This is a genomic window from Cellvibrio sp. PSBB006 (genome assembly GCF_002162135.1).
Taxonomy (GTDB): domain Bacteria; phylum Pseudomonadota; class Gammaproteobacteria; order Pseudomonadales; family Cellvibrionaceae; genus Cellvibrio.
This window is the reverse complement of sequence record NZ_CP021382.1, coordinates 1730144-1787814: the sequence shown is the minus strand read 5'-3', so window position 1 is coordinate 1787814 and position 57671 is coordinate 1730144. Positions and strand designations below refer to the sequence as shown.

43 protein-coding genes, 2 tRNA genes and 1 pseudogene (2 of these 46 running past the window's edge) are annotated in these 57671 nt (G+C 49.7%); 26 read left to right on the top strand and 20 right to left on the bottom strand.

All coding sequences use genetic code 11. The features are described 5' to 3' along the window. The 12 genes from edd to CBR65_RS07365 form a co-directional block, all read left to right on the top strand. On the top strand, positions 1 to 597 hold the 3' portion of the coding sequence (gene edd / locus CBR65_RS07420) for a phosphogluconate dehydratase (protein WP_087466268.1). It extends 1221 nt beyond the left edge of the window; only the last 597 of its 1818 coding nucleotides appear in the window; the start codon falls outside the window, past its left edge; the stop codon is at positions 595 to 597. A gap of 93 nt (positions 598 to 690) precedes the next feature. Next, a complete protein-coding gene (gene zwf / locus CBR65_RS07415; protein WP_087466267.1) occupies positions 691 to 2169 on the top strand; it encodes a glucose-6-phosphate dehydrogenase in 1479 nt (492 codons plus the stop codon). Next, positions 2169 to 2879, top strand: a complete 711-nt coding sequence (gene pgl / locus CBR65_RS07410; protein ID WP_087466266.1) for a 6-phosphogluconolactonase — start codon at positions 2169 to 2171, stop codon at positions 2877 to 2879. The genes zwf and pgl overlap by 1 nt, the downstream gene beginning before the upstream one ends. Before the next feature lie 65 nt (positions 2880 to 2944). Next, positions 2945 to 3577, top strand: coding sequence for a bifunctional 4-hydroxy-2-oxoglutarate aldolase/2-dehydro-3-deoxy-phosphogluconate aldolase (locus CBR65_RS07405; RefSeq protein WP_087466265.1), 633 nt, complete (start codon positions 2945 to 2947; stop codon positions 3575 to 3577). Positions 3578 to 3690: 113 nt separating this feature from the next. Continuing rightward, positions 3691 to 4698, top strand: a complete 1008-nt coding sequence (gene gap, locus CBR65_RS07400) for a type I glyceraldehyde-3-phosphate dehydrogenase (protein ID WP_087466264.1) — start codon at positions 3691 to 3693, stop codon at positions 4696 to 4698. 14 nt (positions 4699 to 4712) lie between these two features. Continuing rightward, on the top strand, positions 4713 to 6155 hold the full coding sequence (gene pyk, locus CBR65_RS07395; RefSeq protein WP_087466263.1) for a pyruvate kinase: 1443 nt from the start codon (positions 4713 to 4715) through the stop codon (positions 6153 to 6155). Between the two features lie 150 nt (positions 6156 to 6305). Beyond that, complete coding sequence (locus CBR65_RS07390) at positions 6306 to 7100, top strand: M23 family metallopeptidase (protein ID WP_232461382.1); 795 nt, start codon at positions 6306 to 6308, stop codon at positions 7098 to 7100. A 145-nt stretch (positions 7101 to 7245) separates the two neighbouring features. Beyond that, positions 7246 to 7440, top strand: coding sequence for a Trm112 family protein (locus CBR65_RS07385; RefSeq protein ID WP_087466262.1), 195 nt, complete (start codon positions 7246 to 7248; stop codon positions 7438 to 7440). A gap of 53 nt (positions 7441 to 7493) precedes the next feature. Next, complete coding sequence (alaS, locus tag CBR65_RS07380) at positions 7494 to 10100, top strand: alanine--tRNA ligase (protein WP_087466261.1); 2607 nt, start codon at positions 7494 to 7496, stop codon at positions 10098 to 10100. 150 nt (positions 10101 to 10250) lie between these two features. After that, positions 10251 to 11498, top strand: a complete 1248-nt coding sequence (locus tag CBR65_RS07375; protein ID WP_087466260.1) for an aspartate kinase — start codon at positions 10251 to 10253, stop codon at positions 11496 to 11498. A 226-nt stretch (positions 11499 to 11724) separates the two neighbouring features. After that, positions 11725 to 11916: a carbon storage regulator CsrA gene (gene csrA, locus CBR65_RS07370; RefSeq protein ID WP_087466259.1), complete on the top strand. Its 192-nt coding sequence runs from the start codon at positions 11725 to 11727 to the stop codon at positions 11914 to 11916. Positions 11917 to 12222: 306 nt separating this feature from the next. Beyond that, positions 12223 to 12314: transfer RNA gene (locus CBR65_RS07365), tRNA-Ser, on the top strand. A 196-nt stretch (positions 12315 to 12510) separates the two neighbouring features. On the opposite strand, the gene CBR65_RS07360 is transcribed toward CBR65_RS07365, so the two are convergent. Further along, positions 12511 to 15366: a valine--tRNA ligase gene (locus tag CBR65_RS07360; RefSeq protein WP_087466258.1), complete on the bottom strand. Its 2856-nt coding sequence runs from the start codon at positions 15364 to 15366 to the stop codon at positions 12511 to 12513. 228 nt (positions 15367 to 15594) lie between these two features. On the opposite strand from CBR65_RS07360, the gene CBR65_RS07355 reads away from it, so the two are divergent. Both CBR65_RS07355 and CBR65_RS07350 read left to right on the top strand, forming a co-directional pair. Beyond that, positions 15595 to 16566 carry a glycosyl transferase family 90 gene (locus CBR65_RS07355; protein WP_157672008.1) on the top strand — a complete coding sequence of 324 codons (972 nt, stop codon included), beginning with the start codon at positions 15595 to 15597 and terminating at the stop codon, positions 16564 to 16566. A gap of 271 nt (positions 16567 to 16837) precedes the next feature. Next, complete coding sequence (locus tag CBR65_RS07350; protein ID WP_087466256.1) at positions 16838 to 17614, top strand: hypothetical protein; 777 nt, start codon at positions 16838 to 16840, stop codon at positions 17612 to 17614. 44 nt (positions 17615 to 17658) lie between these two features. On the opposite strand, the gene CBR65_RS07345 is transcribed toward CBR65_RS07350, so the two are convergent. The 12 genes from CBR65_RS07345 to CBR65_RS07290 all read right to left on the bottom strand — a co-directional run bounded on the left by CBR65_RS07345 (position 17659) and on the right by CBR65_RS07290 (position 31280). Continuing rightward, positions 17659 to 18636, bottom strand: a complete 978-nt coding sequence (locus CBR65_RS07345; RefSeq protein WP_087466255.1) for a glycosyltransferase — start codon at positions 18634 to 18636, stop codon at positions 17659 to 17661. Between the two features lie 44 nt (positions 18637 to 18680). Beyond that, on the bottom strand, positions 18681 to 20855 hold the full coding sequence (locus CBR65_RS07340) for a lipopolysaccharide kinase InaA family protein (protein WP_232461381.1): 2175 nt from the start codon (positions 20853 to 20855) through the stop codon (positions 18681 to 18683). A 55-nt stretch (positions 20856 to 20910) separates the two neighbouring features. After that, a complete protein-coding gene (locus CBR65_RS07335) occupies positions 20911 to 21684 on the bottom strand; it encodes a glycosyltransferase family 2 protein (RefSeq protein WP_087466254.1) in 774 nt (257 codons plus the stop codon). 23 nt (positions 21685 to 21707) lie between these two features. Further along, the gene (locus CBR65_RS07330; RefSeq protein ID WP_087466253.1) at positions 21708 to 22733 is read right to left on the bottom strand and encodes a CDP-glycerol glycerophosphotransferase family protein; all 1026 of its coding nucleotides are present in this window, start codon (positions 22731 to 22733) and stop codon (positions 21708 to 21710) included. A 20-nt stretch (positions 22734 to 22753) separates the two neighbouring features. After that, positions 22754 to 23815, bottom strand: a complete 1062-nt coding sequence (gene waaC / locus CBR65_RS07325; protein WP_087466252.1) for a lipopolysaccharide heptosyltransferase I — start codon at positions 23813 to 23815, stop codon at positions 22754 to 22756. Positions 23816 to 23842: 27 nt separating this feature from the next. Beyond that, the gene (locus CBR65_RS07320; RefSeq protein ID WP_087466251.1) at positions 23843 to 24238 is read right to left on the bottom strand and encodes a DUF6165 family protein; all 396 of its coding nucleotides are present in this window, start codon (positions 24236 to 24238) and stop codon (positions 23843 to 23845) included. 129 nt (positions 24239 to 24367) lie between these two features. Next, entirely contained in the window at positions 24368 to 27586 is a 3219-nt protein-coding gene (locus CBR65_RS07315; RefSeq protein ID WP_087466250.1) for an efflux RND transporter permease subunit, read from the bottom strand. Between the two features lie 13 nt (positions 27587 to 27599). Then, entirely contained in the window at positions 27600 to 28670 is a 1071-nt protein-coding gene (locus CBR65_RS07310) for an efflux RND transporter periplasmic adaptor subunit (protein ID WP_087466249.1), read from the bottom strand. Positions 28671 to 28687: 17 nt separating this feature from the next. Continuing rightward, positions 28688 to 29395, bottom strand: a complete 708-nt coding sequence (locus tag CBR65_RS07305; RefSeq protein WP_087466248.1) for an MBL fold metallo-hydrolase — start codon at positions 29393 to 29395, stop codon at positions 28688 to 28690. 107 nt (positions 29396 to 29502) lie between these two features. Next, positions 29503 to 30336 (bottom strand): sulfite exporter TauE/SafE family protein, encoded by an 834-nt coding sequence (locus CBR65_RS07300; RefSeq protein ID WP_087466247.1) that lies wholly within the window; start codon positions 30334 to 30336, stop codon positions 29503 to 29505. Positions 30337 to 30391: 55 nt separating this feature from the next. Further along, entirely contained in the window at positions 30392 to 30928 is a 537-nt protein-coding gene (locus CBR65_RS07295; RefSeq protein WP_087466246.1) for a rhodanese-like domain-containing protein, read from the bottom strand. 28 nt (positions 30929 to 30956) lie between these two features. Beyond that, positions 30957 to 31280 carry a metalloregulator ArsR/SmtB family transcription factor gene (locus CBR65_RS07290; protein ID WP_087466245.1) on the bottom strand — a complete coding sequence of 108 codons (324 nt, stop codon included), beginning with the start codon at positions 31278 to 31280 and terminating at the stop codon, positions 30957 to 30959. A gap of 151 nt (positions 31281 to 31431) precedes the next feature. Between CBR65_RS07290 and CBR65_RS07285 the strand changes: the two genes are divergently transcribed. The 6 genes from CBR65_RS07285 to CBR65_RS07260 all read left to right on the top strand — a co-directional run bounded on the left by CBR65_RS07285 (position 31432) and on the right by CBR65_RS07260 (position 36728). Then, positions 31432 to 32718 carry an NAD(P)/FAD-dependent oxidoreductase gene (locus tag CBR65_RS07285; RefSeq protein ID WP_087466244.1) on the top strand — a complete coding sequence of 429 codons (1287 nt, stop codon included), beginning with the start codon at positions 31432 to 31434 and terminating at the stop codon, positions 32716 to 32718. A 112-nt stretch (positions 32719 to 32830) separates the two neighbouring features. After that, complete coding sequence (locus tag CBR65_RS07280; protein ID WP_087466243.1) at positions 32831 to 33169, top strand: antibiotic biosynthesis monooxygenase family protein; 339 nt, start codon at positions 32831 to 32833, stop codon at positions 33167 to 33169. A 52-nt stretch (positions 33170 to 33221) separates the two neighbouring features. Continuing rightward, a complete protein-coding gene (locus tag CBR65_RS07275; RefSeq protein ID WP_087466242.1) occupies positions 33222 to 33644 on the top strand; it encodes a VOC family protein in 423 nt (140 codons plus the stop codon). A 131-nt stretch (positions 33645 to 33775) separates the two neighbouring features. Continuing rightward, entirely contained in the window at positions 33776 to 35287 is a 1512-nt protein-coding gene (gltX, locus tag CBR65_RS07270; RefSeq protein WP_087468965.1) for a glutamate--tRNA ligase, read from the top strand. Positions 35288 to 35347: 60 nt separating this feature from the next. Continuing rightward, positions 35348 to 35423, top strand: a tRNA-Ala gene (locus tag CBR65_RS07265). A 171-nt stretch (positions 35424 to 35594) separates the two neighbouring features. Continuing rightward, a complete protein-coding gene (locus CBR65_RS07260; RefSeq protein ID WP_157672007.1) occupies positions 35595 to 36728 on the top strand; it encodes an acyltransferase in 1134 nt (377 codons plus the stop codon). Positions 36729 to 36906: 178 nt separating this feature from the next. Here the strand turns inward: CBR65_RS07260 and CBR65_RS07255 are convergent, their stop codons facing one another. After that, a complete protein-coding gene (locus CBR65_RS07255; protein WP_087466240.1) occupies positions 36907 to 37641 on the bottom strand; it encodes a hypothetical protein in 735 nt (244 codons plus the stop codon). After that, on the bottom strand, positions 37642 to 38736 hold the full coding sequence (locus CBR65_RS07250; RefSeq protein ID WP_087466239.1) for a hypothetical protein: 1095 nt from the start codon (positions 38734 to 38736) through the stop codon (positions 37642 to 37644). Between the two features lie 379 nt (positions 38737 to 39115). Here CBR65_RS07250 and CBR65_RS07240 point away from each other — a divergent pair. The 4 genes and pseudogenes from CBR65_RS07240 (at position 39116) to CBR65_RS07225 (ending at position 47898) form a co-directional block, all read left to right on the top strand. Beyond that, a pseudogene (locus tag CBR65_RS07240) lies at positions 39116 to 41973 on the top strand (TonB-dependent receptor). Positions 41974 to 42088: 115 nt separating this feature from the next. Next, positions 42089 to 43690: a discoidin domain-containing protein gene (locus CBR65_RS07235; protein WP_087466236.1), complete on the top strand. Its 1602-nt coding sequence runs from the start codon at positions 42089 to 42091 to the stop codon at positions 43688 to 43690. Positions 43691 to 43740: 50 nt separating this feature from the next. Next, positions 43741 to 46302 (top strand): family 20 glycosylhydrolase, encoded by a 2562-nt coding sequence (locus tag CBR65_RS07230; RefSeq protein ID WP_198300901.1) that lies wholly within the window; start codon positions 43741 to 43743, stop codon positions 46300 to 46302. 18 nt (positions 46303 to 46320) lie between these two features. Beyond that, on the top strand, positions 46321 to 47898 hold the full coding sequence (locus CBR65_RS07225; protein WP_087466235.1) for a tetratricopeptide repeat-containing sulfotransferase family protein: 1578 nt from the start codon (positions 46321 to 46323) through the stop codon (positions 47896 to 47898). Here CBR65_RS07225 and CBR65_RS07220 read toward each other — a convergent pair. The 4 genes from CBR65_RS07220 to CBR65_RS07205 all read right to left on the bottom strand — a co-directional run bounded on the left by CBR65_RS07220 (position 47895) and on the right by CBR65_RS07205 (position 52610). Beyond that, positions 47895 to 49049, bottom strand: a complete 1155-nt coding sequence (locus CBR65_RS07220) for an AraC family transcriptional regulator (protein ID WP_157672005.1) — start codon at positions 49047 to 49049, stop codon at positions 47895 to 47897. The genes CBR65_RS07225 and CBR65_RS07220 overlap by 4 nt on opposite strands. Before the next feature lie 214 nt (positions 49050 to 49263). Further along, positions 49264 to 51105, bottom strand: a complete 1842-nt coding sequence (locus CBR65_RS07215) for a glycosyl hydrolase (protein ID WP_087466233.1) — start codon at positions 51103 to 51105, stop codon at positions 49264 to 49266. Between the two features lie 258 nt (positions 51106 to 51363). Beyond that, positions 51364 to 51666 (bottom strand): chaperone modulator CbpM, encoded by a 303-nt coding sequence (locus tag CBR65_RS07210; RefSeq protein ID WP_198300900.1) that lies wholly within the window; start codon positions 51664 to 51666, stop codon positions 51364 to 51366. Further along, the gene (locus CBR65_RS07205; RefSeq protein ID WP_087466231.1) at positions 51666 to 52610 is read right to left on the bottom strand and encodes a DnaJ C-terminal domain-containing protein; all 945 of its coding nucleotides are present in this window, start codon (positions 52608 to 52610) and stop codon (positions 51666 to 51668) included. The genes CBR65_RS07210 and CBR65_RS07205 overlap by 1 nt, the downstream gene beginning before the upstream one ends. Positions 52611 to 52839: 229 nt before the next feature. On the opposite strand from CBR65_RS07205, the gene pgm reads away from it, so the two are divergent. After that, a complete protein-coding gene (pgm, locus tag CBR65_RS07200; RefSeq protein ID WP_232461379.1) occupies positions 52840 to 54495 on the top strand; it encodes a phosphoglucomutase (alpha-D-glucose-1,6-bisphosphate-dependent) in 1656 nt (551 codons plus the stop codon). A 48-nt stretch (positions 54496 to 54543) separates the two neighbouring features. Here pgm and CBR65_RS07195 read toward each other — a convergent pair whose 3' ends face one another. Next, positions 54544 to 55431: a ZIP family metal transporter gene (locus tag CBR65_RS07195; RefSeq protein WP_087466229.1), complete on the bottom strand. Its 888-nt coding sequence runs from the start codon at positions 55429 to 55431 to the stop codon at positions 54544 to 54546. A gap of 688 nt (positions 55432 to 56119) precedes the next feature. Between CBR65_RS07195 and CBR65_RS07190 the strand changes: the two genes are divergently transcribed. Continuing rightward, a protein-coding gene (locus tag CBR65_RS07190) for a TonB-dependent receptor (protein WP_087466228.1) crosses the window boundary here: on the top strand, positions 56120 to 57671 show its 5' portion. Its footprint extends 1583 nt past the window's final position; only the first 1552 of its 3135 coding nucleotides appear in the window; the start codon lies at positions 56120 to 56122; the stop codon falls past the right edge of the window.

Below are 57671 nucleotides of genomic sequence, written 5' to 3'. Positions count from 1 at the left end.
GTGCTTCGCCCGGCCAATAAACCTTTCAGCTCTGAAGGCGGCATGAAGTTATTAAAGGGCAATTTGGGACGTTGTGTTATCAAGGTGTCGGCGGTTAAGCCGGAATATCGCAAAGTAAAAGCACCCGCAGTCGTTTTCCACACGCAGGAAGACATGCAAGCGGCCTTCAAGCGCGGCGAATTGGACAAGGATTTTATCGCTGTGGTGCGCTTTCAGGGCCCCAAAGCGTGTGGTATGCCCGAATTGCACAAATTGACACCCGCATTAGGGGTTTTACAGGACCGGGGTTTCCGCGTTGCGCTGGTTACTGATGGCAGGATGTCTGGCGCGTCTGGTAAGATTCCCGCCGCTATCCATTTGACGCCTGAGGCATTGGACAATGGTCCCATTGGCCTGATTCAGGACGGCGATATGATTGAATTGGATGCAGAAACCGGCAAACTGGAATTGTTGGTCAGTGAGGCGGAGTTGCAAGCCCGGCAACACGCACAAGTGGATTTATCCGGCAGTCACTACGGCATGGGGCGCGAGTTGTTTGCTCCCTTCCGTGCCACAGTAGGATTGGCCGAAGAGGGTGCTACGGTATTTAACTGGTAGCCATTGGTTATTGCAGCCCTTGTTTGTATCAAGAGCGGCTGCGGTAACGCCGCACATCAACCGATCTAGAAGTCGAACACAGGATTAACCCCCATGCTCGAAGCATTTGATTTTGTCATCTTTGGCGGCGCTGGCGATTTGGCGCTGCGCAAACTGGTGCCAGGTTTATACCGTGCCCATCGCAATGGTGAATTACCCGAAGGTACCCGCATTATTCCGACCTGCCGCAATACCCAGGTTGTTGCAGAATATAAAGATAAAGTTCGCAATGCGGCGCAGGAGCATTTGCGCGAAGGCGAATTCGTCGCGGCTGATTGGGACAAATTTGCTCAGTGTATTCACCCGATCTTTGTTGATATCGCGAAAAAAGATGAGCATTGGGAAGATCTTGCTGCACTGCTGAACAGCGGCAATAAACAACGCGTTTTTTATCTCTCAACTCCACCTTCTGTGTTCAGTGTGTGCTGTAAACACCTGTCAGAAATGAATTTGATCACCAAGTCCGCTCGTGTCGTTGTGGAAAAGCCGCTTGGTTATGACGCGGTCAGTGCTGAAGAAATCAACAGCCAGATTGCCGAGTATTTTGACGAAAACTGCATCTTCCGCATCGATCACTATCTGGGTAAAGAAACCGTACAGAACCTGTTGGCGCTGCGGTTTGCCAATGGCATGTTTGAGCATCTGTGGGATGCCAAGACAATCGATAACGTACAGATCACTATCTCTGAAACCGTCGGCCTCGAAGGTCGCGCCAGCTTTTATAACGATGCCGGTGCACTGCGTGACATGGTGCAAAACCATATTCTTCAGTTGTTATGTCTGGTGGCGATGGAGTCACCGAACAAGATGACAGCCGAGCGTATTCGTGCAGAAAAATTGAAAGTGCTGGAAAGCCTGCGTCCTTTGACAGGCAATGCGGTGCGTTTCAATACCGTGCGCGGCCAATATGCGGCTGGTGAGATTAACGGCAAGGCCGTGCCCAGCTATCAGGAAGAGCTGGGAGGTTCCAGCTCAATCGAAACCTTCGTTGCCATCCGTGCGCACATCGATAGTTCCCGGTGGGCTAACGTACCTTTTTATTTGCGTACCGGTAAGCGGATGAAACAACGTTTTGCCGAAATCGTTATTCAATACAAAGATGTAGCACACCGCGTTTATCCTGAATCCGCCGGCCGTACTGTACCGAATCGTCTGGTTATTCGTTTGCAACCGGAAGAGAGCATCAAAATTATCATGACCTCCAAAAACCTGGAGAAGCACGAAACTGAATTGCGCCCGGTGGTTCTGAATTTTAATTTTGCGGATACCTACAAAGACTTCTTCAGCGACGCTTACAAGCGTTTGATGCTTGACGCCGCCGCTAATGACCCGAGTTTGTTTATCCATCGTGCAGAAGTTGCGGCAGCTTGGTCCTGGATTGATCCGATTATCGAAGCCTGGCAGCGCCCTGAGAATAATCCACAATTTTATAAAGCGGGTGGATGGGGGCCTCGTGGGGCGGATGAGATGATTCATGCCGACGGTCGCGAATGGTTCAATATGGATGATGTGTTTGCCAGCGAGGAAGTTTAATGCTTGTTGAAAAATTGTTTGATAACCGCGCTGACATGATCGCGGCTTTACAGGAAGAATGTCTTACCGCGTTACGCGAAGCGGTGGACGGGCGCGGTGAAGCCACATTTATGGTGTCTGGTGGCAGTTCGCCGGAGCCGTTATACAAAGCTTTAAGTGTGGCTGACGTAAAGTGGGAATCCGTGTACGTTGCGTTGGTCGATGAACGCTGGGTTGATTTTGATCACGAAAAAAGTAACGAAGCTTTTATCGTTCGCACACTGATGCAAAACAATGCGGCCAAAGCCAATTTGGTCGGCATGAAGAATACGGCTGATACGCCGGCGGAAGGGCTGGCAGATTGCGAAAGTGCATACCAGCAATTGGCGCAGCCGTTTGATGTCACCATCCTCGGCATGGGCTCCGACGGGCATACGGCGTCTCTGTTTCCTCATGCTGAAGGCTTGTCGGAAGCGCTGGATGCTAACAGCGAACATCTCTGTGCTGCGATCACGGCCAAGCAGAGCGAAGTGACGGGCACAGCCGTTGAGCGGATGACCTTGAGTCTGGCTGGCTTGTTGCGTTCACGCTCTTTGTTGTTATTGATTACTGGCGAGGAAAAATTGAATGTGCTGCGCCAGGCCTTGGCGGGTACCGATGTAGCTGAAATGCCCGTGCGTGCAGTATTGCAGCAGCAACAGGTGCCGATCACCGTCTATTGGGCGCCCTAGTACCTGGTGTGTTGTACAAGCAAACCAAACCATATTTTTAAATGTCAGGCAGTGAGGGATAAATAGTGGGTTTACCAGTCAACGAAATTGTCAAAGTCGCCCCCGTAATACCGGTAATGGTTGTGGAGCGTATCGAAGATGCTGTGCCATTGGCGCAAGCACTTTACAACGGCGGTTTGAAAGTTCTCGAAATTACCCTGCGCACCCCTTGTGCCCTGGATGCTATTACCGCCATGGTTGAAAATCTTCCCGCTGATGCGGTGATCGGTGCCGGGACTATTATTACCCCCGCTGATCTGGAAAAGGCGGTAAAAGCTGGCTCCACATTTCTTGTCAGCCCCGGTACAACGCCGGCCCTGATTGAAGCTGCCAAAGCGTCTGCTGTGCCTTTGCTACCCGGCGTGGCGACACCCACAGAAGCTATGCGCTTGTTGGTCGAGGGTTTCACGCATCAGAAGTTCTTCCCGGCGGAAGCGGCGGGTGGTGTACCGATGTTGAAATCTATCGGTGGTCCGCTGCCGCAAATTACCTTTTGTCCGACTGGTGGCATTGATCTGGCCAAAGCGCCGACTTATCTGGCGTTGCCAAATGTAGCCTGCGTTGGTGGGACCTGGATGGCGCCCAAGGAATTGATGAAAGCGGGCCGTTGGGATGAGATTGAGCGTTTGGCTCGCGAAGCCGCCAGCCTGCCTCGCTAAACGCGGATGACTATCGCATGCGCGTGCTGGTTGATAGCACGCGCATGGCTTTTTAACGTTATTGCATTAAAACCCACATCTGTGGTGTTGATAAATTAACTGGAGAACCTGTAATGACTATCAGAGTAGCTATTAATGGATACGGCCGCATTGGTCGTAATGTCTTACGTGCACTGTATGAATCTGGCAAGCGCGAGCAAATTCAGATTGTGGGTATCAATGACCTGGGTGATGCCAACCTGAACGCGCACCTGACCAAATACGATTCTGTCCACGGCGCATTCAACGGTAGCGTTGTGGTTGACGGTGACAAGATGATTGTTAATGGCGATGCTATTCGCATTACATCTGAGCGTGATCCGACCAAACTGCCATGGGCTGAGTTAAAAGTTGATGTGGTTTACGAATGTACCGGTATCTTCACCAGTAAAGATAAAGCTGGCCAGCATTTGGCTGCAGGTGCCAAGAAAGTGATCATTTCTGCTCCGGGAACCGATGTGGACGCCACCGTGGTATTCGGTGTGAACAATAATGTGTTGAAGGCTACCGATACCGTTATCTCCAATGCATCCTGCACCACCAACTGTCTGGCGCCTATCGCCAAAGTGTTGAACGACAACTTCGGCATCGTCCAGGGTTCAATGACCACCATTCACTCATACACCAATGATCAGGTGTTGTCGGATGTGTTCCACAAAGACATCTACCGCGCTCGTTCAGCCACGCAGTCGATGATTCCAACCACAACCGGTGCAGCTAAAGCCGTAGGGCTGGTCTTGCCGGAATTGAAAGGCAAGCTCGATGGTATTTCTGTGCGTGTGCCGACTATCAATGTATCGCTGGTCGACCTTAACGTACTGGTTGAAAAAGACGTGAGCGTAGAAGCCATCAATGCCGCTATGCAGGCTGCTGCGACAACTGAAATGCCGGGTGTACTGGCTTATGTTGACGAACCGCTGGTATCTGTCGACTACAACCACAATCCGCATTCTTCCAACTATGATTCCTTGCAAACCAAGGTTTATGGTAAGTGGGTAAAAGTATTGGCCTGGTATGACAACGAGTGGGGTTTCTCCAATCGCATGCTGGATAACACTCTTGCTCTGATGCAAGCTAAATAATCCGAGAGAGCGTTATGTTAAGACGTACAAAAATCGTCAGTACCTTGGGACCAGCTTCGGAATCAGCCGAAGTCCTGGAGCAGTTGATTCTGGCCGGTGTGAATGTGGTTCGCCTGAACTTCTCTCACGGCTCGCCCGAAGATCATCGCCGCCGTGCGGAAATGGTGCGCGAAATTGCAGCCAAGCATAAATTGTATGTGGCTGTATTGGGCGATCTGCAAGGTCCCAAAATTCGTGTTGCGCGCTTTGCTGAAGGTAAGATTCAGCTGAAGGTGGGCGATAAATTTATCCTCGATGCTGCATTGCCGCGCGATGCTGGTGACCAGCATCAAGTGGGTATTGATTACAAAGAACTGCCCAACGATTGCCGTCCAGGCGATAAATTGCTGCTTGATGATGGCCGGGTTGTTCTGGGCGTTGATCGCATCGAAGGGACCAAGATTTACTGCACCACTTTGGTGGGTGGCCCCTTGTCCAACAACAAGGGCATCAACCGTCAGGGCGGGGGGCTAACAGCGCCGGCGCTGACAGAGAAAGACCTGGCGGATATCAAGACCGCAGCTGAGATTGACGTAGATTACCTGGCGGTCTCTTTTCCACGTAGCGCCGAAGATATGAATTATGCGCGTTCATTGCTGGAAGCGGCTGGTGGCAAAGCGGGTCTGGTATCGAAAATCGAACGAGCGGAAGCGGTAGCTGATGACGCTGTACTGGATGACATTATCCGTGCAAGTGATGCCGTCATGGTGGCTCGTGGTGATTTGGGCGTAGAGATTGGCGATGCAGCGTTAATCGGTGTGCAGAAGCGCATCATCGAGCGCTCGCGTGCCCTGAACAAAGTCGTGATCACGGCAACCCAGATGATGGAGTCCATGATCAACAGTCCGCTGCCGACTCGTGCAGAAGTCTTCGACGTAGCAAACGCGGTACTCGATGGTACTGACGCCGTTATGTTGTCGGCAGAGACTGCCGCCGGTAGTTTCCCGGTGCAAACAGTCGAGGCAATGGTGCGTATCATCATCGGTGCAGAAAAGCATCCGATGGCGAGCTTCAGCAAATATCGTATGGATGAGGAATTCACAACCATTGATGAATCCATCGCCCTGGCTGCAATGTATACCGCTAACCATCTGGATAAAGTGAAAGCGATTATTGCCTTCACCGAATCTGGCAGCACGCCAAGATTGATGTCACGGGTGGGCTCGCAGTTACCGATCTTTGCATTTTCCCGGCATATGCATACCCAGCGTCGAGTGGCGCTTTATCGCGGGGTTTATCCTGTACCTTTCGATACGGCCAGTACACCTTGTGCGGACGATTATTTGCGCGCAGTAAATAATCTGAAAGATGCGGGCGTTCTGGTGGATGGTGATCTGGTTATTTTGTCGAGTGGCGATACCAATCTGCTTGGTGGCACAAATACCATGAAGATCCTGCGAGTCGGCGATAAAATTTAATCGACGAATCTTTCCGGTCATCAGTAGTCAAAAACGGCAGCTTGTCTGCCGTTTTTTATGTCGGTATTGTCAATTTTTCTCTTCAGTCAGCGCTAATGCCACGGAGCCCTCGTGATCAGAAATCTATGCTTGTTATGTATCGGACTGTCTGTGAATGCAGCCGTTTTTGCCTTGGAGTTTCAGGGGAAATGGCAGCAGGGCGCTGTGCTCCTGGGGCGTGTGCCGGCGGGTACGCAAGTTGAATTTATGGATCGCTCCGTGCGCATTGCCGATGATGGCCAGTTCGTTATCGGATTGGGGCGCGATGCGCAGCCCAAGGCTGTTGTGACAACAATTGATAAAAATGGCAAGCGTCAGGAGCATGAATTTACTGTTGCCGCGCGCCAATACAACATCCAGCGTGTTACCGGTGTTCCGCAGCGCACGGTTACGCCATCTCCCGAACAAATAGAGCGCAGTCGTCGCGAAGCCAGGATGGCAGCGGACGCTCGCACCGTGGACTTACCCTTACGGGATTTTGCGCAACCATTTACGTGGCCACTCGTAGGACGCATTACCGGCGTGTACGGAAGTCAGCGCTTCTACAATGGTGAGCCTAACTCCCCACATTACGGGATAGATATCGCCGCACCAACCGGTACAGAAGTAAGGGCACCGGCTGGGGGAATGGTCACCCTGGTCCATCCCGATATGTTTTTCTCTGGGGGCACCTTGATTGTTGATCATGGACATGGCCTATCCTCAACATTTATTCACCTTCACAAGATCCTTGTTGAAAAAGGGGAGCGTGTTGAGCAGGGGCAGGTCATTGCGCAAGTTGGCGCCAGCGGTCGCGCTACCGGCCCCCATCTGGATTGGCGCATGAATTGGTTTGTAGAGCGAGTTGACCCATCCTTATTGGTAGAGCCGATGCCTGAACTGAAACCGATTGCGAACAAGGAATAAACTTCGTTTTCCGTTGCCTCAACCTATAACAACCATAGCGCAAGGCTAGAGACAGCCTCCTGCCCGGCAGTGTAAGATACCGCCCTTTTAAACCGCTTGACCGCCGCCTGCGAGCGACGGTTGTGGATCAAGAAGAGTCAGCGCCATGATCGATAAAAAACTTCTCAGTATTTTAGTATGCCCTGTGAGCAAAGCCGAGTTGGACTACCAGCCGGAAAAACAGGAATTGGTCTGTTGGGCGAGTGGTCTGGCTTATCCCATCCGCGACGGCATTCCCGTTATGCTTGAAAGTGAAGCTCGTCAATTAACGAGTGAAGAAAAAGCGCAACGTAAAAGTTGATCGCTGACTGATGTTTACCTATTCCATTGCCATGCAGAGTTGATGAACGACCTATGAAGAGCGCAGAAATTCGCGACGCTTACCTGAAGTTTTTTGAGAGCAAAGGACACACCATTGTCCCCAGCAGCTCCTTGATTCCGGGTAATGACCCTACATTACTATTCACCAATGCGGGGATGGTGCAGTTTAAAGATGTGTTTCTGGGTGGCGATAAGCGTAGTTACAGCCGCGCGGCCAGTTCTCAACGCTGTGTGCGCGCCGGTGGCAAACATAACGATCTGGAAAATGTGGGTTACACCGCCCGACACCACACATTTTTTGAAATGCTGGGCAATTTCAGTTTTGGTGATTACTTCAAACGCGACGCTATCCAGTTTGCCTGGGAGTTTCTGACAGAAGTTTTGAAGCTTCCCAAAGAACGTTTATGGGTAACCGCTCATATTTCTGACGATGAAGCGGCAGATATCTGGGTAAAAGAAATCGGTGTGAGCCCGGATCGTATTTCGCGTCTTGATGCGGACAATTTCTGGCAAATGGGTGATACAGGTCCCTGTGGTCCCTGTACCGAGATTTTCTATGACCATGGTGAAGATATTCCCGGCGGCCCACCGGGCAGTGAGAACGATCATCTGGATCGTTACATCGAAGTCTGGAATGTGGTTTTCATGCAGTATGAGCGTCAACCTGACGGCACCCTGATTCCATTACCCAAGCCTTCTGTCGATACCGGCATGGGGCTGGAGCGCATTGCAGCTGTGATGCAGCATGTACATAACAATTACGAGATCGATTTATTCCAACATCTGTTAAAGGCCACGGCGCAAGCTACCGGCACCAATGATATGGAAAATAAATCTCTGCGCGTTATTGCTGACCATATTCGCTCCTGTTCATTTTTGATTAGCGATGGTGTGCTTCCTTCCAACGAAGGGCGTGGATACGTACTGCGTCGTATTATTCGTCGTGCTGTTCGCCACGGTAATCAGCTAGGTCAAAAGCAGCCGTTCTTCCATAAGCTTGTTAAAGCATTGGCTGAGGTCATGGGGGATGCTTACCCGGAATTAGTAAAAAACCAATCGCATATCGAACGCATTCTGTTACAGGAAGAAGAGCAATTTGAAAAAACCCTGGATAAGGGAATGGCTGTTCTGGAAGATGCACTGACAAAAATAAAAGGTTCAGAAATTCCCGGAGAAATTGTTTTCACGCTCTATGACACCTATGGTTTTCCATTGGATTTGACCAATGATATTGCTCGTGAGCGTGGTTTGACTGTTGACGTGCCGGGTTATGACAAGGCAATGGACGCACAGCGCGCCCGTGCCCGCGCTGCCGGCGCTTTTAAAGTGGATTACACCGCTGCCGGATTGGATGTACCGCCGACTGAATTTTTGGGTTACAGCTCTCTGGCTGAGCAAGGCAAAATTCTGGCTCTGTTGAAAGGCGGCGCTGTTGTGGATCATCTCAGCGAAGGTGATGATGGTGCTATCGTCCTTGATCGCACACCATTCTATGGTGAGTCGGGTGGGCAGATAGGTGATTCGGGTTATATTGAAAGCGGCTCCTGTCGTATTGAAGTGCGAGATTGCCAGAAGCAGGGCGACAGTCACCTGCATCTTGTGCATGTCTTGCAGGGGTCAGTTAAGGTGGGTGATAAGGCCACTGCCAAAGTTGACGCAAGTGTGCGTCAGGCAACGGCATTAAACCATTCCGCCACGCATTTATTGCACGCTGCGTTGCGTAAGATCTTGGGCGAGCATGTAACGCAAAAAGGATCATTAGTCGATTCCGAGCGTCTCCGCTTCGACTTTTCTCACTTCGAAGCCGTTAAACCGGAACAGCTGAAAGCGATTGAAGTTCTGGTCAATGATCAGGTGCGCGTGAACAGTGCTGTGACAACTGATCATTGTGATATGGAAGAAGCCAAAGCCAAGGGCGCCATGGCGTTATTCGGCGAAAAATATGGTGACCGGGTACGCGTCTTAACCATGGGTGAGGGGTTTTCCGTGGAGCTTTGCGGAGGCACGCATGTCAGCCGTACTGGCGATATCGGCTTGATGCGCATTATTTCGGAATCAGGTGTGGCAGCGGGCGTCCGCCGTATCGAAGCTGTCACCGGAGCTAATGCGTTAGCATTGTTCGACAATCTTGATCAATTAGTTGATAGCGCAACCCGCACACTCAAAACCAATCGCGACAACCTGATTGAAAAAATCGAACAGTTGGCAAGCCAAAACCGCAAGCTGGAAAAAGATCTGGCGCAGTTAAAGACGCGACTCGCAACGTCTGGTGGTGGTGATGTGCTCAGTCAAGCTGTGGATATTCAAGGAATCAAGGTGCTATCGCTGAACCTTGACGGAGCGGATAGCAAATCACTGCGTGACAGTGTGGATCAGTTCAAAAATAAACTGGGTAAAGCCGTTGTCCTGTTGGCGGCGGTAGAAGATACCAATAAAGTGGCTCTGGTTGCCGGCGTTACGCAAAACATCACCGATCAGATTAAAGCCGGCGACTTAATGCGCCATGTAGCCGAACAAATTGGCGGCAAAGGTGGTGGCAGACCTGATATGGCTCAGGGAGGTGGAACAGATGTGGCAGCGTTGCAAAATGCGCTGGCATCCGTTGCCCCTTGGGTTGAGCAGTGTTTAAAAACCCGGTAAATGTAAGGAAAGGTGAAAATACCGCTGATTTTGCGCTTTTTTATTGGGATTTGATTAACTTTTCACGTAATTTGTTGTTTAATTGGCCGCCTTTTGTGGCGCGCCAATTGCGGCTCCTGTTATATCATTTTAATGAGGGATAGGCTGGGAATGAGCTTATTGGTTCAAAAATATGGTGGCACCTCTGTTGGTTCCATCGAGCGTATAGAAGCTGTCGCCGATAAAGTGGCCGCATTCCGCGCTCAAGGCCACGATATGGTCGTGGTTTTATCAGCCATGAGTGGCGAGACCAACCGTTTGATTGGGTTGGCACAGCAGATTCAACAAACACCAGATCCACGTGAACTGGATGTTTTGGTGTCGACAGGTGAGCAGGTCACCATTGCTCTTTTATGTATGGCGTTGAAAAAACGCGATGTCGACGCAAGATCCTATACTGGCGGTCAGGTTCGTATTCTGACTGATAATGCTCACACCAAAGCCCGTATTCAAGCTATTGATGAAGCGAACATGAGAGCCGATCTGCAGGCGGGTCGAGTTGTTGTTGTGGCCGGATTCCAGGGCGTTGATGAGCAGGGCAACATCACAACCCTGGGGCGTGGCGGCTCGGATACAACGGGCGTTGCTCTGGCTGCAGCGCTGAAAGCAGACGAATGTCAGATCTATACCGACGTAGACGGCGTATACACTACTGATCCTCGTGTTGTGGAATGTGCGCGCCGATTAGAAAAGATTACCTTTGAAGAAATGCTTGAGATGGCGAGCCTGGGGTCCAAGGTATTGCAAATTCGCTCCGTGGAGTTTGCTGGAAAATACAATGTACCTTTGCGTGTACTATCCAGTTTTAAAGAAGGTCCTGGCACCCTGATTACCCTCGACGAGGAAAATTCTACGATGGAACAACCGATTGTCTCCGGTATTGCGTTTAACCGCGATGAAGCAAAAGTGACTGTTGCCGGCGTACCTGATACACCGGGTGTTGCCGCCAAGATTCTGGCCCCTATTGGTGCAGCCAATATTGAAGTCGATGTAATTGTGCAAAACGTCGCAGCGGATAACACCACTGATCTGACGTTCACTGTGCACAAAAATGATATGAACAAAGCCGTTGCTGTGTTGCAGAGTGTCGCCAAAGAAATTGGCGCACGAGAAGTCCGCAGTGATGACAAAGTCGCCAAGGTGTCTATAGTTGGTGTAGGTATGCGTTCTCATGCTGGCGTAGCATCGCGCATGTTTACGGCATTGGCGCAGGATAGTATTAATATTCAAATGATCACCACCTCTGAAATCAAGATTTCGGTGATTATTGATGAGCGTTATCTGGAGTTGGCTGTGCGTAGTTTGCACACCGCATTTGGCCTGGATGCCGAGCCGTCGGAGAGCAGAGTGCGGGGGTAATTGTTACTCCACACGGCATAAATAACAGAAAGACTCTAGCGGTACAGCAAGACTGTTTGGTGAGTTGCAAACAGAAAGTTTTGGGGGTTTCTTCCTTTTCGCTAAAAGTAGACGATACTTATTCCGGAGCTAAGCGGTTCTGGTGGCGACAGGGGTTAGTCGAGAGGCGGCGAAGGACATTGGAGTCTCAGTCGTACTCTTACAGGATGAGTGAAGGAGATTAATGATGTTGATTTTGACCCGCCGTATTGGCGAAACCTTGATGGTTGGTGATGAAGTAACTGTGACTGTACTGGGTGTGAAAGGCAACCAGGTTCGGATCGGTGTCAATGCACCGAAAGATATTGCAGTGCATCGCGAAGAAATTTATCAGCGTATTCAACGCGAAAAGCAAAATCAGGATGAGCAGCCCAACTAGTCATTCAATGGCATTGGGATTTGTTCGTATAACCTGCTCTATGTGTACTCGCGGCGGAGATTACCTAATAAACCGCCGCGCAGTTCGCTTTAAAACCGTTCCCTTTATAAAACCTATTTCATACCGCCAAGCTTATGCCAAAGAGTCCATTTTAGCGGCATAAAGTTGAGATCAAGTCTTTGATTTTTTTTGAAATATGGTATTATGCCGCTCCTGTTGAGACAGCGACCTGCTTTTAAGTCAGCTGAATTTTATAGATATTTCAACAGGTTACAAATTGATCGTTAGATTAATTTGGTGTTATCCGGAGAGGTGGCCGAGTGGCCGAAGGCGCGCCCCTGCTAAGGGCGTATACCCGTTAAACGGTATCGAGGGTTCGAATCCCTCTCTCTCCGCCATATTAAAAAGCCCGGTTAGCGATAACCGGGCTTTTTTATTTTTGATCAAGAGTGCTTCGGAATCCGTTTGTCATTAGGGTAAATATTTCGAAAGCATATAAATACATCCCTGTAGCTCCTTCAATTCATCCATGAATTGTGAGGATTTTGAAACATTTACCCTAGCGCCAAACTCGCATTGTGCGAACTTCCAGCTTTACAAAGAATTTATTTTAGCTATTTCTTCATTTAATTTTTCCAGCGAATTTTGATATTCGATAACGCGCTTGCGCTCATTGGTTACAATTTCCGCAGGAGCTTTCTCCAGAAAGGCAGGGTTACTCAGCTTCGACGTTATTTTGTCAATTTCTTGCTGGAGTTTGCCTTGTTCCTTTTTAAGCCGGGTAATTTCTGCATCTTTATCGATCAGGTCTGCCATTGGCACCAGTATTGTCATACTGCCAATGACACCCGAAGCCGAAAATGGCCCTTCTTCTGTCTGCTCCAGCCATGAAATATTTTCAATGGATGCCATTTTCTTCAGTAGTGGCCGGTTTCTATCTAGCACTTCCTTGTAACCATGAGATGCGCCTTTAATATAAATCGGTAAATCCTGCCCGGGGGAGACATTGTATTGTCCGCGAATGTTGCGCACTAGAAGGATTAATCGCTGTATTGCATCAACTTCATAACTTGCTTCAGCGTCAGTGCGACTCTCATCTGCTTGCGGATAACGGCTCAACATAATAGTGTCACCGGTTGCACCGGCAAGTGGTTTGATTTTTTGCCAGATTTCCTCGGTGATAAAAGGCATTAGCGGATGAGACAGACGCAGAATGGTTTCCAATACACGAATCAAGGTGCGTCGCGTGCCTTTCTTTTGTGCTGCGCTGGCATTTTCATCCCATAGCAAAGGCTTGGATAATTCAAGATACCAGCTGCAATACTCGTCCCAAACGAATTCATAAATAGCCTGGGCCGCCAGGTCCAGTCGGTAAGTATCCAGGGCTGTGCAAACGGTTTTTTCCGTCAACTGCAATTTACTGATTATCCAGCGATCAACGACGGATAATTCATAATCCTCCGAACCGTCCTGGCCACAATCCTGATCTTCACATTGCATCAAAACGTAACGGGTGGCATTCCAGATTTTGTTGCAGAAATTGCGATTGCCCTCGACGCGTCCCATATCAAACTTGATGTCCCGTCCGGTAGAGGCGAGCGAACAGAAGGTGAAGCGCAATGCATCGGTGCCGTAAGCTGCAATGCCATCGGGAAATTCTTTGCGGGTTTGTTTTTCGATCTTGGATGCATCCTGTGGGCGCATTAAACCCGTGGTGCGCTTCTGAACCAGCGTTTCAAGGTCGATACCATCGATAATGTCCAAAGGATCGAGCACATTGCCCTTGGATTTCGACATTTTCTGCCCTTGGCTATCGCGAACCAGGCCATGAACATATACCGTTTTAAACGGAATCTGTGCCTGCCCTTGTTCATCTTTTACCAGGTGCATGGTCAGCATGATCATCCGGGCAACCCAGAAGAAAATAATATCGAAGCCTGTCACCAATACATCGGTGGGATGGAATTTTTTCAGGAAGTCGGTCTGCTCAGGCCAGCCCAGCGTGGAAAATGTCCAGAGCCCGGAACTGAACCAGGTGTCGAGAACATCTTCATCCTGTTGCAAAGGTAAATCGGCCGCTAATTTATATTTGGCGCGAACTTCGGCTTCGTTGCGACCAACATATACCTGCCCGTCGGCGTCATACCAGGCAGGAATCCGATGGCCCCACCAGAGCTGCCGGGAAATACACCAGTCCTGAATATCGCGCATCCAGGAAAAGTACATGTTTTCATACTGCTTGGGCACGAACTCGATACGTCCATCTTCTACTGCGGCAATGGCAGGTTCTGCCAAAGGCTTGGTGCTGACGTACCATTGATCCGTAAGCCAGGGTTCTACCACGACACCAGACCTGTCTCCGCGCGGCACTTTGAGTGCGTGATCATCAATTTTTTCCAGAAGGCCCATATCTTCGAAGGCGGCAATGATTTGTTTGCGCGCATCGTAGCGATCCAGTCCGGCAAATTGTGTCGGCAGAGCGCTGTCAATCAACGCATTAACACTGCCATCAATATTGAATACCTGCGCACCAGGCAGGACGGCCGCGTTTTTATCCAGCACGTTGATCAATGGCAAGTTGTGACGTTTGCCCACTTCATAGTCGTTGAAGTCGTGGGCCGGGGTGATCTTCACGCACCCGGTACCGAATTCACGATCAACATAATCGTCGCCAACAATGGGGATCAGCCGGTTAACCAGCGGCAGCATTACGAACTTACCGATGAGCGAGCGATAGCGTTCATCTTCCGGGTGAACAGCTACCGCGCTATCTCCCAGCATGGTTTCGGGACGGGTGGTGGCTACGACGAGATAATTTTTTCCATCCGCTGTGATGGCGCCGTCGGCCAAGGGATAGCGCAGGTGCCAGAGATAACCCTTCTCATCGTGATTCTCCACCTCCAGGTCAGAGATGGCTGTGTGAAGTTTTGGGTCCCAGTTCACCAAACGTTTACCGCGATAGATCAAACCATCGTCATGTAGTCGGACAAAAGCCTCCTGAACGGCACGGGACAAGCCGTCATCCATCGTAAAACGTTCACGGCTCCAATCCACAGACGAACCCAGGCGACGGATTTGACGGGTAATAGTCCCGCCGGATTGCTCTTTCCATTCCCACACTTTGTTCAAAAATGCTTCGCGGCCCAGGTCGTGACGGCTTACATCCTGAGCAGCCAACTGGCGCTCCACGACCATCTGGGTAGCGATGCCCGCATGATCAGTGCCCATTTGCCAAAGGGTGTCATCACCCTTCATCCGGCGATAACGAATCAGAGCATCCATCACTGCATTGTTAAACCCATGGCCCATGTGCAAACTGCCGGTTACATTGGGCGGCGGTATCATAATGCAGTAAGGATTACCCTCACCGCTTGGCTTGAAGTAACCTTTCTCTTCCCAGGTTTGATACCAGTGTTTCTCGATGGCGTGGGGCTGGTAGGTTTTATCCATGGATCTGCGTAACCCTGATGTCGTTTGATAACAGAAATGAAAAATGTTAAGGGGTCGGATTATACATGCCGATGCGCTAGTGGCCTAGGTTTCAAGCTGGCAAGGCGTGATCGGGATCTGTTTTGGTGAGGGCAGCTTTGTAGCATAATGGGCTCACCCTTGGGATTGGTTCGGTCCTATATTTTATTGTCAATCCGGCTTGTAGGAAGCCCGGTCAGGTATGAATTCATGGCATTGCTCGATCAACCAAAAAAGAATTTTTACAAATTCAGATATTATCTGCGTGGTGTTCTGAACTATCTCGTCCCCCCTAAAGTATGGCAACGCCAGTTGGATGATATATTGAGGGTGTTCGATCAGCTGAGTCCAGCCGAGCAGCAATCGATCATGCAGCGAGTTAATTATTACAATAAATTGCAGACACCTTTTGTGCTGCCGGAAAACCTGAACTTCGATAATCAGTTGTATAATGGAAAGAAAAGCGCCGCTTATACACTGGACTTTAAATCGTTGATCCGTTATTTCCCAAAGGATATTTCTTACTCCTACCTTTTTGGAGATATTGTCGATGTGCCGGATGTTCCCACTTTTTTAAAAAGCCGCCCGATTCGTGCGGATCAGAGTAATGAGAACTCTGTGTTGCTAAAATTGAACAAGATTCGGCATTACTACGTGGTGAAAGATGAGCTCAGTTTTGAAAATAAGATTCCAAAATTGGTATGGAGGGGAAAGTCCAATAGACCCGAAAGGATTAAGCTTTTAGAGCAATACTTCGACAATCCCGTTTGTGATTTTGGAGATACTCACCACAAAAAAAAACGTACCGTTTATGAGCGGCCATTCCTCACCATTCCTCAGCAGTTGGAATATCGTTACATATTAAGTATAGAGGGTAATGATGTGGCCACTAATTTGAAATGGATTATGGCTTCCAGCTCATTATGTTTTATGCGCAGACCACGATTTGAAACCTGGTTTATGGAGGGGAGCCTAGTACCAAATTTTCACTATGTTTTGTTAAAAGACGATTACTCAGATTTGGAAGAAAAAGTTAGCCACTACAATAGGTGCTCAGAAGAAGCCAACATTATTATAAAAAACGCAAATAATTACTTCAGGCAATTTCTAGATGAAAAGCAGGAGCTGCTTATTTCGCTAAAGGTGGTGGAAAAGTATCTTCGTTATTTAAAAAGTGTCTAGAGGATTTAAAGTTGACAAAAAACTGCGTAAGTGAACTCGAAAAAGTTAATATCTTGAATGGTAGAAAAGAAAAGGCCCAGATATGTGCTTTAAGGGGCGGCGATTTTTTCTAAATTAATGCTCCTTTATCTATAATAAATAAATTTATTTGTATTTTTCTGAGGCGAAATTTTTTTGTTGCTATAAATGCTAAAATATGAAAAGCTTCGTGTCGCTTCGGGGGTTGGCATGGCCTCACTCGGAGGGGTATTAATTAATCAAGGAGTTTATTATGGACAGTAAAAGATTTTATTCGAAAACTATATTGTTTTTTGCAGCGGTTTTAATATCATCAGCGAGCCAGGCTGTTTCTTTTTACAAAGATAAACATAATGCCAATCTACTTTTTAGTGACTTTCAGGTCGGGAAAGTGGCGGAAGTTGCAGGTGGATACAATGATCGAGTGTCGTCTGTTTATGTTCCTGCTGATAAGTGTCTAATAATGTATGAGCATGGGAACTTCGAAGGGCGCTCGTTGATGGTTGAGCCCCTGAGTGTAACGACGGGGGGACCTTATCCCGAAGTAACTTCTTATAATATGTATCAAGGTGATGGGCTGAAGTATATTGCGTTTGCATCCCAAATGGACTTAGCGCTTGGTTACTTCAATGACAAAATGACAAGTTATATAATTTTTGAAGCTTACCCGCTCGGTTTTCCAGGGAGTGGGGGACCTACTGGTCAATCGAAAGGATGTGACGTAGCTTTTTTATATAAGAACATAAATCGGGGGGGCGGGCTTTACCCTGTGCCGGTTGATCATATCCAAGCTGAGATCAAAAAATTTAATGACGTAGCCTCCAGTGTTTGGGTACCACAAGGCACATGTTTAAAGGTTTGGAAAGATAAGCCTCCTGCATCTCAACAAGAAAACCCCACTGCTTATTACAATTGGTATGCAGCTCCAGATCGTGTTTTTTCGCCAGGAACACATAATCTCCATACCTTAAATCCAAGTCTTAATGATAGAGTTACCGGCGCTGAGCTGGTGCCTGGGAATTGTCCGTAAATTGTTAAACAATAGTTCCGCTGAGCTTATTGCTCAGCGGATTTTTACTCGAAGGGAAGGAGGCTTTGGCCTGGTTGAGTGCAAATTGGGTTGGTTGGATTTAACGTTTTCCCTGAAGCTACTTTTTCATATAGTTCTAAGTATTTATGTGCCATTGTTAGGTTATTAAAGGAGTCTCCAGCGTAACTATGGCAGCGTTTTCTACAGTAGCGTTCGCTATCCTGTATCGCGTTAACAAGATCGGAAGAGTGTTTAGATAGATAACCGATTTCATCCGTTATTAATTCTGGCAACGATCCATAAGGAGTTCCAAAAACTGGCGCACCAAACCATAACGATTCTATAACAGCCAAACCAAACGGTTCGTGCCACCTGACTGGAAATATAAGCCCCTTTGATTGATTCAATACTGAAAATTTTTTCTCGCCCCCAATAATGCCGTGGAATCTGGCTTTTGGTGTCAAAGTTAAGCGAAAACCCATTTTAAAATTTAATCTTGTTCCTCCTAATATATCAATACGCTCTTTAGCTTTCTGTGCTATTTGAATGGCGCCTTTGACATTTTTAACCTTCCATGCAGCTTTTCCTAAAAAATGGAATCGGTCCCTATTATTTGATAGATCCGGTTTAGGATAGTTACTCCAATTTAAACCGTTATGTACGAATATGGTTGACCCACATCGCTGTGCTTGGTCGTTTGAAATGAAGATTGAATTTCTGTCAAAAGTTTTTCTGGGAGGCGTTTTACCGTGAATAGTTATGACGTAAGGAAAGTTCAGTTTTTCCTGTGTTTCGCAATGTAGATGCACTATATCTATTTGTGGCGGTATCTGGCTGTTCAAGTCCTTTTTTGGGTTGTAAGGAATATGAGTCCCTTTCCTAAATTTCGATTCTCTTGGAGAGAGCCACCACACATGATGACCAAATTCCTCAAGAGCTTCACCTAAGTCCCAAACTACGCGCTCTGTGCCACCATATGCTACAACTGGAAGTATGGCTTTTGAAAAAATTAAAATGTTCATACTTGATCCATATGCAGAACAATAAGATTCACAAAAAATTTAAATTAACGATGAGTGTCAGTGATTAAATACAAAGGTGAAGGTGAAGGTTGAGTGTTCTCAACCTCATTCCCTTGACTATCAAGTATCCTGTCAACTTTAGGAAGTGTATGGTTACACCCCGCAGATGAAACTTGCCAAACCATAGTAATATGCTTCGATTCAGACTCGAAATCAAACATATAAACTGAAGATTCGCTTACCCTTTTCTTTATAAATTTGGCGCCCCCAATCAATTTTAAAAATACAGCTAGTGCACTAAACGCCGGCCGAACTCTAAAATTATTCAGATCATCCACCAATCCATAACCATGCGCAGATAGCCTCCACCAAAATACCTGCTCGACATGCCCGGAGCAGAGTGTAATGGCCAAATAGCGCAACATGTAATTGGCGTAATCATCTTCGGTTTCACCGGGTTCTTCACGTCGCCATTTGGGCGCTTCGTAAGGGCAGCCAATGGGTGACCAGATGCCAGTATATTTCACTGGCCAATTGACTTCTGACACAATCACTTTGTCGTCGCAACTGTCGGACCATTGTGCCAGTGCTTTTAGCAAGGCACATTTTTCCAGGGTAGAGAAACGACCCTGTTTATGTTCGGGCGCGCCACGTCGGTCAACGTAAAGTAAGTGGGATAGGGCGTTGAGCTTTCTATCAGCGGGCAGCGACTTCAAGGCTGCAATCGTTGGATGATATTCAAAGTCGATACAGGCTGGCCCGGTGAGCTTTATTTGTGGATATTTGTCCTGAATGGCAAATGCGGGTTGCATCAATTGCGCGTATTCTTTTGCGCTCCAGACGCCCCATTTCACTCGGTTAAATGCATGGGTAATTTCTATATGCGCTACCTTATCTACGATCGCGCTGATGACTGTTTCCAAAAAATGCGTCCAGTTGTCAGGCTCCAGCACGGCGCGGCGATCCTGTAAAAACGCTACCATGATCTCTACACCTTGCTGATGCAGTTGCTCTATCAAAGCTATGCCTTGTGCCCAGTCGACGGGAGTTTCGTGGTGACAAAAGCGAATCAATACCGGCGGATTGCCCAGCTGTTGGAGAAGCTCCAATTCCTGCATGATATATTCGGTTTTGGGGTGTAAAGCAACACCGATACGCCCGGCCATAGATATAGGCCGTCGATAGCTTTCTTTTAAGATCCGGTGATAAAGTTTAAATATCTGCCGCATGGCAACTAACGATTGCCATGCAGTTTTGATTACATATTTTATATCCCGATGTCGATTCTTTTCTCGACGTTCCAGTACTGTCATCGGTTGTGCGGACTTTTCGTCCCACAACCAAATATTTTGTCCTGAGGGATAAATCGGTTTGGTCATCTTTTTATGACGATTTCTCCAATGGCGCAAGGGATGGCGGTACTTTCGCGAACGTGTATGCCATTCAAAACGCCGGCGAAACTTTTGTTCCCATTTATTGAGTGAGACAGGGATGTCCTCATGATGACAATAAATAAATTTGAAGATCTTCAGGTAAGCACCCGGCAGGATGATGCGTGACAGATCAAATGCTCGCTGTTTGTCATCCAGTGGTTGTGTCTGAATAGTACAGCGGTTCAGATCAATCAACAGTGGTTTGCCCCAAGAGCCATCCAGGTTGCGAGGCAGCAGGATATTCTGATTACCCATATCGCCATGCATGAAACCAGCATCGTGCATGGCACGAATTGCTGGCGCAACGGCGAACAAGAGGTTCATCAGCGGCTCATTGTCTCGCTGGTTATAGTAGATATCTGATAAAGCATCGCGAAAGCAGATGGCGGGTTCATAAAGGCACAGGTAATAACTTTCGAGTAAACGATCATTTTCCCAGCGGTCCAGCCAAGCGACCGGAGCTGGAGTGCAGATATCATGTTCCTGCAGATAGATCGCTGCGCGATAAGAGCGTTCTGCCTTGGACCCTTTCTTGCGGTCATACCAGTCTTTAACCCTGCTTTGTCTTTTAAATATCTTTACCGCAATTATCTGTATGCCGGTTGTAGTGGACAGGGGCAGTTTTACAACGTAATCAGCCCCTTGGGATAAACGCTCGACCTTGTCGGCGGACAATAAGGCTGGTAAGTCAGCTAACTGTTGGCGCACAAGTGGATCATCAAATGCCGGTGCGACTGCCCCGTAGTAAGAACCGACACTTGATGTACTGATAACTTGATGTTTCAAACCTTGCCCTCTTGGCTAACGTTCCGACCAATGTCGGTGAATCTGTGGGTGATGTTCAGGATTTGATGTTGTGCTTTGTTTTAAACTGTTTTTCAAACAATTTAGCTTCTGTCAGGAAGAAATAACCTGCTTCAATATTGGCTTTGATAAAGCCGCGCCAGCCGCATAAGCAGAAACGATGCAATAGATAAAGTTTCAGGAACATTACCGGGTAGATTAATAGCATACGCAAGACAGAAAACTGACGACCTTTGGCTTCACGCTGTTGCGCTTTCAGTGTGGAATAGCGATTTTTCTTGGCAGCAATAATTTCGGTGGAATCGTGCCCATAATGCTTAATGATTGTCGGCAGTATTTTTGTGGGTAGTGAAATATCGATATGCTCATGAACGAAATCAGTTTCTCGCCATTTCGCAGCAGATTTGGGATACGCCTTGCGAAAATACTTCATCTTGGCAAAGCGCATGCTGGCACCCATAAAATAATCATCCCGATGAAAGGCAAAGCAGCGGCCAGGATGTTCAATAATAGCTTGCCTTATAGTTCGAACTCCCTCGGCTGGCAACACTTCATCACCATCGAGGTTAATTACCCAATCATGGGTACATTGCGCCATGGCAAATGCTTTTTGTTTCGCGAAGCCGAGCCAAGGTTGATAAACAATTCGTGCCCCGTATTTTTCCGCAATGGCTAATGTTCGATCGGTAGAGCCGGAATCAACAACTACAATTTCATCTGCCTCAGCCAGACTAGCCAATACCTCCTCCAGATGCGCTTCTTCATTGAGTGTAATCAGATAAGCACTGATAGGTGTCTGTTCGTATGACATGATAAGGCTTCCCTTATGGAAACTTATTTTCCCCAATAACCCAGGTTCTTTCTGATCTTGAACTTACGCAACAAGTTCCAGGGTTTGGGGCGGGCATTTTTTCCGCCTTGGGTAATAAAGTGATCTATCGCATCCAGAATTCGCTCTGCTGAACGGCCGTCGCGATAGGGGTGAATTTCCTTGCCAAAATGATCAATGGCATCCATTAGTTCCTTGGGACGCGATAGCGCGCGCTCAATCGCTGGTTCGAAATCTGCAGGCTCATCAATATCGATTAATTGTGGTCCAGGACGGCGGTTCTTGAAGGTGACAACAGGTTTGCCGGTCAGCAGGAATTCACTGAGCGCGGATGAGGTGTCAGAACACATTACGTCCGCTTGCGGAAACAGTTCCAGAATATTGTCGTTGGTGGCGAAGGTGAGGTGTTCGCTCTCCAGGGCTTTGAACTTCGCTGCCGTTTCTGCATGCATCTTGGGATGCAAGGTAACTATCCACTGCCAGCGTCCCGATTGCGATAAGCGTTTGACTTCGGGGTACAGGGTTTCGGCGGCACTCCACGAGGGTGAAAAAGTGGAGTGGTAAAGGACGACCGGTTTTTCTTTTACGGGTGGCAATTCCGGAGGTACGTTTTGAAAAAAACCATCCAGCTTGGGCCACCCGGTTTCAACCACGCGAAAATATTGCAGCTTGTCCGCCAGCGCCTGAAATGCTCGTGTGTCCTGCGGGCCGGTAGTGCAATACATATCAAACAGGCCACGAATATAAATGTGTCGCGGTTTGCCGGCATCGAAGCCGTGAAATGTTTGTACTTTTACACCGGGAAAAAAATGCGGCACCAGATTATTCGGTGTAATAACAGCGATGGGATTCCATTGCTTTACTTCTTCCACCGAATTTAACAGCTCGTCAGTGTCCAGCAAATCCTCGGCGCCGGGTCCGCCAAAAAACCAGGCAACTTTACCGCCACGGGCTTTTATGGCTTCGTCTATAGGACGCATGATGGCCAAGGTGTAGCGTTCTGAACCGTAAAATAAATAATGTTTTACCATGGGTATTTACCTGACTCGGTTCATGACAAACGTGGTGAGGGATCTGTGCCCGATGCATCGGGAAGTTTCTGCTGTAAATTATTCCACACCTGCACAGCCAATATGCCCGTCATACACGGCGGTGTTTCGCTGCTGTGTTCGGGAAGTAAACGGCAGCTGCGCTTATGGCAAGGTATGCAATCCAGTGGGTTTTCCATTTGCAGGTTGCACGTATGAGCGCCGATTAAACCGACCTTGATGGGCGACGTGGGGCCATAGAGTGCGATAGTAGGTGTTTCGAGCGCGCCGGCCAAGTGGGAGAAACCGGTATCCAAACCGATGACGCCGGCGGCTTCTACCAACTTTTCAGCAATGGTGGTGATCGATAAACGCTGTTGCGGTCGGTTGGCGGTTGGGCAAACGGCCATGATTTGATCAGCAATAATTCTTTCGCTTTCGCTGCCCCAAATAATTTCCAGATTGTAACCTTGTTCAACGGCGATTTTAGCCAGGGTCTGCCAGTGGGCAGTGCTCCAGAGTTTTGTTGTCCAGCTGGTACCAATAATAAAGACCAGCTTACGGCTGTCTTTTTGCACCCGTGCGAAATTCTGGTTAATACCGAAGTTCAACGCAGGTGGTGGTGTGTAGCTAAAAATGCTGGCAAATAACTGGCGAGTTCTTTCTACGGCGTGTTGTTCTTTGGATACTGCGTGAGTATGTGAATAAAACCGGCTGCTGATGGATTCGCGTGCCGATTTTTTATCATAGCCGTGTAAGGTATCAGCACTGGCGAAGCGGGTAACAAGGGCACTTTTCAGTAAACCTTGCGCATCAATCACACAATCGTAGTGCTCACTTTTTAATGCCTTGCGCCATTGGCGAAAAGCACTCCAGCTGGACCAGTTTTTTTGTTTCATCCAGCGGCGCAGATCAATCGGAATAACCCGGCGGATAGCGGGATGCCAGGCAGCAATTTCAGCAAAACCTTCTTCCACGACCCAATCAATCACCACCTCGGGATATTTTTCCTTGAGGTCGGTAATAGCAGGGAAGGTGTGAAAAATGTCCCCCATGGAGGACATTTTTATCAGCAGGATTTTCATGCAGGGTCGCTGTGGCTGATGATCAATTTATTGGTAATTCTGGTAAGACTTTTCTTCAACCAGCTCAGAACCAAACGCCAGGTTGATATCTTTTTTGACCGCGGCGCGTTTGTCGTTGGTGAAATACACCGCGCGTGCCAGCTCAATAAATTGTTCAGTGAAATCTTTGGCGCGCTCGCAATCGCGAATATCGTCTTCAATAACCCACAGCTGTTGATTGATGTTTTTAAGTGAGGCTTGCAACGGTGCCAGTTTGGCTTTACCGGCTTGGTCGAGTAATTGGTCGACGGTGTTGTTGAGAACATCCAGTTCATGCTTGACGTTAGCGAGTTTGCCTGCGTCGGTGATATTGGCGGCTTTGATTTCAAGAATAGTGATCTTGTCGATGAGTTCGCCGAGGGAAATAGGTGCTTGAATCAACATGGTCCGGGTCTCTTTTTAGCTGTTTTCACAGGGCGCACATCTTAACAAAAGCCATCGCTTGTGTATCCGTTTGTGTGCGATGGCCTTTGCCTGGGCGGGTGAGTCCTGTGGAGCAGGTCTAAAAATCGCTCAGCTTCGGCTAATGGTGGCTGCCTGATAGTGATAGGCGTAATAAACCACCGGGATGACCACCAGCGTCAGCACGGTAGAGACGAGCAAGCCGAAGATCAACGAGACCGCCAGGCCCCCAAAAATGGGATCGTCGATGATAAAAAATCCGCCCATCATGGCTGCCAGCGCCGTTAAGCCGATAGGGAGGGCGCGCACGGCGGCGGCGTTAATAGTGGCATCTTCCAGGCTTTTGCCGCTGCGGACTTCCTGCTGGATAAAGTCCACCAGCAGAATGGAATTGCGCACAATGATGCCTGCCAGCGCAATCATGCCGATCATGCTGGGCGCGGTGAACTGCTGACCGAGCAGCGCATGACCGGGCATGATGCCGATCAGCGTCAGCGGGATCGGCGCCATGATGATCAACGGCACCGAATAGCTGCGGAACATGCCGACCACCAATAGATAAATCATGATCAAGCCGACCGAATAGGCGATGCCCATATCGCGGAAGGTATCAAGGGTGACTTGCAGCTCACCGTCCCATTTCAGGCTCCAGCGGTAGGGGTTTTCCGGTTGGCTGTTAAAAAATTGCTCCAGTGGTGCGCCGTCGATGGGGGTATCTGCCAACTGGCTTGCTACGGCAGCCAAGCCATAAAGAGGGCTGTCAGTGCCGCCGGCGACATCACCGGTGACATACACCACAGGCAGCAAATCCTTGTGATAGATGGTTTGGTCGCGTACCCCTTGTACTACCTGGGTGACCTCGGAAAGCGGTACAAGTGAGCCATCCCGCGCACGCACGTGAATACTTAATACGGATTCAAGATTATGTTTCTCGCCCGACGGCAGCTCCAGGCGCAGGGGAATGGCAACGCGCGCATGGTTGCTGTGAAGGTAGGCTGCATCCTCACCATTCAAGGCCGCATTAATCGCTGCGACCACGGCCTGCTGGTCAACGCCGAGCCGCGCAGCGCGGGCGCGATCTATTGTGACCAGTAACTTGGTTTGCGGCGCTTCCCCGGTGTTATCAACATCCACGACATGGGGTGTTGTGGCAAAGATATCGCTGACCTGGGTTGCTATTGCCAATTGGCGTTGATAGTCCAAACCGTATATTTCCGCCACCAGCGGCGCCATGACGGGCGGCCCCGGTGGCACTTCGACGACTTTGATATTGGCCCCGTGAGTGAGGGCAACCGGTAATAGCGCGGCGCGGGTGGCCAGGGCGATGTCATGGCTTTTGCGATCCCGATAATGCTTGTCGACCAGATTGACCTGAATGTCGCCCTGATGCGGTTCGCGGCGCAAATAGTATTGGCGGACCAGCCCGTTAAAGTTAATCGGCGCCGCCGTGCCGGCGTAAAGTTGGTAATCGCTGACTTCGGGAATCGTCTCGAGTTTATCGGCCAAGGCTTGCAAGGCCTGGTGGGTGGTTTCCAATGGCGTGCCTTCGGGCATATCCACCACCACCTGAAATTCGCTTTTATTGTCGAAAGGCAACATCTTCAGGATCACGGCTTGCACTACCGCCAGGCCCATCGACATAACGATCAACCCGAGGATGCCTGCCAAGAGCCACAAGCGCGCTTTGCGCCCGGACTCACGCCCGAGAAATGGCGTCATCACCCGGGTAAAAAAGCGCAGGAATCGTGACGGTTTTTCCTGGCTCTCGTGGTTGTCGTGGCCTGCGTGCACCGCCCTGGCAAACAGCCGGTGATAAAGCCAGGGCGTAAAAATAAAGGCTACAGCAAGGGAAATCAGCATCCCGGTGGATGCATTGATAGGAATGGGCAGCATATACGGCCCCATCAAGCCAGTGACAAACGCCATGGGCAGCAGGGCGGCGATAACGGTAAAGGTCGCCAGGATGGTCGGGCCGCCCACCTCATCGACCGCGACAGGAATCGCTTCGGTCAGCGACAGCTTGCCGAGGGCCATATGACGGTGAATGTTCTCCACCACCACAATCGCATCGTCTACCAGGATGCCGATGGAAAAGATCAGGGCAAAAAGCGATACCCGGTTAAGGGTAAAGCCCCAGGCCCAGGAGGCGAATAACGTGATCGCCAGGGTCACAATAACGGCTGCACCCACCACCAGGGCTTCGCGTTTGCCCAACGCCATCAAGACCAGCAGGATCACCGACAGCGTGGCGAAGATCAGTTTTTTGATCAGGGTCTGGGCTTTGTCCTGGGCTGTCGCGCCGTAGTTGCGGGTGATGCTCGCTTCCACGCCATCCGGAAAATGAACGCCCTTCATGTGTTCAAAACGGGCAATGACTTGCTCGGCAACATCCACGGCGTTTTCGCCGGGTTTTTTGGCCACTGCCAGAGTGACAGCGTTGTAGCGGCCGCTTGTGCCCGATGCCGGGCCCAAGCCATGGGTGACATAGCGTTCGGCGGTATCCGGGCCAACGCTGACATCGGCAACATCCTGTAAAAAGACCGGCGCACGTTGATGCACGCCCACTACCAGATCGGCAACATCTTCCACTTGCATCAGGAAGTTACCCGCCTGTACCAATACCTCCTGCCCCTCATCCACCAGCGAACCGGCCGCTGCCGAGGTATTAGCACCGCCGAGCGCCTTGCGCAGGTCATCCAGTGTCAACTTGAAAGCCGCCAGCCGATGGGGATCGAAGGTGACGCGCACCACTTGGTCCGGCCCGCCGATGATGTCGATGTCACGGGTACCAGGTACGCGTTGCAATTCGGTTTGCATCGTCCGGGCGATACGAACCAGATCGCTGCCGGTGATGTCGGGGTTTTTGCTCCACAAGGTGCCGGTAACGATAGGGACATCATCGATACCTTTGGGTTTGATCAAGGGCTGGCCCACGCCGGCATTGGCGGGTAGCCAGTCCGCGTTAGCGTAGAAGGCATTGTACAAACGCACGATGGCGTCCGTACGCGGCTGGCCCACTTCAAAACGCACGGTCAACACAGCCATGCCCGGTGAGGAGGCGGAGTAGATATGCTCCACACCTTCGATCTCGGACACAATCTGCTCTGCCGGTGTGGTTACCAGGGACTCCACCTCTGTCGAGGAGGCGCCGGGAAAGGGGATAAACACGTTAGCGAAGGTGACGTTGATCTGCGGTTCTTCTTCGCGCGGAGTGATCAGCACCGCAAAGATGCCCAACAGCAAACCGGTCAGTGCCAGCAGCGGCGTGATTTCGGTAGTGAGAAACGCCTGTGCGATCCGTCCTGAAAGACCCAGGGATTTTTTGTCCATGGCGGGCGCTCTCTTAGTGATCGATGGAAGGGGATTGTTTATAGACGCCGGCGGCGGCCACCGGATCAAGCACCAACACCTCGCCCACATTCAAGCCTGCCAGCACCGGGTAGCGGTTGTCGCTGGTGCGTGAGCCGAGATTAACGTGGCGGAACTCCAGCCGCTGGTCGTGCTTGATATACACGCCATTGATTTCGCCCCGCTGCGCCACCGCACCGGCGGGAATCAGCAACCGTTCTTCCGCACCCACCACGAAGCCAACCTTGATCAAGGTACCGGGGAATAATTGATGGTCGCCTTCCGGCAGGTTAACCAATACAGGAAAGCTATGGCTTTGGGCATCGGCGCCGGGCGGGATACGCATATCGGTAGTATCCAGAACGACGCCGCTGGCGAGTGGGATGCGCGCATGTTTGAACTTGCGCACCGGGCCAATATGTTGCTGGGGAATATCCACCCGCACACGTAATTGCTCCAGTGAGAGACCCGTCATCAAGGGTGTGCCGGGCGCGACTGACTCGCCGACTTTCACGGCCCGGCTCAACACAATGCCGCTGTAGGGGGCGTGCAGCCGGGTGTAATCCAGTTGTTGTTGTGCCTCTTGCACCGCCGCTTCAGCAGCCTCGGTGCGGGCGCGTGCCGATTTAAACGCGGCTTCGGTTTGATCAAAGGTCGCCTTGGCAATTAGCTGTTTGGCAAACAAGTCTTGCATCCGTCGAAACTGGGCACTGGCATCGGTCAGTTGGGCACGGGCGGCATCCAGTGCGGCTTGGGCGCTGGCGACGCGCGCCTTTTGTTCAGTGTCCGTCATCTGCAAAATCAGCTGGCCTTTTTCAACGTAATCGCCGACGTCGACGGGCAGCTCCACAATGCGGCCGGCGGTTTGCGCGGTGACCGTAGCCTGGTTGAGTGCCTCGATGACACCGTCAAAACGTAACTCCCGCTCCACAATGGAGAGCGCCACCGTTTCGCTGGCCAAACCCTCAACGGCCGGATTATTCGCTTGCGCGTTCGGCGGTGTTTTATCGGAACAGGCAATCAGGCTCAGCAGCAAAAAACTCAAGGCAGCGCGTTTCAGATCCATGGTTTTATCCTCAACAATCAGTGTTGTTCCAGCGCTTGGCCACAGCGGCGATTGGCCGGTACAGCGACATCCATCATCTTCGGGTTGGGCAACTTCAGGTTGTTCATCAACTGCACGTAGGCGGGCAGGTCCCTGACTTGCAAACGCGGGTTATGGGCTTTTTCTTCGCCGATAGTGCTGAGCATCCAGCCTTTGTAATCGTGGGCAGGATACACAAGGGTGTCTTCGGGTAACTGCAACAGCCTGTCGAACAGGCTGTGATATTGATCAGCGGCATTGCCATTCTGAAAGTCGGTGCGCCCGGTGCCGCGAATCAGCAAGGTATCGCCCGTAAATGCGTAGGTTTGGTCCTGGTGCTTCAGCACAAAGCTGTAGGAGTCATCGGTGTGGCCGGGGGTGAACAGCGCTGTTAATGTAAGAGTGCCGATGTGAATCTCATCGCCATCCCGCAGGGGGTGCGAAACACAGACGGAGTTGGCGTTTTCACCCAGCAAGGTTGTGCAACCGGTGGCGTCGCGCAGGTCGCCAGCGCCGGTAATGTGGTCGGCATGCGTGTGAGTATCCAGTGCATAAGCTAAGGTCAAATCCAGCTCTTCCAACAATTGCAGATACTTGGGGACTTCCTCCTTAACTGTGTCGATCAAAGCGGCCTCGCGGGTTTGTTCGCAGCCGATGAGATAGGTATAGGTGCTGGATTCACGTTCAAATAATTGGCGAAAAATCATAGTAGCCTCGTTAACGTAGGTCAGATTAGCCGTCAGGCGTAATCCGACATAGATCAGGAGCAGCGAGATGTCGGATTACGTCTCTGACTAATCCGACCTACGGGTGTTTACAGCAGGGTTTTGCTGATCAAGGTGATCAACGCAATCACCAGCAGGCTCACGGCAAAGATCTTTTGCAACAGCGCGTTGGCGATCTTGTGGCTGATGGCCTGGCCGAGCATCATGCCCAGCACGCCGCCAATAGCGACCAAACCCAATAATGACCAGTCGTTTTGATTGGCCATTAACAAATGGCTCGCAAACCCGGAAGCACTCACGGCGGCGATGATCACCAGAGAGGTGCTGACCGCCTGCATCATGCTGATCGGGCTCAATACCAACAGCAGTGGCACAATCAAAAAGCCGCCCCCCACGCCAAACAGCCCTGACAACAAGCCCACCAATACACCGCCGACCAACAAGCCGCTGACACAGCGGGGGCGAAGTTCAAACTGGCCGGTGTGGCTCAGGTTGCACAGCAGGTCGGGCTGGGGCGTGTTGGCAAAATTCCCGGCTCGCACGACACGGGCGGCGTCCGGATCGCGTGTTGCACCGCGCCACATGCGCACCGCAATCACCATGGCTAACAGGCTGAAACTGGTCAGTAAAATCATCTCTGGAATCTGTAGGCCCAGCCATTTTCCAAAGGGGGCGGTGACCGCACCGACCAGCGCTAAAATTGCACCTGGTAACCAGAGGATCGATTGATTACTCTGGTTCTTGAGGCTATTGCGCACACTGCCATATAAGGTGCTCGCGGCAACGGAACCCAGTGAAATCCCAGCGGCTTCGGTGATTGGCATCCCGGTCAATAGCACCAACAACGGTACGGCAAATACTGAACCCCCCGCGCCTGTAAGCCCCAATACCAAACCAATCAAGAGTCCTATCAGCAGTACCATTGTTACCTTCCAGCGGGTTGATGTTCTTGTGGTGGATCAATTCCTGCCGAATAACCTAGGCGGCTTTGTTCCAGGGTGCCTTGGCGATTAGCATGCCCATCGGGCAAATATCCGTCAGACCAGCGAATGTAAGCCCGGCGCCCACCAGACCTGCCAGGGCATAAAAGCCGGGTGCATACCAGGTACCGAGAACCACGCCGGTCAGCGCCAGCAAGCCCGCCACTATGCGCACCTGGCGTTCCAGCGAGATGACTTTGCGGCCGCTTTTGGCAATCTCGATATTGGATTGTTTAACTGCATTCATGCCGCCTTCAATAATGCAAAGCTCCATATCCACTTTGCCATGAAGTTGATCTGCCGCCATTTCAGCGCGTTTGCCGCCTTGGCAGAGCAGGTAAACGCAAGAGTCGCTTTTGCCGCTTTTTTCGATTTCGGCTTGCAGGCGTTCCGGCGTCAGTTCGTGCAAGGGAATATGTAAGCAGCCAGGTAAACCTGCCGCTTGCACTTCCGCTGCGGTGCGGACATCCAGAATGCACAGGTCGGCGCTCTTGTCGGACAGTAAATCAACCGGGTGAATACGTTTGTGGTTCATAGTGCGTCTCCAGAGCTGTAAAAAAGCGTTATTCGCTTGGGCAATAAATTGACTGTAAAACAGCGATGATCCTCATCGCTTCATTACCACTTAGTTGATAAAACACGGTTTGTGCTTCCTTGCGGGTCGTTACCAGCCCCGCTTCGCGCAAACTCGCCAGATGTTGCGACAGGGCAGACTGGCTTAATGGAATCTTTTCATTGAGTTCGCCTACTGACATCTCACCGCTGATCAGCGTGCACATGATCATCAGGCGATTCTCATTAGCCAGCGCCTTAAGCAAGGCAGCCGCTTTTTGCGCGTGCTCCCGCATGTCGCTTAGGCCTGCCACATCAAGCATGGGTGCGTTCATGGATAGTCCTCAGGATTGTTTAGGTTAATTATATTAGCAGAAATTAATTTAGCAACTTCTAATTTAGTGGTCTATGATGTAAATACAGCAGGGGCATCAGACAGTGCGCATGCTTCTCCTGATCCGCAACGTCCTATTAACGAGGTGATTTATGGCCAACGTGGTCTTTATCGGCGCAGGTTTGGGGGGTATGGCCGGGGCTTATGAAATGCGCGATGCCCTGGGTGCAGCACATCAGGTGACGGTCATTAATGAGCGGGAGAATTTTCAATTCGTTCCGTCCAACCCCTGGCGAGCGGTGGGTTGGCGAGAATCGGAACAAATCAGTTTCCCGATTCGTCCCTATCTGGAAAAGAAAGGCATTGCATTTATCGCCAAGCGGGTTGACGAGATAGATCCGGTGAATCAGCGGATCATACTCAATGACGGCGAGCAGGTGGATTACGATTATCTGGTGGTCGCGACCGGACCTCGCCTGGCATTTGAAGAAATCCCGGGGGCTGGTCCGCACGGGTTTACCCAATCGGTTTGTACCCTCGACCACGCCGAAAAAGCCCACGAGGACTTTAAAAAATTATTGGAAAATCCCGGCCCAGTGGTGATTGGTGCAATGCCAGGTGCCAGTTGTTTTGGTCCGGCGTATGAATACGCTTTTATTCTGGATACGGCGTTGCGTCGCGCCAATATTCGCCATCGTGTACCCATCACGTTTGTGACCAGCGAGCCCTATATCGGCCATCTGGGGCTTGGTGGTGTGGGCGACTCCAAAGGCATGATGGAATCCGAATTGCGCAAGCGTCATATCAACTGGATCACCAACGCGAAAACCAAACGCGTGGAAGCCGGCAAACTCTTTGTCGATGAAGTGGACGCGCACGGCCAGCCCCTTACCGAGCACGAGCTGGCTTTTGTGCACTGCATGATGCTGCCCGCATTCAAAGGTGTGGATGCCGTTGCCAAGGTCGAGGGGTTATGCAACCCGCGCGGTTTTGTGCTGATTGATAAACACCAGCGCAGCACCCGCTATGCCAATATTTTTTCTGCTGGCGTGTGTGTCGCTATTCCACCCATTGAGCAAACGCCGGTCCCCACGGGGGCACCGAAAACCGGTTATATGATCGAGTCGATGATGACCGCGCTGGTCCATAACATTCGCGACGAATTAGCCGGAAAACCGGCGGATGCAGAAGGCAGTTGGAGTGCATTTTGTTTAGCGGATATGGGCGATACCGGCGCCGCGTTTATTGCCGTTCCGCAACTGCCGCCGCGCAATATCATGTGGTACAAACAGGGCAAGTGGGCGCATTTCGCCAAGATTGCGTTCGAGAAATATTTTATCGCCAAGATGAAATCCGGCGTCTCCGAACCCTTCTATGAAAAATGGATGCTTGATGCGATTGGCCTGCGGCGGCTGGATAAAAAAATGCATCACTTTTAATGTCTGGTAGTTAAAACAAAGACTACTGACGCACTCTGTCAAAGGTCGCACTTATTCTGGATACGGCAGCACAGATTAACCTGAGCTGCTTTCCACAATCAGGAGCATTGCCATGACAGAGAGCTCACCGTCTTCCCATCGAGTTTATCGCCTGGATAAATTCATCGTGCCGATCGGCGTTCGCGAAGAATTCCTCGCCAAAGTCAAAAGCGCCCACCAACTGTTGCGCAACCAACCCGGTTTTATTCAGGATTTCCTGCTCGAACAACCCTTGCCTGATGAAACCGTCCAGATAGCGACGCTGGTGGAATGGCAGGATCAGCAATCCATCGACAATGCTCGTAACGCGGTGATGGCGGCGCACAAATCCAGTGGTTTTAACGCGCAGGCGTTTACGGAACGGCTCGGCATCAAGGTGGAGATGGGTAGTTATCAACCCATTGCCATGTAAGTGATGGATAAAACGGTGATCAACTAACACGACCAAACCAAGCGAGGGAATTATGAGCAACGACAACCCCAGCATCATTTCTCACCTTTCTATAGGCACTAACGATTTTGCCCGCGCCAAGGCGTTTTACGATGCCGTGTTACCCAGTCTGGGTATCGGCATCGTTATGGAGCACCCGGACGCCGTGGCCTACGGCAAACAATACCCGGAGTTCTGGGTGCAGGTGCCGATCAACGGCAAACCCGCCAGCGTCGGCAATGGTTTTCACATTGGCTTCTTCGCCAATAATAAAGAAGAAGTGAACGCCTTCTACGATGCTGCCATTGCAGCCGGCGCCACCTGCGATGGCCCGCCCGGACCTCGCCCGCTGTATGGTGATCCTTATTACGGCTGCTACGTTCGCGATCCGGAAGGTCACAAGATCGAGGCGGCGTATTGGGATCAGGAATTGAGTATGCAGTTGTACGGCCACTGATTATCGGCTTTCGCTAACGGGATAACAGAGTCGCTGACAGGAGCCTCGTTATCCCGCATTCATAGCGTATAATGCCCGCCTTTTTCCCGTTCCAGTCCATGAACAAAACCCATGAGCAAAAAAGGCGCACCATGACCGTTCGTACCCGTATTGCCCCATCCCCCACCGGCGACCCGCACGTCGGCACCGCTTACATTGCGCTCTTTAACCTGTGCTTCGCGCGTCAACACGGCGGCCAGTTTTTGCTGCGCATTGAAGATACCGACCAAACCCGCAGCACGCCAGAATCTGAACAAGCCATCCTGGACAGCCTGCGCTGGCTCGGTCTGGATTGGGATGAAGGCCCGGACGTCGGTGGCCCCCACGGTCCCTACCGCCAAAGCGAACGCATGGGCATGTATCGCCAATACGCCGAAGAACTGGTTGTCAAAGGCCACGCTTTCTATTGCTTCGCCACCGCCGAAGAGCTGGACGAAATGCGCCGCGAACAACAAGCGCGCGGTGAAACCCCTAAATACGACGGCCGTGGTTTGCTGCTGTCCGACGAAGAAGTGCAACGCCGCCTGGCCGCAGGCGAGCCCTACGTGATCCGCATGAAAATCCCGGAAGAGGGCGTCTGCGTTATCGACGACGTGCTGCGCGGCAAGATCGAGATCGAATGGTCGCAAGTGGACATGCAAGTACTGCTCAAAGGCGACGGCATGCCCACCTACCACCTGGCCAACGTGGTCGACGACCACCTGATGGAAATTACCCACGTCATTCGCGGCGAAGAGTGGATCAACTCCGCGCCCAAGCACCTGAAGTTGTACGAATACTTCGGCTGGCAAGCGCCGGTACTGTGCCACTTGCCGTTGCTGCGCAACCCGGATAAATCCAAGCTCAGCAAGCGCAAAAACCCCACCAGCATCCTGTACTACAAGCGCATGGGCTACCTGCCCGAAGCCATGCTCAACTACCTCGGCCGTATGGGCTGGTCCATGCCCGACGAGCGCGAAAAATTCACCCTTGCCGAAATGCAGGAACACTTCGACATCAACCGCGTCTCCCTCGGCGGCCCGATCTTCGACGTGGAAAAGCTCAGCTGGCTCAACAGCCTGTGGATTCGCGAAAACTTCACCATCGAACAGCTCGCCGCACGTCTGCATCAATGGGCTTTTAATAAAGACATGCTGCTACAGGCCTTGCCCCACGCCCAACCGCGCATGAACACCCTGAGCGACTTCGCCCCACTGGCCAGCTTCCTGGTATCCGGCATGCTGAATGTGGCCGAAGCCGACTTCGCCGCCAACAAGCTGCCAGTCGACAAACAAAAAGAACTGCTGCAATTCGCCCTCTGGCGCATGGAAGCCCTGCGCACCTGGGAGCGGGACGAGATCTTCAATGAACTCAAACTGCTGGCCGAACAAATGGGCATCAAACTCAAGGACGCCCTGGCGCCGATCTTCGTCGCCATCGCCGGCACCACCGCCTCCTTCTCGGTCATGGACTCCATGGTCATCATAGGCCCCGACATGAGCCGCGCCCGCCTGCGCCACGCCGTTAATGCCTTGGGTGGCTTCGGCAAAAACAAGCAAAAAGACCTGGAAAAGGTCTATAGCGCCTTGGGCCAAGCCACCGAAGAAGCCGCGCCGGACGCTTGACAGTCGAAAGTCTGGTGATACAATGCGCCCCGCTTCAGGACGAAGCCAACGCAATACCTTGGGGCTTTAGCTCAGCTGGGAGAGCGCAACACTGGCAGTGTTGAGGTCAGCGGTTCGATCCCGCTAAGCTCCACCAAATAAATGAAAACCCCCACCTATGCAAGATAGGTGGGGGTTTTTTTGTTTTTGGATTGTTTCAGATATTTCGACATCTTCTGAGGGTTTTGCCAATCATTTAGTTTGCTGTTACTACGTCCCAGTTACCACGATTGGCAGTGGTTATCATGAAGATATAAGGAAATTTTATATGTCATCGATATCTTTGATAAAGGAGAAGTTTTTAATGCATCAAAATAATGTTAATTCGGTGCATAAGCTTAAATATAGTGATAGCCAACAGAATTTAGGATTTATTGATGCGTTGCGTGGGGTTGCCATTTTAATGGTAATTATTACCCATGTAAGTCCTGCGACACCCAATGTGAGTGGATTGGTTTCGAGCCTTTGTAGTTATGGGCGTATGGGAGTCCAGCTTTTTTTTGTGCTATCCGCATTCACGCTATGTTTAACTTATGCTGGTCGTATGGGTGAGCCCAATGCCGTAAGTAAATTTTACATTCGTAGATATTTTCGCATAGTGCCTATGTACTATCTCGGCATTCTTTTTTACTCGATCTTGGTCTTTTTTGATCGAGGTTTTGAAAATTTCGAGTATGCAAAAGTTGTTTGGCATTTCTTGTTGTTACATGGGCTAAATATGGAGGCTTTTAATGATGTTGTTCCTGGAGGTTGGTCTATTGGTGTTGAGTTTCTTTTCTATTTGATTTTCCCTTTTATATTTAATCTTATTCATGGCTCTTGGCGTGCTATATCCGTTACATTGGTCGTGTCTATTTTTTTGTCATTAGTCTTATATTCCTATCTTGTATTTTTTACAGAAACAGTTGTCCATGCGTATAGTCTTGGCTACTGGAATTTTGTAAATCAGGCGCCTGTGTTTATTGTTGGTTTTTTATTGCACTATAATTTTTTCTACAAAAAGAAAGAGCACGGCACTGTTTTTCTATGTTTAATATTTTTTTGCGCAACTATTGTATCGTTATTGCTATATTTTTTTAAACCGTTGTTTGATACAGTTTTTATACCTGTTTCATCCGCTGTATCTTTTTATGGTCTGGCATGCCTTTTTTCTCGTTATAGTTTTTTGGCTCATCGTGTTCTTCGAGAGGTGGGAAAGGTTTCGTTTTCAATGTATCTTATCCATTTTTTTATTATAGATATTTTTGTTGGCATGGAGTTTAGTTTTTTTGTGCCGGATGCTCAGTTGTTTTTTAATTATTTTGTAGTCACGTTAGTTACTTATTTTATTGCTCGAATGACATATACTCATGTTGAAGTTGTTGGTATTGCAATGGCCAAAAAAATAGTTAGTCGCGCTTAAGGTGCTAAGAGTTAATTGCGGTAGATTAATTTTCGTCATTAACCGATGTGGTCGCTTATAGTTTTTCTGTGTTGTCACCTATAGCGCAAAGATGCGCTGCGCGTTTCACCAAGAGTGCGGTCGTTGTTCATCGAGAGCTGACGCGATGCAGCTGGCTGCATCATTCGTCATTGCAGAGCTACACCGGCTGCCTTTTCATTTCATCCCGAACGTTAGATGGGTAAGTGACGTGTATGTGACTGAGAAATTCGTGTAACAAAGCTTCTTTTATTTCGTCGACAGTTTCCTTTGAGTCAAAGTGTTCCGGATTAAACCCACCGAACCTAATCCCAATTTCCACTAAATGAGATTTGTTGATAGGGAATCTGATAAAAGGATCGAGCTGGCCAATACTGGGATGCCCGGTCCAGCCGCAACACCAATGCGCACCATCCTTTTCAAAGAACGTTAATTCGACTGGAGTTTTGGGGTACTGCCACATCTCTTCTTCGATGATCGGGAGTTCGTTGAGTTTTAACTCCAGAATCTCCTCTTCAATAAGTTCTCCATAGTGTTGTTGTAAACGATCGAGTATCCACTCAGAAAATGATGCTTTGTTGAGGAAGTTATAGGTTTTATTCAATTCACCTTCACAGTGCGTTACCGCCATGCTTAACAGGATATGACCAGCATCGATAGGTGAATTGGCGAAGCGATACGTCCAGGAGTTTTCAATTAGCATCAAATAGTGATAACTCACCTGCCTTCCCTGTTCATAGAGCTTGTGGTCGAGGATATCGAGGTCGCTTGCTGCCAGCCTCGGGGTATAGTCACCATCGTGCTGCGGCAAGCGCAACACGAGTTCGACTCCGTCGAGGCTATAAACGATTAATGGGGAGTTCTGATAATCCGGGCTAAGAATCTGGTTGCTCATTTAGAAGACCCCTTGGGCTTGTTTCAGCATATCGGCAAAGGTTGTTTGGCCAGCTTTAAGCATATTATTTGCCCCGGCCATGGCTGAGCCACCGCGCGAGTGGTCCGCAATCATCTTCTTGGTATTTTTTTCTCGTTGGTCAAAACCGTGCTTGCCCTTTTCAACGGCGATGCTGGATGCAAGGCGATGCAATTGACTGGAAATGGCTACTGCTGAAGCTCGCTTGCCATTGTAAGAAATAAGATCGCTTTCAGTAACAAACTGAGCCTTCTTTTGTTTGAGTTGCTTGATAGTGGAGACAACATCCCCAGTTGGATTAACGAACCGAAACTTTTGCTGGGTGAGCTCGCCGGAGATTTTTTCCAAAGCTTTGGCCAACAGATTCGTACCTTCACCCTCAATGTACCAGTTGAGCGTAGAGGTGCGATTTTTCTGATTTTTCATCAGCACCTCGGCAAGGGCCATCGCGGCGGAGTTCGCGTTAGTTGCCTTGCGGGCGGTGTTTCTCCAACTCCCAAGTTCATTAACGACATGTGCCGGGTTGTAGAATAGAGCGACCGAAGTGGAAGCACTTACTTCCAGCGCATTTACGCCTGCCCGGATGAAGGAGGGCGAAACTCCGTTGATTACGGCTTTTGGACTTGAAATTATCGGTCCCTTAGCTTCTCTGACATCCGCAGTTGAACCCGACTTCAGTGCGTTATAAAGCCCAGCCTTCCTCCCATCCCCCACATAAGCCGCCCGTACATCCGTTATATAAACCGTCACCGGGCTCCCCGTATCCAGCTGCAAAATCTTGTAGCAAATCTGCACGTTCTTCACGCGGTCCATATGCTCAAAGGCATTGTTGATATTTTGCATGCTGCTGGCTTGGCCGGCGGTGGCGCGCAGGCTCTGGATGTGGTGGATGACGGCTTGGCCGTCGTGGGTTTTGGGGTCGACCAAGGCGATAAAATGGGGCAGTAAGCTGGCGTTGATCTTGATGGGGCGGCCGGTTGCGCCTTTGGTCATGCCGGAGAAGAAGACAAACTTTTTTGCATCGTTGGCGGTTAAGACGGTGGAGCGTTTATGAACAAGAGAAGCGGGTTGGCTCATGGGGCAAGTCCTTATGAATGTGATGGAGTCAGGCGCGGAGATTATCACAGGCTGTCGGAACCGGGTGTGAAGGAGGCATATTTTTGGCGACAAAAAGGTGCTCCAAAACGGTGGTGCACTTTATCCACATTCATCGTGAATGCCAGAACCCGCTACACTTTCTAATATCTCGCAACCCTAAAATACAATTAAAAATCAAAAACATACCTAAAGGTTCACTTATGCAGCAAAACTGCTCCGGGTCATTTTTCATACTTCCGTCAAAGTGAGTCGACGCTTTTTCCTACCTTGGTAATGATCTTGCTGCGTGTCATGAACTTCATTTGTGGTTTGTTCGGTCAGGGGGTTCTGCACCACAACAATTTTAAGCATTGAAAAAATGCAATTGTCCGGAGGAGGGCAGTGTATGTTTAGAAAGTCGACCTTGTCGGTAGCTGTACTTACCGCTATGGCATCCATGGCCAATCTCCAGGCCCAGGCTCAGACCACTGAGCCCGCGGAAGCGAATTTATTGGAAGAGGTCATCGTGACCGGTATTGCGGGCAGTTTGAGCCGCAGTGTGGATAAAAAGCGTAATTCAGAGTTGGTGTCAGACAGCATCTCCGCCGAGGATTTCGGTAAATTTCCGGACAATAACGTGGCGGATTCGCTCCAGCGCGTGCCCGGCGTGGCGATTGATCGCGCGGGGGGGAAGGGCGCTTTGTCAGTATTCGCGGCCTCGGGCCGGATTTCAGTGCGGTGCTGATCAACGGGCGGACACCCGCGAGTGAGAACGAGGAGCGGGCGTTCAGCTTTGACACTATCGCGTCTGAATTGGTGCGCACGGTGGATGTGTTCAAGACCTCCAATGCCGGTCTGAAAGAGGGCGGGCTCGGCGGTACCATCAACATCGTCACCGCGCGTCCGTTCGATTTCGATGGCTTCCATTTTGCGGGCAGCCTTAAAGGTATGTACGAAGAGAACAGCGGCGATACCAGCCCGCAGGGTTCGTTTATCGTCAGCAATACCTTTAACGATGACATGTTTGGCGTGCTGGCGTCGGTGACCTATCAGGAACGCTCCACGGATAAATACACCGTCACCAACGAGCATATCTCCAAAACCACAGAAGAGCCTTTTCTGACCTTTACCAATCCATCACAAGGTTGGGCGGGCGGTTACGCCTATTCCGGTGATGGTCTGGAGGAGGACACGTATCGTATCCAGAATTTGTATCGTGGCGTGACCAATGAAACCCGCGAGCGCATCGGCGGCAATCTGGTTTTTCAAATGCGTCCTACTGATGATCTGGTGCTGACGGCGGATGTCATCCACTCCAAATACGATACCTCCACCTCGCAGTATTGGACCGGCTCCTACCTTTGGGCGCCGACGCTGTCGCCACTCAATCAAGTGGATGAACACGGCTTCTATAATGTGATCAACCATGGCTATGACGAGGGCTATAACATCTCCGGTTACGCCCACGCGTTGACGACGACTGAGCGGCCCACCGAATCCACTGTTGGCGGCTTTAATGCCGAGTGGAATATTACCGATGAGTGGCGACTGGTGGCGGATGTGTCGGTGTCCGAAGCGGTGCTCGACAATCGCGGTCTGGATCGCATGTACATCCTGGAGTTTTTGGATCGCCCGGGTTATCTGCTTACCTCCAACGGCGGCATTCCGACCATTGAATACGCTGACCCGGCAGCGGTTGTGCCGGAGATGGGCAGCGCGAATATGCAGGATTTGCGCGCGCGGCTTACATCAAACGATGGCATTTATAACAAAGCCAAAAACCACGAATTCAAATTGGATGTCGAGTGGAAACCGCTGGAAGATTCTTATTTGAGCGCGGTGAGGTTCGGTGCAAATAATACTGTTGCAGAAAAAGCGACAGAGTATTGGGCAACACCGGATTTGATCCGTCGCATGTACCACGGCCTCGCGACGCAACAGGAGATTGATTACAACAACATTGTGACAGGCGTGTTAAGTTCGGGCGACGTGTTCGGCGGCCTGGATGGCGATGTTTATATGATTGATCCCGTCGCTTACCGCAATTGGATGGCCGAAAATATTGATGGAAGAACGCGCGCGGATACACCGGCGGGTATCGCATCCAAAGAAGCCTTTATTGCCAACGGCAGCAGTTGGGATGCGGTGAAATCCAATGACTCTTATGTTATTGAGGAGGACGTTACCTCATTTTATCTTGAAGCGGCTTCTGACTTTGCCGTGATGGATATGCCGTTGTATGTATCGGGCGGCGTGCGTTACACCTCGACAGAATTAACCTCAACGGGCACATCACAAGTTCTTGTTGGGCTGGAACGCGAAACCTCGGAGCCTGATCAACCACCATCACCGTGGTTGGTGCAACAGTTTGCCGATGAAGCCGGCACGCCTATTGCGATGGATAATGAGTACGATAATTGGTTACCGTCGTTGAATGCGCGCTTGGAAGTGACGGATGAGTTTTATATTCGTGCAGCAGCCAGCGAAACCTTGACACGTCCCACCTTGACTGCGCTGGCTCCTTATACTTCGTACGGCACAACTACCATTTCTACACGTACTGCACGCGGTAATAACCCGAACCTGAAGCCATTTGTTTCGCGCAATTATGATCTGTCATTCGAATATTATTATGGCGATTCCAATTTGGTTTCGGTGGCATTTTATCGCAAAGAGATTGAAGACTTTATCGTGACCATGAGTTTGCCTGAGGTCTTTGAAGGTATTGAGGTAGAAGATCCCGAATGGCAAACCTTTATGGTGACGCGTCCGCAAAACGGTGAATCTGCGACCATCGAAGGTACTGAGCTCAACTGGGCGCATGTCTTTGATAATGGTTTCGGTGTGGCTGCCAACTACACCTTTGTTAATAGTAGCGCTTCGCTCAGTGCTGCCGGCGCGACAGAAACCTTTGCCTTACCCGGTATCAGCGACACAGGAAATGCCACGCTGTTTTATGACAAAGACGGTTTGCAGTTGCGTGTAGCCTACAACTACCGAACGCCGTTCCTGGGCCGTGTGTTCAACGGTCCCAGTAATGAGCCAGTTCACTACGATGAATACGGTGCGGTTGATGTCAGTGCCAGCTATGCGCTGCTGAACGGTATTACCTTCTTTGTTGAAGGCAGCAACGTGACCGGCGAAACCGTGAGCAGGTACGGGCGTTATGAAAACCAGTTTGTCGGTTTTGAAGATACCGGTGCGCTTTATACCTTCGGCGTTCGTGCCAAATTTTAAACCCAGTCCCTCAAAAGCTTGCCCGACTTCGGTCGGGCTTTTTTTCAGCATTTGTATCGTTTCATGATGTTGGTTCGGTCAGATTTATAAATTTAATCCAATAAGAGAATTGGCTATGAAAAATAAACTCTCGTCATGGTTGTTCAATGTAAAAATTCTGCTCTGTATTCTGATATTAAGTGGCAGCGCGGCAGCACAAACGCCTTCTGCTTATGCCGGTGGTGATTGCACCAGCATTAATGGTATGTACGTCGCTGTGGGCTACGGTACAACCGGTATTCTGGGTAACACCGCCAAAGAAAATGCGCTGTTGAACTTCGCGCGCAACAACGGTGTTAACTATCTGATCATGTACAACCTGGAAGGCATGGATGTGACATCCACGCGTGCGAGTCAGTTGGCGTCCTTGATTTCCCGCGCGCGCGCGGACTACGGCATTCATCAGATTGGCGCAGCTTTGGGCGCTGCGGAATCAGCGGACATGGTGGTTTCCTACAACAATGCCCACACCGCAAATGAACGTATAGATGTATTGAATCTGGAGTATGAATTCTGGAACCAAGCCAATCGCGCAACCGCGTTTAATAATGCCATTAGTATCCTCAACTATTTCAATTCACTTGGTGCCACGCACAATCTGGAGAGTGAAATTTATATCGGATGGATTACGGAGGCAGAAGGGATTGCTTTGGGTAATACGGCGGATCGGGTACTGGTGCACTTTTATCGGCAAACCGATGTCGGCATTATTGATTACGGTATTGAACGGCTTCAGTATCTGGCGGGTGCAAGCCGTAAAGTGCGTATCGCGCCGATATTTTCCAACGAAGGCCCGGCTAATACGGGTGACCCTACGTCTTATTTTATGGGGCCCTGGTTGGAAACCCATCCTAACGATCAAGTCTACAAAACCTGGATTAATGGCTATAACGCACTGTCGGCGACCTGGAAAAATAATCTGGAAGTGATGGGGCCAACCTGGTTTTTGTACAACCATTTTGCCGATATTAATGTGGGCAAACCCAATCACATTACCGCGAATCCCGTTAACCAACAGGCATGCACTGGTGCTTCAGTGACGCTGTCCGTGGCAAGCTCGGCAGCGACAAAAAGCTATTGCTGGATGAAGGACGGCGTATGCCTTGGTGATAACGCCTACGTTGCCGGCTCGAAAACGGCGACATTAACCCTGAACAATGTTCGCGCTCAGGATTACGGCAATTACGCCGCGCGCGTGATCAGTTACGATGCCGGTAATCCCACCAGTTTTACCTCTTCCGTTGCAACGGTTTCTCCCGCTGCAAATTGTGGTGGTACGACTACGCCGAATCTCGCGCTGAACAAAACGGTTACAGCATCATCTTTCATTGCAGCGGGCTACGAGCCGTATCGCATTGTCGACGGCAACACGACTTCATCCCGTTGGGCCAGTGCATATTCCGGTAATCAATGGATTCGGGTCGACCTTGGGGCCAATTACAACATCAATCGGGTGAAGCTGACGTGGGAAGCGGCCTACGCGACTGCATACCAGATTCAGATATCCACCAATGGCAATAACTGGACAACGCTGCGTTCTGTCACCGGTAATAATGCATTGATCAATGACCAGACCGGTTTGACTGGTACGGGTCGTTATGTTCGTATCTACGGTACGCAAAAAGCCTTGCCGCAATGGGGGTTTTCCTTGTTTGAGCTGGAAGTATACGGCAACTAATTTTTTGACATTTTTATTCCGGTGTGTAATCGGTATAGATGAGGTTCTGCATGGTTAGGGTTTTTCTGCTGGCAATAATGCTGGTCATGAGCGCGAGTCACAGTTGGGCGGTAAGTCTGACGTCGAACGCGCTGTCGGATTTTGCTAAAGGCGCGACGCTGGAATTTTCAGTCATCAGTAATTTTGATAAAGAAGGTGAATTCCTGGCGGGAATTCATATTCACAATGAATCCGCTACGGCGCTGCCAGCAGGAAAATCAAACTGGAAGGTATATATCCACTCCGTGCGCAGGATACTCGCCACGGATAATAAAGATTTCACCATTACGCGCATTCAGGGCGACCTTCATGAAGTCGCCCCCACTGATGCATTCAAGGGATTGAAAATCGGCGAATCATTGTTGATTAAATATCGGGCGAGGGCGCACATCAGCAGTTACAGTGATTTTATGCCGCGCGCCTTTATTGCATTGGCGGATGGCAGCTACGCGGTGTTTGCTAATACGGATACGGAAGACCTGACGGCGTTCGTCAAACCTTTTGTTCGTCCTGAACAATATTTGCGTTTTAATAAACCGAAGGATCAGTATGGTGTGGTAACGGCCACCAGTCGTTATCAAGCGAACCTGGCTATTAACAATCAGGATGCGCCGAGTGCCACACGCCGAATTATCCCGACACCCCAGACGATCAAATACAGCAGCGGCGAAACATTGATTGACAGCACCTGGTCCATCGTTGAAAAAGGCGGCTTGCGATTTGAGGTTGAGTATTTACAAGCGCGTCTTGCGGACGCGGGTATTAAGGTGAACGTCTCACCGACAGTTAAAAAAGAACGGCAGATAGAGCTGAACCTGGGTGCATCGTCTGACGTTGAAGGCGCTTACGAATTAAATATCACCGGATCGCGCATTGCGATATCCGCCCGTGACAGTCGCGGTATTTTTTACGGCATACAAAGTCTGATGAGCCTGTTTCCGGCAGAGCAAAAAGCGCAGCACGCCTTGCCAGCGGTGCGGGTTTTTGATGAGCCGCGTTATGGGTGGCGCGGGATGCATTACGACGTTGCGCGCAATTTTCACGGCAAGGATGCTGTCTTGACCTTGATTGAGCAGATGGGCCGTTACAAACTCAACAAGCTGCATCTTCACCTGACGGACGATGAGGGATGGCGCATTGAAATTCCCGGATTGCCAGAGCTGACCGAGATCGGTGCACACCGTTGTTTTGATCTGGCGGAGGAAAAATGTTTATTGCCCCAGCTTGGTAATGGACCTGATGCGACAGCGGCCGGTAATGGGTTTTTAACGGTAGTGGACTTTGTCGAGATTATAAAATTTGCTGCCCAGCGTCATATTGAAATCATTCCCGAAATTGACATGCCGGGTCACGCCCGCGCCGCTGTGAAAGCGATTGAAGCGCGTTACAAAAAGCTGAATCGCACGGGTGATGTCGATGCAGCGAAGCAATATTTGTTGTCCGACCCGGATGATAAATCGCAATACTTAACGGTACAGTCCTATTCGGACAATGCCATCAATGTATGCTTGCCTTCTACTTACCATTTTGCCGAAAAAGTTATCTATGAATTGCAACAGATGTACCGCACTGCCGGGCAGAAATTAGCCATCTTCCATATGGGTGGCGATGAAGTCGGTGTCGGTTCCTGGACACAATCGCGTGCGTGCCAGGCGATGTTTGATAGTAACGATAGTGACGTGATGGGTGTTGCAGATCTCAAGCCCTATTTCGTGCGCAAATTGTCGCAGATAACCAGCAAACGCGGCCTTGAACTTGCCGGCTGGGAAGATGGTTTGATGTATGATCCCAACAATGTCTTTGTGAGGGATCGTTTGGAGAATCGTCAGGTTATCGCTAACGCCTGGGATAATATCTGGGAATCCGGGTTGTCCGACCGCGCTTATCGATTGGCCAATGCCGGTTACGGTGTGGTCATTTCTTCAGCGACACATTTGTATTTTGATCATCCTCACGAAGCGCACGCGAGTGAGCGAGGTTATCATTGGGCCACACGCTATTCGGACTTATCCAAAGTCTTTGGATTTATGCCCGACAATCTGTACGCGAACGCCGATAAAACCTTTACCGGTGCTGACATTGAAAATCTGAATGCATTGGTTGGTCGGGTGCATGTTCCGTTGAAAAAGCCGGAAAATATTCTCGGCATGCAAGGGCAGCTCTGGTCGGAGACGGTGCGCACGAAAGCGCAATTTCAGGAAATGATTTTTCCGCGACTCCTGGTGATGGCTGAACGTGCATGGTACAAAGCGTCCTGGGAGGCTGACAAACCCGAAAGTGCGGCTCGCCGGGATGAGTGGCGGCAATTCGTTCACACGCTGGTTGAAAAAGAATTACCGAAGTTGGCTCACGCGGGCGTTGATTTCTATCTGCCTCCTCCCGGTGTGGTCCGCGAAAAAGGTTTGCTTCTCGCGAATACGAGCCTACCGGGATTAGCGATTGAATATAGCCTCGATGGTGGTAAACAGTGGAGAACGTATCCGCAAAACCTTGAGTTGGAGCAGGGTGTGACTACCATTCTGGTGAGAAGTCGGTTGGGCGATCAAACCAGCCGTGTGACACAGGTGGAATAACAGACAGAGGTTGTTTTGATGTCGAGTGCAAGCGGCTTTTCAGCCATTGACGATGCGCGTAATGCCATAGTGACGGGACATTATCAACAGGCTTATCTCCTGTTGACAGAGTTCCTTGCTACACATCCAGACAACCTCGATGCGTATTTTTTGCTAAGCCGTATTGCCTACGACCACAAAAATTTTCATAAAGAAGTGGAATGTCTGGTGGTGGCACATCGGTTGAATCCGCGCAACCCCACCATTGCAACCTACCTCGCCCGCGCCCTGGTTTTGTCCGGCGATACGGTTGAAGCACTGCGAGTATTATCGCTCGCCGAGCAACTTGAAGGGCACACCATCGAAACCTGTGACATGATGGCGGTTACCTATAATCGCCTGAATCGTTACGCAGAAGCGTCCTCCTATTTTGCGAAAGTGATTGCACTGGGCGGTATCCAACCGGGCACCTATTTCAATCTGGCATCGACACTGAAGTTTTGTGGTGATTTTGATGGTGCACGGAACGCCTATGAAAAAGCGATTGAACTAAAGCCTGATTACATTAAGGCCCACGCTGCGCTCACCAGCCTTGGCGGCATTACTGAAAATCAAAATCATATTGAACGGTTAAGTGAACTGCTTGGGTCCACACATAATGTCGATGACGCGCTCTGTGTGGCTCATGCGTTATCCAAAGAGCACGAAGCGCTAAAAAGTTTCGATGCAGCCTATATGGCACTCCATGCTGCGAAGCAAAAGAAAATAGTCTGCGATGATTATGATTTTTATGCGTATGAGCCACTGTTTAACAGGTTGCACGATGACCTGGCATCGGGTTGGGCAAATCACTGCGCTGGCTATGAGGAGGGAGGACACATCTTTGTGGTAGGAATGCCCAGAACGGGTACCACGTTGATAGAGAGAATTTTGTCGAGCCATAGCCGTGTCGCCACTGGTGGTGAGCTATACAATTTTTCCACGGCGGTTAAAAAGCACATCGGATCAAATAGCATCGACCTTATCGATCCGCTCTTTTTCAACCAGCTGTCGGGCGATAGCTGGTATGAGATCGGTAAACATTATTGCGAGAGCACCAGGTACCTGAAGGCCGACAAAGAATTCCTCGTTGATAAGTTACCGCTGAATGCACTCTACGCCGGTATGATCGCGCGCGCTTTACCCCATGCCAAAATTGTGATTCTTGACCGTCATCCGCTCGATACGATTATGAGCAACTATCGACAATTGTTCAGTTTTCACGATACAACCTTTGCTTACACGCTGAGCCTGCTGGAAACGGCAAAGTTTTACGTTCATTTCCGGCGTTTTATGGATGAGTGTCTGACATTGCTGCCGGATACTTGTTATTCAGTAAACTATGAAGCACTGGTTGCTGATCCGTCGGCGGAAGTTCGCAAGTTGCTGGATTTTTGTGGACTTGAATGGCAGGAAAGTTGTGTCGACATAGAACAGAATCGCAACCCCGTTGCCACTGCGAGTGCCGTGCAGGTGCGCCAACCGATCTCTGCAAAGTCTGTCGGACAATGGCGCCATTATGCGTCGCAACTGCAGCCGGTCATTGCCCTGTTACGTGAAGCGGGAATTGCGTGTTAGTCCTTGCCTGATAATTGTTTTTGCAGCGCTTCGCGGCGGAATTCCGTCGGGGATGTGCCGGTAAAACGCTTGAAAAACCGCTGAAAAGATGACTTGCTGTTAAATCCTGACTCCATCAGTATCTCCATGATCGTCATGTCGATAAATTTCTCATCGCTCAGGTATTGCTTGGATTCTTCAATGCGATAAGAGTTGATAAACTCAAAAAAGTTAGTGCCAAACGCCTTGTTGATCGCAAAGGAAACGTCGCGGTAGGGCACACCGATCTTCTCTGAAAACTGCTCAACGTTGATACTTTGATTCAGATAAAGCTTCTGGACATTGATACCATCCATGATCTTGCGAATTGTTGAATCCAAAGGTTTGGTGTCTACGGGTGCATCCGGTTCACTGGTGTCTTCGGCGTCTTCCCTGGTGGTGGTGAGATATTGCGCGTGAGAGACACTGTAATAAAACAGCGCAATCAGCAGCACAAAATTGAGGTAATTATCGGTAACGCCAAGCGGGAGTCGGTAGAGATACGCCAGCACGCTGAGCGTCAGCGACCAGACGCTGGCAAACACAAATCCCAAGGTCAGGTAATACAGCCACCACAGCGCCGTTTCATTCAATTCGGAATGCTGTTGCTTGAGCATCTTATGGTAGTTGCGCACGGTCAAGGTCGCGGCAATAAAATACATTAACGGGATGATCTTCAGTGAGTACCACAAGCCATCAATAACATGATACAGCAGGCGATCCATGCCGAAGGTATCGAGCTTGAATCGATCAATGTCGATATCAAACACCGCAATAATCACCATAGCGATAATCATAGGTAGCAGGTGTATCAGGTAGGCTTGCTTCAGGCGAAAGTTTTCCTCAGTAATGCTACGCACGTAGAGCATCAGTAACGGCGCTCTCAGCAGCAGGGACGCGCAATAGAAGTAGGGCACCAGCACAGAAATGGTCGGGTTTCTGGGTATATATTCATTCCAGATCAAGAGGACGCCGATATCTGAAAAGGTCAGGCACAGGAAAAAGGTGGCGAGCAGTATTCTTGTTGACTTGCCGCGCGCAGGAAGAATCGGCTGGAATAACGCCAGGATTAAACTTAATCCGATGGTGAGGATGAGAATGACATCATTGATGTTGAAGATGGGATCAACCATTACTCGTAGCCTATCGTATAGCGTCGGAAAGGATTTGAACATTATCGGGTGAGGTATTTGTATTTATATCTGCTTCCATCAAGAATAGCAAAATAATCGCGCCACTTTTCTGCATTTGTGTGCGGATTTTTTAACGAAGTTTCAATGTGGTTGTTTTGGTGCAATGGATAAAAAAGCCCGCGATCTATCGCGGGCTTTTTTTCAGGTGGTTAATTTAAAATGCGGGTAATTCGTCTAACGTAATGACACGCTCGTGGTTGTACACATGCCGTTTGTGTGCGTTGGTGTTGTAATACTCACCGGTCCAGAAGTTGCTGGAACTGGTAACACCTTCAGCGGTATCTGTGTCATTCCAAACCATGAAATATAACCACCAGGCGCCTTCCGCAGCCATCAGGTCCGGGTCGGGGATGTTGTTGTTTTCGCTCAGCGCAACCATCTTGACTTCGTGTGGGTAGGCTTTGGCCTGGTTATAGGTGCCTATTTGCGATTCATAATTTTGACTGCCGTCATAAATATCAAAGCTGACGATATCAACAACGTCATCACCCGGATACCAGGCGGCGCTTTGACCATTCCACACCCAAATAAGATTATTTAAACCGTAGTGATTGGTTAAACGATCATAGAGGTATTGCCACAATGCAACTTGCGCATAAGCAGCGGGCACCTCGTCAGTGCGATCATTGCGGCCCCACCAGAACCAACCGCCCGAAGCTTCGTGCAAGGGTCGCCACAATACCGTTACGCCAGTGGCTTGCAATCGCAATAACTCGGCCGCAATCATATCGACGTCGGCTTCGATATTGGCAAAACTGGTGCTGGACGTATCCAGCTCGCCGTTCAGCATAGGAATCGTGAAGCTGGTATCTTCCGTGTAGAACTCTCCAATAATGCCTTCGGCTGCACCGGGATCGCGCCAGTGCCAGGTGAAAGTAACCAGTCCGCCACGATTCCAATGTGCGATGGCTTCTTCTGTCTGGGTTAAGCCTGAGATGCCGTTCCAATACAAACCGTAGTTCATAAAGTCATAACCCATGATCGCTGGCGCGCGATCGGTATCATTGATCACACGTTGATACTGATCAATATTGTCTTGCCACGTAAGATCCATTTGGCCCGACAGCATGTATTCGCCCCAAATGGATTGCAGGTAGCCGTAAACATCTCGTGTTGTGCCATCGGCATTTGGATTAACTGGCGTGCTGCGCATGGGCGCTTGAGTGGCACTTCCCATACCGGGGCACATGCTGTGCGATAAACAAATTTGTCCGGCTTCGTTGCCCCAACTACCGGTATCAGAATCACACAAGGTAATTTGATCCGCACCGATTAAACAATACGGAAAGTCACCGGGACCTGCATCTGCCGCAGAGCCGTACACGATACAGGAATAACTGTTTTCCCAGCCCCAGCCATCGCCATCCGGATCGGAATCGGCGGAGCGACAATAGGGCCAGCCGTTACTTACCGCATTCGGAATCATCTCCGGCTCACTGGAATTGCTTGAACTGTTAGAGCTAGAAGAAGACGAGCTGGCCACACTGGATAGCGAGCTGGAGCTGCTTGAAACCGGCACGCTTGAACTGGATGAAACGCTGCTCGACATCATTGACGACGAACTGCTGACAACCGATGAACTGGAAGACTGATTATTACCACCACCGCTGACGGTGAGGTTGCTCAACGTGGGTAAATAATTACCGCCGTGGGTGTTGGCACAAAACCCGAAACCGGCGTTTCCGCCAACACCAATATGGCTGTTGTAACTCATGCTGGTAACAATGTTGTTAGCGAGATTGCCGTTCCACAAATTGTTGATCGTGGCGTTATTCGGATTAACCACTACTTGCCAGGTAGTGGTAGCAGCATCGCCCTGATTGTTGATAGAAACGGACGCACAATATCCGCTGCCCCAATCACTTTGAATGGTTAAACTGGCGGTAGCTGTGCCGTTACTCGATGTGACCGTGTTGGCTTGCGCGGTACCGCCAAACAATAGAAGTGCTGACGTCATTGCAAAGACTGCAATGGCGTTTCGTTGTGAAAAAATCATGTTGCTCTCCAGTAAGAAAAGAATTTGTGTAGCGCTTTGTTGGAGTTATATGAGCACGACAAATACCCGGTTGAATTGCTATGGGCAGTGCTTCTTTTTATATTATTGTTTTTTTAAAGTGACTGTGTGCGGTAATGAAGAGGGTATATCTTGCCACACCTGCAAAACAGGAAGGTCTTATAAATCACAAAAACGAAAATTTGGCGTCTTGATAAACGTTTGGCCGGCGTGAAAATATTTGATGCTGATAACGACGGCTTAAGAAATCGTCGTTTGTTTTCTTAATTGTTCTACTTCTTCCATTAAGTCGACCATCATAGCCGCCAGCTCCGGCACGGCATCAAAATCCCGCTCCAATAGACTAATTCGGCGTGCGCGTCTCAAGTCATAACTGGTGAAGCGATACGTCTCAACATAACGTGAGCCGTCACCGAGTATACCCGTTTCAATATGTTCTATGACCCACTGAGGCTCAACGCAACACGCACGTGCCAACTCTTCGCAAGTCAATGCAACGTCGTCGAGTAGTGTACCTTGTAATGTGTCGGATTTAGTCATCATCAGACTCCCGTATTTCTGCGTGGGTTGAAGTTAAGTTCCTTCGCCATGGTTTCGTATAACTTACGGGATTTATCGTTATCAGCTGGTGGTAAAACCACAGCCAATTCCATATATAAATCGCCCGGTTCGTCCGCTGGAATACCGCGACCTTTTAGACGTAATTTGCGTCCGGCCTGTGAGTTTGCAGGAATGGTTAATTTGACGGAACCGGATGGTGTGGGTGCTTCAATCACAGCCCCCAAAGCAGCCTCCCACGGCGTAACGGGTAATCTGGCGTATACATCCCGTCCATCGATGCGGTAACGCGTATCAGGCTTGAAATGAATCTCCAGATACAGATCGCCAGCACCTCCGCCACCCACGCCCGGATTGCCTTTGCCGCTCAGGCGGATGTGTTGACCTTCTTTTACGCCTTTGGGGATACGCACATTCAGGGTGTGTTCTGTTAGCGACATCCGCCCCTGATCGTCGAGCTGATGAGTTTGCAGCGTGAGGGCTTTGGTTGCGCCCTGATAGGTATCAGCGAGATCAATCTGGATCTTGGCATGCCGGTCCTCGCCGCGCTGTTGAAAACCACCTGCGCGCCGACCCTGGCCGAACAGATTGGCAAAAAAATCGCTGAAATCTGCTGTGTCTGCACCGCTAAAGCCGCGCCCGCTATATTCGTAGCCTGCATCCCAATTATCTCGATCCCAATTAGGTGGAGGATGGAACTCCTGTCCGGGTCGATAACCTTGGCCTATTTGATCATAAGCGGCGCGTTTTTCAGGATCGCTTAATACATCGCGAGCTTCATTAACGTCCCGCATCTGTTTTTCTGCATCCGTTTCTTTGCTCACGTCCGGATGATATTTACGCGCGAGTTTACGGTAGGCTTTTTTGATATCCTCTGCCGTGGCCGTTTTGGGCACGCCGAGTATTTGGTAATAGTCTTTGAATTCCACTGAACGGCTCCTGCAATGATCAAAAGCGGCTTGAGGTATCATGCGGCGGTGAGCGTAAAATTGGCTTTCGTTGCGCTCTAGTCTAGCGTGATTTTATTGAGCAGATTTGCGCCGGATCAAAAAAGTTCCTGATTCCTGGCCGATAATGTCAACTTGTGTTGGTTAACGAATAGATGTCAGCGCGCCATCCTGTAGGATAGCTGGGCATCGATAACAAAAGGAGAATCACTTGAGTGAATCAACCATGAAGATCAGCCCACTGGCTGGCCATATTGCACCGTCGGACATTCTGATCAATGTAGCCAAACTGGTCACAGCATATTACAGCGAAATTCCCGATGTATCTGTTCCCGGTCAGAATGTGGCCTTTGGTACCTCTGGCCATCGGGGCTCATCGTTTGATAAAACATTTAATGAATATCATGTGTTGGCAATTACCCAAGCCATTTGTTTATATCGAAAAGAGCAGGGTATTGACGGTCCGCTTTTTATGGGAATCGACAGTCACGCATTGTCCGAACCGGCATTTGTGAGCGCGCTGGAAGTATTGGCGGCTAACGAGGTGGAGGTGATGATATCTGCCGGTGGTGAATATGTGCCGACGCCGGCCATCTCTCAAGCCATCCTGGTTTACAACCAGGGCCGCACCACGGGTCTGGCCGATGGTATTGTTATCACGCCATCGCACAATCCACCGAATGGTGGCGGTTTTAAATATAACCCGACTAATGGCGGCCCTGCGGATACTGCTGTTACCGGTTGGATAGAAAAACAAGCTAACATTTTTTTGCAGCAGGACTTACAAGGTGTCAAGCGCATACCCTTTGAGCGCGCGTTGCGTGCACCCACTACGCATACCTACGATTTTTTAAATAACTATGTTAATGATATGGGCAATGTCATTGATATGGAGGCTATTCGCAGCGCCGGTGTGCGCATGGGGGTTGACCCGCTCGGTGGCGCGGGCGTGAATTATTGGGGCGCGATTGCAGAACGTTATCGCCTCGACCTTACTGTCCTGAATAAAACGGTCGATGCAACATTTCGTTTCATGACAGTAGATTGGGATGGAAAAATTCGCATGGACCCATCATCACCTTATGCGATGAATGGATTGATCGGATTAAAAGATCGTTTTGATATTGCGTTTGCCTGCGACACGGATCATGACCGCCACGGTATCGTGACAAGCAGTGTGGGTTTAATGCCACCTAATCATTATTTGTCTGTAGCGATTGATTATTTATTCCAACATCGCCCTGAGTGGAGTAAAGACGCTGCTGTAGGTAAAACCTTGGTGAGCAGCCAGATGATTGATCGCGTGAGCGCTGGCATTGGTCGCAAAGTGTTGGAGGTGCCCGTGGGTTTTAAGTGGTTTGCGCAGGGCTTGCAGGATGGTTCGCTCGGCTTTGGTGGTGAAGAAAGCGCAGGTGCTTCATTCTTGCGCCGCGATGGCCGCGTGTGGACAACGGATAAAGATGGTCTGGCGCCAGCATTGTTGTCGGCTGAAATTATTGCTCGCACCGGCCGTGATCCCGGCGAGTGTTATCGAAAACTAACACAAAAATACGGCGAGCCGGTTGCAGACCGTATCCAGGCTGTTGCGAATGCGGAGCAAAAAGCCAAATTATCCAAACTTTCTCCGGAGCAAGTCACGTCGACAGCTTTGGCCGGTGAAAAGATCACTGCTGTATTGACCACGGCGCCGGGCAATAATGCCTCTATCGGGGGATTAAAAGTGGTTACTGAAAACGGCTGGTTTGCGGCGCGACCTTCGGGCACTGAAGATATCTATAAAATTTATGGCGAAAGTTTTAAAGGCGAAACGCATCTGCGAGATATCTTAAACGAAGCACAAACAATTGTTGATGCGGCATTAATTTAATGTTTGATAGATTGAGAAAAAAGCTCGCTATCAACGGTGGGCTTTTTATTATCCCAACGCAGTGTCCAGCACCATCATCAACACAAAACCGAGCATTAATCCCGCCGTTGCAAAACGTTCATGACCTTTGCGGTGGGACTCAGGAATAATTTCATGACTGATAACAAACAACATGGCACCGGCGGCCAGCGCCAATCCCCAAGGTAAAAATTGCGCAGAAGTGGTTACGATGGACGCGCCCAATACTGCGCCAACCGGTTCAATTAAACCCGATGCACAACCGATAAGAATTGCTCGTAAACGCGAGTAACCCGCGGCAATCAGTGCGACGGCTACCACTAAACCCTCGGGCACATCCTGAATCGAGATGCCAGTTGCCAGCGCACTGGCACCGAGCGCATCACTACCTCCAAAAGCCACTCCTATTGCCAGGCCCTCTGGCAAATTGTGTAAGCAAATTGCAAAAACAAATAGCCAGGTGCGTCGTAAAGATCGCGCTTTGGTGCCTTCGGGTCCTTTGATGAAATGCTCGTGCGGCAGAATGTGATCAATGAACAGCAATAGGGCACCACCTATCAAGATGCCTGCGCCGACAATCAGGCTCGCGAGCCATGTCGAGTAGCCGAGTTGCTGTGCTGATTGGAGAGCCGGAATGATCAATGAGAATGCTGTTGCGGCCAACATGACACCCGCGCCAAAGCCCAGCAAAGTATCGACGAGCTTTTCTGATAAACGGCGCGAGAAAAGCACAGGCAAGGTGCCGAGAGCCGTGGCAGCGGCTGCAATCGAACCGGCAAACAACGCGTCGGCAACACGGGGATCGTGAAATAGAATAGCGAGCCACACCTCGTGACCCAAGGCAACCGCGCCGCCCGCCAGGATGGTAAAACCGAGCAGGCGTATAGGTGTAAGAGAGGTTATCACTTGAGTATTCATATCGATTCTAGTGTTTAGGCAATCATCTAATAAGGACCATGAAACCAATTGCTAAATTTAATACTTATAATGGCTGTAATAGAGAATCATTACCATTTAAATTAATTTACCAGCCTGATTTGTTTCAGCTATAAATGTAAAGAATAAAAAAGCAAATCTTGACGCATAGTTCAACGGCAGTAGATTTTAGGCGGATTTCTCTTCTTTCCTCCTATTTAATTGCGATTAGCTATGATAAATATATTCTTATAAGCGAAATGGTCATTAACACAATAAAGGGTGCTATTTTTTTACTGGTGATGTATTTTCACCTTTGCAAAGATGATTTTTTATCTTATAGTCACAAAGATAATATGCTATAAAAGTCTCTGTGAAGCTTTCCGGCTTTCATATATTGGCACCGTTGACAGCGCTGTCATTAAAGAGTAGTTTTGCTGCACAAAGCGACGAGCGTCTCGTTTATCTAGCGAATTCTCCCTGGGAGGGAGTGAGGTCAACAGCGAGGCAATACCCGCTTTAATAAGAAAAATAGTGAAAAAGCACCTCCGGGTTTCCTGCATTTCCCGGAAAAGAATTCATCTTCTCCCCGAAGGTGAAACTTGCGCGATGTAACACCAATCCCATGGTGTTTGTGTCGGGTAAGGCGTGGTACCGGAATTAATTCCTGATGATAATAAAGGAGAGCTCCATGTATAAAACACAAAGCTTCAAGAAAAAACTGCTCGTCACTGCTATTGCTTCCACCACTTTAACTGGCCTCAGCGGCGTTGCGCTTGCGCAAGAAGCTATTGAGGAAGTTGTAGTAACGGGTATTCGTGCTAGCTTGGAAGCATCTATGGACACCAAGCGCAACTCCTCTGGTGTTGTAGATGCAATCAGCGCAGAAGATATCGGTAAGTTTCCCGATTCCAACTTGGCGGAATCTCTTCAACGTATTACAGGTGTTTCTATTGATCGCCAAAACGGTGAAGGTTTTCAGGTTACCGTTCGTGGTTTCGGTCCGACCTATAACCTGGTGACACTGAATGGCCGTACTATGCCGGCGTCTCAGTTGAACCAGATAGGTGGTTTGATTAATAGCCGCGCATTTGATATGAGTAATATTGCCTCTGAAGGTGTATCAGGAGTGCAAGTTTATAAAACCGGCAAGGCCAACATCAGTTCTGGGGGTATTGGGGCAACTGTTAACTTGACAACGACCCGTCCGCTTGATTCACCAGGTTTCAAAGCGACCATCGGCGCAAAAGCATTGCACGATACTACCAATCGTATTGGTGATGATGTTACGCCTGAAGTATCGGGTCTGGTTAGCTGGACAGATGACAGTGAAGTGTTCGGTGCATCCTTGTCGTTCTCGCATCAGCGTCGCGACAGTGCGCAAACAGGTGCTTTCATCAACAACTGGTCTGATTATTCTGGCCCTTACACTGATGCAACCTTTTTTGAAGGTATCAACGACCTTAATGTCGATACTGTTAACGTTACAAACGCTCCTCCAGTCGGCACCCAAACTAACTCTGCTAATGGTGTGCGCTATATTCACGCGGACTACGAGCGTGAACGTACAAATGGCCAGTTGACCTTGCAATTCCGTCCCATGGAAAATCTGACAGCGACCTTGGATTACACCCTTGCTGAGCAGGAGTCGTTCTACAACCGTGCTGAATTGTCCTTGTGGTTCGGGGGCGGTACCTTCCCGGCAGCGGATGTCCAGTTCGATGATAACCAATCCGTTGCTACGCCGATTTACTTCTGGATTGAAAACCCGACTGGTATCCCGCGTGATATTAACTACGCACCACAACAAAGCCATGTTCAAACTAACCTGGAATCACTTGGCCTGAATGTTAAATGGGATATCTCTGATCAGTTCTCCTTAACATTGGATGCCCACGATTCAAGCAGTGAAAGTCTGCCAGGTGACGGTGCTGTTGGTAACTTCTTCAGTACGGGTGTTGGTGCTGTGGGCGGTTATGGCCACGGCTATGTAAACACTGGCGATTTAATGTTGTTAGTGAATTCCTGGGATGATGATTTTGATCCGACTGGTACAATAACTGGTACAGTTCGTGATGGTGGTTTGGTTCCAAATGAGCTGGATAAAGGTGATCTGGGTTCAACGGTTCGCCAAATCAACTACGACCGTACCTGGTCCGACATCACTCAAGTTAAGGTAGATGGTCGCTTTGAATTTGATAATGACGCAGCGATTGATTTCGGTGTTGATTTCCGTTCAATGG

Coding starts and splice junctions, on each gene's coding strand:
- CBR65_RS07385 (WP_087466262.1), top strand. CDS start 7,246: ATGATCGATAAAAAACTTCTCAGTATTTTAGTATGCCCTGTGAGCAAA.
- CBR65_RS07305 (WP_087466248.1), bottom strand. CDS start 29,395: ATGATTTTTCGCCAATTATTTGAACGTGAATCCAGCACCTATACCTAT.
- pyk (WP_087466263.1), top strand. CDS start 4,713: ATGTTAAGACGTACAAAAATCGTCAGTACCTTGGGACCAGCTTCGGAA.
- csrA (WP_087466259.1), top strand. CDS start 11,725: ATGTTGATTTTGACCCGCCGTATTGGCGAAACCTTGATGGTTGGTGAT.
- CBR65_RS07290 (WP_087466245.1), bottom strand. CDS start 31,280: ATGAACGCACCCATGCTTGATGTGGCAGGCCTAAGCGACATGCGGGAG.
- zwf (WP_087466267.1), top strand. CDS start 691: ATGCTCGAAGCATTTGATTTTGTCATCTTTGGCGGCGCTGGCGATTTG.
- CBR65_RS07300 (WP_087466247.1), bottom strand. CDS start 30,336: ATGGTACTGCTGATAGGACTCTTGATTGGTTTGGTATTGGGGCTTACA.
- CBR65_RS07355 (WP_157672008.1), top strand. CDS start 15,595: ATGGCATTGCTCGATCAACCAAAAAAGAATTTTTACAAATTCAGATAT.
- CBR65_RS07220 (WP_157672005.1), bottom strand. CDS start 49,049: ATGGTTGATCCCATCTTCAACATCAATGATGTCATTCTCATCCTCACC.
- CBR65_RS07250 (WP_087466239.1), bottom strand. CDS start 38,736: ATGAGCCAACCCGCTTCTCTTGTTCATAAACGCTCCACCGTCTTAACC.
- CBR65_RS07295 (WP_087466246.1), bottom strand. CDS start 30,928: ATGAACCACAAACGTATTCACCCGGTTGATTTACTGTCCGACAAGAGC.
- CBR65_RS07255 (WP_087466240.1), bottom strand. CDS start 37,641: ATGAGCAACCAGATTCTTAGCCCGGATTATCAGAACTCCCCATTAATC.
- CBR65_RS07350 (WP_087466256.1), top strand. CDS start 16,838: ATGGACAGTAAAAGATTTTATTCGAAAACTATATTGTTTTTTGCAGCG.
- CBR65_RS07275 (WP_087466242.1), top strand. CDS start 33,222: ATGAGCAACGACAACCCCAGCATCATTTCTCACCTTTCTATAGGCACT.
- CBR65_RS07260 (WP_157672007.1), top strand. CDS start 35,595: ATGTCATCGATATCTTTGATAAAGGAGAAGTTTTTAATGCATCAAAAT.
- CBR65_RS07360 (WP_087466258.1), bottom strand. CDS start 15,366: ATGGATAAAACCTACCAGCCCCACGCCATCGAGAAACACTGGTATCAA.
- CBR65_RS07225 (WP_087466235.1), top strand. CDS start 46,321: ATGTCGAGTGCAAGCGGCTTTTCAGCCATTGACGATGCGCGTAATGCC.
- CBR65_RS07320 (WP_087466251.1), bottom strand. CDS start 24,238: ATGTTGATTCAAGCACCTATTTCCCTCGGCGAACTCATCGACAAGATC.
- CBR65_RS07195 (WP_087466229.1), bottom strand. CDS start 55,431: ATGAATACTCAAGTGATAACCTCTCTTACACCTATACGCCTGCTCGGT.
- waaC (WP_087466252.1), bottom strand. CDS start 23,815: ATGAAAATCCTGCTGATAAAAATGTCCTCCATGGGGGACATTTTTCAC.
- gap (WP_087466264.1), top strand. CDS start 3,691: ATGACTATCAGAGTAGCTATTAATGGATACGGCCGCATTGGTCGTAAT.
- CBR65_RS07235 (WP_087466236.1), top strand. CDS start 42,089: ATGAAAAATAAACTCTCGTCATGGTTGTTCAATGTAAAAATTCTGCTC.
- CBR65_RS07330 (WP_087466253.1), bottom strand. CDS start 22,733: ATGGTAAAACATTATTTATTTTACGGTTCAGAACGCTACACCTTGGCC.
- CBR65_RS07335 (WP_087466254.1), bottom strand. CDS start 21,684: ATGTCATACGAACAGACACCTATCAGTGCTTATCTGATTACACTCAAT.
- alaS (WP_087466261.1), top strand. CDS start 7,494: ATGAAGAGCGCAGAAATTCGCGACGCTTACCTGAAGTTTTTTGAGAGC.
- CBR65_RS07310 (WP_087466249.1), bottom strand. CDS start 28,670: ATGGATCTGAAACGCGCTGCCTTGAGTTTTTTGCTGCTGAGCCTGATT.
- CBR65_RS07315 (WP_087466250.1), bottom strand. CDS start 27,586: ATGGACAAAAAATCCCTGGGTCTTTCAGGACGGATCGCACAGGCGTTT.
- gltX (WP_087468965.1), top strand. CDS start 33,776: ATGACCGTTCGTACCCGTATTGCCCCATCCCCCACCGGCGACCCGCAC.
- CBR65_RS07280 (WP_087466243.1), top strand. CDS start 32,831: ATGACAGAGAGCTCACCGTCTTCCCATCGAGTTTATCGCCTGGATAAA.
- CBR65_RS07215 (WP_087466233.1), bottom strand. CDS start 51,105: ATGATTTTTTCACAACGAAACGCCATTGCAGTCTTTGCAATGACGTCA.
- CBR65_RS07285 (WP_087466244.1), top strand. CDS start 31,432: ATGGCCAACGTGGTCTTTATCGGCGCAGGTTTGGGGGGTATGGCCGGG.
- CBR65_RS07210 (WP_198300900.1), bottom strand. CDS start 51,666: ATGATGACTAAATCCGACACATTACAAGGTACACTACTCGACGACGTT.
- CBR65_RS07345 (WP_087466255.1), bottom strand. CDS start 18,636: ATGAACATTTTAATTTTTTCAAAAGCCATACTTCCAGTTGTAGCATAT.
- CBR65_RS07375 (WP_087466260.1), top strand. CDS start 10,251: ATGAGCTTATTGGTTCAAAAATATGGTGGCACCTCTGTTGGTTCCATC.
- CBR65_RS07230 (WP_198300901.1), top strand. CDS start 43,741: ATGGTTAGGGTTTTTCTGCTGGCAATAATGCTGGTCATGAGCGCGAGT.
- pgl (WP_087466266.1), top strand. CDS start 2,169: ATGCTTGTTGAAAAATTGTTTGATAACCGCGCTGACATGATCGCGGCT.